Raw genomic sequence first — 56,751 nt, forward strand, 5'->3', positions numbered from 1 at the left:
GCCTGGGCCTGGGGCCGGGCCCCGGCGCGGCCCCAGGCACACGACGCAGCGGGTCAGGGGTGAGGAGGGTGCCCGTCGGTGCCATAGAGTTGGTTCTCGTGGCCGTCGACTTCCAGCAAGAGATCAAGAACCTCCGCAACACCATGGACTCCGTGCGTGAGGTGACCGACCTGGCCTCCGTCCAGGCGCAGATCACCGAGCTCGAGGCGATGGCGTCGGCCCCCGACCTCTGGGACGACCCCGAGGCCGCCCAGCAGGTCACCTCCGCCCTCTCGCGGGCCAACTCCGAGTACGAGCGCGTCACCGGCATGGACCAGCGGATCGACGACCTCGAGACGCTGGTCGAGATGGGCACCGAGGACGGCGGCGACGCCGACACCATGCTCGAGGCCGAGAAGGAGCTCGTCTCCCTGCAGAAGGCGGTCGGCGAGCTCGAGGTGCGCACGCTGCTGTCGGGGGAGTACGACTCCCGGGAGGCGGTCGTGACGATCCGGTCCGGGGCCGGTGGCGTCGATGCCGCCGACTTCGCCGAGATGCTCATGCGCATGTACCTGCGCTGGGCGGAGCGGCACGGCTACCCGACCCAGGTCATGGACACCTCCTACGCCGAGGAGGCCGGGCTGAAGTCGGCCACCTTCGAGGTCAACGTGCCCTACGCGTTCGGCAACCTGTCGGTCGAGGCCGGCACCCACCGCCTCGTGCGGATCAGCCCCTTCGACAACCAGGGCCGACGCCAGACGAGCTTCGCGGCGGTCGAGGTCATCCCGCTCATCGAGCAGACCGACTCGATCGAGATCCCCGAGAACGAGATCAAGGTCGACGTCTTCCGCTCCAGCGGTCCCGGTGGCCAGAGCGTCAACACCACCGACTCCGCGGTCCGGATGACCCACATCCCCACCGGCATCGTCGTCTCGATGCAGAACGAGAAGTCGCAGATCCAGAACCGCGCCGCCGCGCTGCGGGTGCTCCAGTCACGGCTGCTCCTCCAGCGCCAGGCCGAGGAGGCCGCCGAGCGCAAGGAGATGGCCGGCGACGTCAAGGCATCGTGGGGCGACCAGATGCGCTCCTACGTCCTGCAGCCGTACCAGATGGTCAAGGACCTGCGCACCGAGTTCGAGGTCGGCAACCCTGCGGCCGTCTTCGACGGCGACATCGACGGCTTCATCGAGGCCGGCGTGCGGTGGCGCAAGGAGCAGCAGAAGCTCGAGGGCTGACCCGCCCCGCACCGCCGGGCCGCAACGCCGAGGAGGCGGGGCTGCACGGCATACCAAGGTTCGCGACCTATCCTCGGGTGCGTCGTGCGCTGCCAGCGCGCGGCCGGCGTCCCGTATGCCGTCCCCGTCCCTCTCGGTAAGGCTCACCTCTCGCGCATGATCCGTTTCGAGAACGTCGGCAAGGTCTATCCCCGGTCCACCCGACCGGCGCTGAGCGACATCAACCTCGAGGTCGAGCGCGGGGAGTTCGTGTTCGTCGTGGGCGCCTCCGGCTCCGGCAAGTCCACCCTGCTGCGCCTGGTCCTCAAGGAGGAGGGCGTCACGCAGGGGACGGTGCTGGTCGCGGGCCAGGAGGTCGGGAGCCTTCCCTCGCGGAAGGTGCCGCGCCTGCGCCGCGAGATCGGCACGGTCTTCCAGGACTTCCGCCTGCTGCCGAACAAGAACGTCTACCAGAACGTCGCCTTCGCGCTGCAGGTGCTCGGCCGCTCGGGGCACGCCATCCGCCAGGTCGTCCCCGAGACGCTGGAGATGGTCGGGCTCGAGGGCAAGGAGAAGCGCCTGCCCCACGAGCTGTCGGGTGGCGAGCAGCAGCGCGTCGCCATCGCGCGCGCGTTCGTCAACAAGCCACCGATCCTGCTCTGCGACGAGCCGACCGGAAACCTCGACCCCACCACCAGCCTCGACATCGTGCGGCTGCTCGACCGGATCAACCGCACCGGCACGACCATCGTGATGGCCACCCACGACGACGACATCGTCGACCAGCTGCGCAAGCGGGTCGTCGAGCTGCGCAACGGCCACATCGTCCGAGATGAGAACAAGGGCGTCTACGGGAGTGGTCGCTGATGCGCATCCAGTTCATGCTCAGCGAGATCTGGATCGGCCTGCGCCGGAACCTGTCCATCGCCGTCTCGGTGATGCTGGTGACGATGGTGTCGGTCTACCTCATGGGCATCGGGTTCCTCGCCCAGGGCCAGGTCAACACGCTCAAGGGCTACTGGTACGACCGCATCCAGGTCTCGATCTTCATGTGTGGCAAGGACTCCCTCGACGTCAACTGTGACGGCAAGGCCGTCACCGACGAGCAGCGCAACGCCCTGCGGGAGCAGCTCGACGAGATGAAGCCCTTGGTCAAGAACGTCTACTACGAGTCCGAGCAGCAGGCCTTCGACCGGTTCAAGGAGCAGTACCGCAACTCCCCGCTCTCGGACTACCTCCAGGTCGGCGACATCCCGCAGAACTTCCGCGTGCAGCTGTCCGACCCCAAGAAGTACGACGTGGTGGTGAGCGCGTTCGAGGGAGCCCCCGGCGTGGGGCGCGTGCAGGACCAGCAGAAGACCCTCGACAAGCTGTTCACGGTGATGAACGTCGTCACCATCGGGTCGCTGTTCCTGGCCGGGTTGATGGTGCTCTGCTCGATCCTGCTGATGGCCACGACGATCCGGCAGGCGGCGTTCAGCAGACGCCGCGAGACCGGGATCATGAAGCTGGTCGGCGCCTCGAACTTCACCATCCGCCTGCCCTTCGTGATGGAGACGGTGCTCGCTGCCCTCACCGGCACGGGTCTGGCCATCGCCGGGCTCTGGGTGACCGCCGACTCGCTGCTCCCGAAGGTCTCCGCGGTCCTGCAGGACGCCCCGCTGGTCGGCACCACGGACATCTGGTTCGTGGCGCCCTGGCTGGTCGGGTTCATGCTCGTGGTCTCGGTGCTCACCTCGTGGGCCACCCTGCGCCGCTACCTGCGCGTCTGACGGCGCCGCCACCCGCGCGTCTGACGGCGGGGCCAGATCCGGGCGACCGGCAACTCACAGGTCGCAATCCCCGGAAACGGGTGTGGTTTGTGTTACCAATGAGGCCTATGAGCGCAATCCCCCCGCCTCGTCGCGCCCTTCACCGCCTCGGTCCCGTGTCCCACCGGGTCCGCATGCTGGCTCTCGGGCTGGCGGTGCTGTGTTCCGTCGGTGTCGCCACCCCCTCGCTGGCGGCCGCTCCGGTGCTCGGGTCCACTGCCCAGACGGCCCCGGGCGCCACCGACCCGAACAAGGCGAAGAAGCAGGTCGACCAGCAGATCGAGTCCCTCAAGGGGGAGCTCGAGGACAGCTCGGCCAGCCTCAAGAACGCCTACCTCGCCCTGAGCCGCACCCAGGCCGCGCTGCCGGGCGCACAGGCCGCGCTCGACCAGGCCACGGCGACGGTGTCGAAGGCGGATGCGCTCAACGACGAGATGGCGGTGCGGCTCGAGGTCGCCCAGGCCAACGAGGCGCGTGCGGTCGACGAGCTGGCAGCGACCCGCGCCAAGCTCGCCGAGACCCGCACCCGCGTCGCCCGGTTCGCCGCGCAGCTGTACCAGGACCAGGGGATGGGCCAGCTCTCGGTGGCCCTCAGCGCGACCACACCGGACGACTTCGCCAACCGCATCGCGATGAACGACACCGTGATGGACGTGCAGAACCAGTCGCTCACCCGCCTGGCCACCGCTCGGGCCGCCGCGACCGCGCAGGAGTCGCACATCAAGGCGCTCAAGGTGCAGGTCCAGGCAGCCAAGCAGCAGGCCGAGGTGGCCTTGGCCAAGGCGCAGCAGGCCAGGGCCGCCGCTGCCAGTGCCAAGCAGCAGCTCGACGCCCTCGCGGCCCAGCAGGCCCGTCAGTCCCGGGCCCTCGAGGCCCAGGTCCGGACCGAGAAGGCCCAGCTCGACGCGGCCCAGGCCGAGCAGCGCCGGTTGCAGCAGATCCTCGTGGCGCGGGCCCGTGCGGCCAAGGCTGCCGCCGCCGCTCGAGCCGCGGCGCTGCGCCGGGCCGGCCGGGCGGTGCCTGCGCCGAGCAGCTCCTCCGGTGGCTACCTGTCCGCTCCCTCCGACGGCTGGATCTCCTCCGAGTTCGGGATGCGCTTCCACCCGATCCTGCACTACTGGCGCCTGCACGCCGGGCGCGACTACGCGGCCGACTGCGGCACGCCGATCAGGGCCGCGGCAGCGGGTCGCGTCATCTCGGCCGGCTGGGCCGGCGGCTACGGCAACCGGATCGAGATCGACCACGGCATCATCAACGGTGTCGACCTGGTCACCGCGTACAACCACATGAGCAAGTACGCCGTGCACGGCGGCCGCGTCGCGCGCGGCCAGATCATCGGCTACGTCGGGACGACGGGTTCGTCCACCGGGTGCCACCTGCACTTCGAGACCTACGAGGACGGTGTCCCGAAGGACCCGCGGCGCTGGCTCTGAGGTCGGGTAGCGTTGCCTCGCCGGGGTCGGCTCCCGACCCCACGGCGACGCAGCGATGACCGAAGGACGTGGACGGGCAGTGGCCAAGGAACAGGGTCGCAAGGTGGTGGCGAGCAACAAGAAGGCGCGCCACGACTACCTCATCGAGGACACCTTCGAGGCCGGTCTCGTCCTGATGGGCACCGAGGTGAAGTCGCTGCGGATGGGCCGTGCCTCGCTCATCGACGGCTACGCCGCCTGGCGGGGCGACGAGCTGTGGCTCGAGGGTGTGCACATCCCCGAGTACGTCAACGGCAACTGGACGAACCACACACCTCGGCGGCGTCGCAAGCTGCTGCTCCATCGCGCCGAGCTCGCCAAGATCATGAAGAAGTCCTCCGAGAGCGGGCACACGATCGTCCCGCTCCAGCTCTACTTCAAGGACGGCAAGGCCAAGGTCGAGATCGCCGTCGCGAAGGGCAAGAAGCAGTACGACAAGCGCCAGGCCCTGCGCGAGCGCCAGGACACCCGTGACACGCAGCGTGCCCTCAGCCAGGCCCGCCGCACCTCGGCCGAGGGCCGCTAGGGGCATGCGGGTGCGCGGGGGCAGGCGCCGGTATGCCGCCGGGGCGGGTCTCGCGGTGCTGTTCGCCGCCGCCGCGATGGTCGCCGGCGCCGCCAGCTCGGTCGCGGCCGCCGCCGGTTCGGTCACGGGCAGCGCCAGCTCGGTCGCGGCTGCACCGTCCGACGACCTCGCCACCCGGTTCCACGTCGACATCACCGCCAACCAGGACGGCTCCCTGGACGTCGCCGAGACCATCACCTGGCACTTCCCGCAGGGGCAGGAGCGACACGGCATCGAGCGCTTCGTCACGGTGCGGGTCGGCTACCAGGACCGCGCGGACACCTACCGCGAGTACCCGCTCTCCGACGTCACGGCCACCTCGCCCTCCGGAGCGCCTGCCGACGTGTCGGTCAGCGACGCCACCGACGGGTCGTCCGTGCGCATCCGCGTGGGCCGGGCCGACCAGACCGTGAGCGGCACCCAGACCTACGTCGTGCGCTACCACCTCGGCGCCTACGTCAACGGCTTCCCCGACCACGCCGAGGTCTACTACAACCTGGTGGACGCCGCCGACGACAACGTCTACGAGGACGTCAGCGCCACGGTGACCGGCCCCGGCGCGAGCGACCGCGCACAGTGCTTCATCGGGGAGTTCGGGTCCACCCAGCGCTGCACCGCCACCCCGGGTGCCAGCGCCCAGTTCAGTGCCCCGAGGGCGGGGGCCGGCCAGGGTGTCTCCATCCTGGCGTCGCTGCCCGTCGACGGGTTCGGCACCCTCGACCCGGTGCTCCACGAGGGACAGGTGACGAACGACGGCGTCGTGGTCACGTCCACGACGTCCAAGGCGCTCGGCGCCCTCGCTGCCGGGGCCGGGGTCACGCTGCCGCTGCTGGCCGCGGGGCTGATGGGGGTGCTGGTCTACACCCGCGGGCGCGACGAGCAGTACGCCGGGCTCACCCCCGGCCTCAGCCCGGTGGTGGGCGAGGAGGGCCACGTCGTGCGGGGCCGCAGCGGCCCGGTGGCGGTCCGGTTCACCCCACCCGACGGTGTGCAGCCGGGACTCGTGGGCACGGTCATCGACGAGACGGCCAACACCATCGACGTGTCCGCCACCCTCATCGACCTCGCCGCCCGCGGACACCTGACGATCGCCGAGGAGGACGGGGGGTTCCTGCAGGGGAAGGACTGGCGGCTGACCCGCACCACCCCCACGGCCGACCAGGCCCGCACGGCGTTGCTCCCCTACGAGGAGGCGCTGCTGGTCGGGATCTTCGAGAACGGCCCGACCCGCACCCTCTCGAGCCTCAAGAACCACTTCAAGCCCACCCTGAGCCGGGTCCAGCAGCTGATGTACGACGAGGTGGTGCGTCGGGGCTGGTTCCGCCGGTCCCCGGAGTCGCAGCGCGCGGGCTGGACGGCGCTCGGCGGGGTCATGGTCGTCGGGTCGTTCTTCCTGTTCTTCTGGCTCAACGGCCCGCTGTCGCAGCTCGGCGCGGGCACGGGCCTGCCGATCCCCCCGGCGTTCGTGCTGCTCGGCGGCCTGGTGCTCGCCGGGCTCATCGTCGGGTTCCTCGGCCAGCGGATGGCGGCCCGCACGGCCGAGGGCAGTGCCGTGCTCGCCCAGTCCGAGGGGTTCAAGCAGTACCTCGTGACGGCCGAGGCAGCCCAGATCAAGTGGGAGGAGGCGCAGGACATCTTCAGCCGCTACCTCCCCTACGCGATCGTGTTCGGCGTCGCCTCGCAGTGGGCGGCCACCTTCCGTCAGGTGAGCGAGGCGGCTGCCGCTGCAGGGCACTCGCTGTCGGCCCCGCTCTGGTACGTCGGCGCGGGCGGCTTCGACTACGACGGCATCGCCCGCGACATGGACTCGTTCGCGACCACCGCGGGCGGCACCTTCACCAGCACCCCGGGCAGCTCGGGCGGCTCGGGCTTCTCCGGCGGTGGGGGCTTCTCCGGTGGCGGGGGGGGCGGCAGCTCCGGCGGCTCCTGGTAGACCCCCCCCGGGGGTCACCTCGGGGCGCCGCGGGCCGGCCCCCAAACACAGGTATGCCGCGCGCGACCCCTTGAACCCAAGAGGTTCGCGCGCGGCATACCTGGGTGCGGGCTCAGTTCTTGAAGGCGTCCTTGACCTTCTCGCCGGCCTGCTTCAGATCAGCCTCGGTCTGGTCGGCCTTGCCCTCGGCCTCGAGGCGCTCGTTGTCGGTCACCTTGCCGGTGGCCTCCTTGGCCTCGCCGGTCACCTTGTCCTTGGCGTTGTCGAGCTTGTCGTCCAGTCCCATGGGGACCTCCTCTGTCGGATGCGATCGGGTGGATTCGTGCTTCGCGACAGCAGCCGCTTCTTGACCGCCTGCCCCTCGACCGTAACCCGAATCGGACATATCCGCAGGTCAGGGGACCTGAGAAGGTGCGCCCGGGGGCTAGCCGAGCACGAGAATGAGGTCGCCGCCCTCCACCTGCTGCTGCGAACCGATGGCGAGCCGCCGCACCGCGCCCGCCACGGGAGCGGTGATGTTGGCCTCCATCTTCATCGCCTCGATCGTGGCCACGACCGCGCCCGCCTCGACCGTCGCACCCTCCTCGACCGCGAGGCTGACCACTCCTGCGAACGGCGCCGCGACCTGGCCCTTGGCCGACGGGTCGGCCTTCTCCGCGGCCTTGACGTCCACCGCGATCCGCTCGTCGCGCACCTGCACGGGACGCAGCTGCCCACCCATGGTGAACATCACCGTGCGCATGCCGCGGTCGTCGGCGTCCGACACCGACTGGAGGCCGAGCAGCAGGCGCTTGCCGGGCTCGAGGTCGATCTCGTGCTCGAACCCCACCTCGAGCCCGTGGAGGAACTCGCGGGTGCCGAGGACGGCCAGGTCGGAGTAGGCGTCGCGCGACTTCTCGAACTCGCTCGTCGGGCCGGGGAAGAGCAACCGGTTGAGGGTGTGCCTGGGGTCGGCCCGCAGGGCCTCGCGGTCGTCGTCGCCGAGCTCGGTGACCCGCGGCTTCGGCGTCCGACCCTCGAGGGCCTTGGAGCGGAACGGCTCCGGCCAGCCGCCGGGAGGGTCACCCAGCTCGCCGGACAGGAAGCCGATGACGGAGTCGGGGATGTCGTACTTCGTCGGGTTGGCCTCGAAGTTGGCCGGGTCGGCCTTGGCGCCGACCAGTGCGAGGGCGAGGTCGCCGACGACCTTGCTGCTCGGCGTGACCTTGACGATGTTGCCGAGGATGCGGTTGGCCGCGGCATACATGTCCTCGACCTCCTCGAAGTGGTCGCCGAGCCCGAGGGCGATGGCCTGCTGGCGCAGGTTCGAGAGCTGGCCGCCCGGGATCTCGTGCGTGTAGACGCGACCGGTCGGGGAGGGCAGGCCGGACTCGAACGGGAAGTACAGCTGCCGGACCGCCTCCCAGTAGGGCTCGAGGTCGTTGACCGCCGCGAGGTCCAGCCCCGTGGCGCGGGCCGTCCCGTCGGTGGCCGCCACCAGGCTCGACATGGGCGGCTGCGACGTGGTGCCGGCCATCGCGGCGCTCGCGACGTCGACCGCGTCCACCCCGGCGTCGATCGCCGCGAGCAGGGTGGCCAGCTGTCCACCGGCGGTGTCGTGGGTGTGCAGGTGCACGGGCTGGTCGAAGCGCTCGCGCAGGGCCGTGACGAGGGTGCGGGCCGCAGGTGCGCGCAGGAGCCCGGCCATGTCCTTGATGGCGATCACATGGGCGCCGGCCTCGGCGATCTGCTCGGCCAGGTGCAGGTAGTAGTCGAGGGTGTAGAGCTTCTCGTGCGGGCTGGTCAGGTCACCGGTGTAGCACAGCGCGACCTCCGCGACCGCGGTGCCGGTGGCGCGGACCGCCTCGATGGCCGGGCGCATCTGGTCGACGTCGTTGAGGGCGTCGAAGATGCGGAAGATGTCGATGCCCGTGCTGGCGGCCTCGGTGACGAAGGCGTCGGTCACCTCGGTGGGGTAGGGCGTGTAACCCACGGTGTTGCGGCCCCGGAGCAGCATCTGCAGCGGCAGGTTGGGCATCGCCTCGCGGAGCGCGGCCAGCCGGTCCCACGGGTCCTCCGCGAGGAAGCGGAGCGCCACGTCGTAGGTCGCACCGCCCCACGCCTCGACCGACAGCAGCTGCGGCGTGAGCCGGGCCACGTGGGGCGCCACGTGCATGAGGTCACGAGTGCGCACCCGGGTGGCCAGGAGCGACTGGTGGGCGTCGCGGAAGGTGGTCTCGGTGACGGCCACGGGCACCTGCGCCCGCAGCTCCTCGGCAAAGGCCTGCGGGCCGAGGCGGAGCAACCGGTCCCGAGCGCCGGGCGGCGGGGGAGTGGACCGGTCGATCGCCGGGAGCTTGGAGCGCGGCGAGACCCGGGTGCGGCCCGGTCCGTGCGGCTGGTTGACCGTGACGTCGGCGAGGTAGGTGAGCAGCTTGGTCCCGCGGTCGGCCGGGATCCGTGCGGTGCGCAGGTCGGGGCGCTCGTCGATGAACGACGTCGAGAGCCGTCCCGCCTGGAAGTCGGGCTCCTCCAGCAGGGCCTGGAGGAACGGGATGTTGGTCGAGACGCCGCGGATCCGGAACTCCGCCAGGGCCCGGCGGGCGCGTCGCACGGCCGTGGGGAAGTCGCGGCCCCGGCAGGTCAGCTTGACCAGCATCGAGTCGAAGTGGGCCCCGATCTCGGCTCCCACGAACACGGTGCCGCCGTCGAGCCGCACGCCGGCCCCACCCRCGGAGCGGTAGGTGGTGATGCGACCGGTGTCGGGCCGGAACTCGTTGGCCGGGTCCTCGGTGGTGATGCGGCACTGGAGCGCGGCGCCGCGGATCTGCAGGGTGTCCTGCGAGAGCCCGAGGTCGGCGAGGGTCTCGCCGCTGGCGATGCGCAGCTGCGAGCTCACCAGGTCGACGTCGGTGATCTCCTCGGTGACGGTGTGCTCGACCTGGATGCGCGGGTTCATCTCGATGAAGACGTAGCGACCGTCGGGGGAGAGGAGGAACTCGACGGTGCCCGCGTTGACGTAGCCGATCTCCTTGGCGAACGCCACGGCGTGGGCGCACATCCGCTCGCGCAGCTCGGGGTCGAGGTTGGGGGCGGGGGCGATCTCCACGACCTTCTGGTGGCGTCGCTGCACCGAGCAGTCGCGCTCGAACAGGTGGATGACGTTGCCCTCGCCGTCGGCGAGGATCTGCACCTCGATGTGGCGGGGCTTGACCACGGCCTGCTCGAGGAAGACGGTCGGGTCACCGAAAGCCGACTCGGCCTCCCGCATGCAGGCCTCGAGCGCCTCGCGCAGGTCCTCCCGGCGCTCGACCCGGCGCATCCCGCGGCCACCGCCACCGGCGACGGCCTTGGCGAAGATCGGGAAGCCGATCTCCTCGGCCGCGGCGACGAGGGTGTCGAGGTCGGTGCTGGGCTCGGCGCTCTGGAGCGTGGGGAGACCGGCCTTCTTGGCCGCGGCGATGGCCCGGGCCTTGTTGCCGGTGAGGTGCAGCACCGAGGCGGGCGGTCCGACGAACGTGACCCCGGCCCGCGCGCAGGCCTCCGCCAGGTCGGGGTTCTCGGAGAGGAAGCCGTAGCCGGGGTAGATGGCGTCCGCCCCGGCCTCGACGGCCGTGCGCACGATCGCCTCCGGGTCGAGGTAGGCGCGGACCGGGTGGCCCTGCTCCCCGATCCGGTAGGCCTCGTCGGCCTTCAGGACGTGCTCGGACTTGCGGTCCTCGTAGGGGAACACGGCGACCGTCTTGGCGCTGAGCTCGGTGGCGGCGCGGAACGCGCGGACCGCGATCTCACCCCGGTTCGCGACGAGGACCTTGCTGAACACTTGACCTCCAGGGGGTCGGCACCCGGGAGGTGGGGGTGCCGGCGAAGTTCGAGGAGCATGCGGGACGGACAGCGTGCTCTCGATCCTAGTGAGGTCCCGACTCGTGAGACGGCCCGCCCGCGATGCGGACGGGCCGACTCCTGGGTATGCCGGCTCGCCGACGGCCGCGGTCGACGTCAGTGGGCGACGGTGAACCGCTGGCGGCGGTGGCGCGGCTGCTCCAGCTCGTCGACGAGGGCGACCGCGTAGTCCTCGGCGCTGACCGAGTCACCGGCCGGGGTGTCGAGCGCCACCTGGTAGCTGCCCGTGCGCTCGCCCGGCGTGATCACCGGGGCGGGTGACACGAAGGTCCAGTCCAGGTCCTCCGGAGCCGCACGGAAGAGCTCCAGGGCCGCCGCGCCCGAGGCGGCTTCGGCGGCATACTCCGGCGGGAAACCGGGGGAGTCGAGCAGGCGGGTGCCGTCGGGGGTCAGCAGCGAACCGGCGCCGCCCACGAAGAGCACGCGCGCCCCGATCGCGTGGTCGACGAGGTTCTGCACCGCAGCCAGCCACGGTTCGTGGCTCTCGCCGGTGCGGCTGGGGCCGGTGGCGGAGAGCACGACGTCGTGGCTGGTGGCGGCCTCCTTGACCGTGGTCGCGTCGGCCAGGTCGCCGGTGGCGGCCGTGACGCCGGCGGGGAGCTGGCTGCCGCCGCGGGTGTAGCCGGTGACCTCGTGGCCGCGCGAGACGGCCTCGGCCGCGATCCGCGAGCCGATCATGCCGCTGGCGCCGAAGAGGGCGATCCGCAGCGCGCTCGTGCGGGGGCTGGTGCTGGTCGCGGGGGTGGGTGTCGTCACGGTGGTGCCTTTCGTCGATGTGGCTGGAAGCAGGCTGTCTGCCGCACAGTAACTATTGGTAACTGAGCACTTCAACGTGCTATAAGTACCTCATGGTTACCAAGCGGGACGTCCTGGCGCGCGGCAACGCCTTCGACCCCGACTGCCCCACCCGGGTCGTCCTCGACCGGATCGGTGACAAGTGGACGGTCCTGGTCATCGGCGCGCTGATGGCCGGACCGTTGCGCTTCACCGCGCTGCGACAGCGGGTTGGCGGCGTGGCGCCCAAGGTGCTCACGCAGACCCTGCGGGCGATGGAGCGGGACGGTCTGCTCACCCGCACGGTCTTCGCCCAAGTGCCGCCGCGGGTGGACTACGCGCTCACCGACCTCGGCGTCTCGCTGGGTGGTCCGATCGCCGTGCTGACCGACTGGGCCGAGTCGAACGTCGGCCGGATCGTGGCCGCCAGGGACGATTTCGAGGCCCAGGGGGCGTAGGTTGGGCGACCGGCCCACCCACGGCCACGCCCCACGCTCCCCGCTCGAGGAGATCCCCCCGTGACCGGCACCGCACCACCCCCGCGCCGACGCCCGACCCGACGCCCGACCCGCCACCTGACGTGCTGCCTGTCTGCGCTCGCCCTGCTGGCGGTCGGTGCCTGTGCGCAGAGCGCCGACCGGGCCGCGGGGCCGACCCACGCCACGACGTCGACGACCTCCGGGGCCGCATCGAGCACGACGACGGGCAGCACCACCACGACCACTCGGCCGACGACCGCCACAGCCCGCCCGTCGGCGTCGCGTCCGAAGCCGGTCACGAGCACCCCGAAGCCGTCACCCAAGCCCCCGCCCAAGCCATCACCCAAGCCCTCGCCCAAGCCATCACCCAAGCCCTCGCCCAAGCCATCACCCAAGCCCACGCCGACGCCGTCACCCACGCCGTCGAGCGGCGGGGTGGCCGGGCAGGTCCTGTCGCTGGTCAACTCCGAACGAGCCAAGGCGGGCTGCGCTGCGGTGCGGGCGAACGCCGCGCTCCAGACCGCCGCGCAGCGACACAGCGCCGACATGGCAGCGCACGACTACTTCTCGCACACCAGCCTGGACGGACGCACCTTCGCCGACCGCATCCGGGCAGCCGGCTACCGGGGCAGCACGCTCGGCGAGAACATCGCCGCGGGGCAGAGCACGGCCGCCGCCGTGATGCGGTCGTGGATGGCCAGCTCCGGTCACCGGGCGAACATCCTCAACTGTTCCTTCACCGCCCTCGGCGTCGGGCACGCGACCGGCGGTTCGTACGGGCACTACTGGACGCAGGACTTCGGGGGGTGACCAGGCCGCGGGCGCTCGCTGCAGCGCCCGCGGCCGGTCGTCCTCCCGGTCGGTGGTCCCGGTCAGAGGTCGAGCGGTCGCAGCACCTCCGAGATCCCGTGCGCGATCTGGACGTTGCCCTTGTTGAGGTTCGGACGCACCACGTAGGGGTTGCGGTCGGTGGGGTCGGCGTCCACCAGCGACACGAAGCACCCGCCGACGACGTCGACCGTCACGGTCCCGCCCGAGGCGGTGGTGAGGACCGCACCATCGGCCTTCAGCGCCTGGCGGTAGGTGATCGTGGCCCCCGGGACCACGTGGTAGAGCAGGACCGCCTCGACGGTGTCGATGCCCAGCGAGGCGACGTCGGCGAAGACTGCCGACTCCGACGTGTAGTGCTTGCCGGTCAGGTCGGACGCGAGGTTGCGGAAGGCCCGGTCCGTGGGCAGGAACGCCGTGAGGGGGACCGACCCGTCAGCCAGGACCCCGACGGGCGAGCCTGGCTTGGCGGTCAGCACTGCCGTGACCGCGTTGTCGACGATGTCGAAGTCGTTCCAGTTGCGGTCGAAGCCGGCGCCGTCCTTGGCGAGCACCGCGGCCAGGCTGCGGGTGCCCGTCGTGGCGTGCTCGGACTCGTGCGCCGAGGCCGATGGGGCGCTGACGAAGGCGGCCGTGCCGGCGAGGCCGAAGGCCGCCACCGCTGTCATGAAGCGTCGAGCGAACATGCTTGTCCTCCAGGTTCCACTGCGGTGTGGTGGTCCCGGACCGCGGTCACCGCTGGCCGCCGATCCGGACCCTGCACGTGCCATTCGGATCCGCTCCCGAACCGGATTGGACAAACCTTGGGCACACCGAGCCCGCTCCGGAAATGCGTACGGAGCCGTCGGTGTTGGACGGTAGGCTGGGAGAGCAGCACCAACTGAACAGTGGACGTGTGAACACCCCTGCACTCGCAGGAGCACGGGGGTGATCGGTTTCGACATTGGTCGGCATTTCAGGGGAAGCGGGTCGAGGATGCCCGGTTATCTCGTTAACGATCTGGGCAAACCAATAGGTGCCGATTCCAAGCGCACCGACTTCGCCCTCGCCGCCTGAGCGAGCTCCGAAGTCCGTCAGCCTGAGCTAGTTCTCGACTCAGTGTCTGGCGTCAGCTAGAGAACTTGCTGCGTAGTCATGTCGGGGGACTGCGCGGGACTCTTACTCGACTGGGCCTGTCAGTGGACGTGTGCGTGCGAGCACTGGGGCCGAGAAATTCCTTAGCGCACTGCACCCGGAGAAGTCCTGGATTCCCGTCAGTGGACGCGGGTTCAATTCCCGCCACCTCCACCACCGCGGTGTTCACACGTCAGTTCAGCCACGAAGGCCCGGTCGTTCGCGACCGGGCCTTCGTGGTGTCCGGACACGGCTTTGCAAGGATGGGGCGGTGCTGCACGACGACACCCCCGCCGAGGAACGGATCGGGTCACGGGACCTGACCGACTGGCGCACGCCTGCGGGTCGGCGGCTGGCCGGCTGGGTCGTCGCCCACGCGGCGGGCCTCGCGCGGTGGAGCGCCGCGCACCTCGTGCTCGTCGTGACGGCGGTCGTCGGCGGCGCGGTGGCCGTCGCGCTCACCGCCGTGGCCGCGGAGGTCTACGACGCCGTGACCGAGGCCGATGGCATCGCCGGGCTCGACCAGCCCGTGCTCGACCAGGCGATCGCCTGGCGGTCGCCCGGCCTGGACCACGCGGTCACGCTCTACACCGACATCGGCGGCCCGGTGGGGATGCCGATCCTCGCCACCCTGGCGACCCTGCTGATGGTCTGGCGCTGGCGCTCGCGGACGCCGTTCGTGCTCGTGCTGATCGCGGCGGCGGGCTCGCTGGCCATGACCACGACCGGCAAGGCGCTGATCGGGCGGACCCGGCCGCCGCTGTCGGAGGCCGTGCCGCCGTACGAGACCTCACCCAGCTTTCCCAGCGGGCACACCCTCAACGCCACGGTCATCACGGCGGTCCTCGTCTACCTGCTGCTGCGACGGCTCGACTCGGCGTGGGCGCGGACGACGACGATCGCGGTCGGCGCCGTCTTCGCCCTGTCGATGGGGCTGAGCCGGGTCTTCCTCGGCCACCACTGGCTGACCGACGTGGTGGCGGGGTGGGCGCTCGGGCTCGGGTGGGCCGCTGCCGTGGTCACGGCGCACCGGCTGTTCCTGACGGTGCGGCGCCGCGCGCCGCGACAGGGCCCGGAGCCGGCGCCGGTCGGCTGACCTCGGCCACGACCCGTCGAGCTCGGCCACGACCCGTCGAGCTCGGCGTCGGTGAGGCGACCTCGACCGTGGTCAGGCGAGGTCGGCGACCCAGTGGTCGCCTTCCTCGCGGAAGCCGAGCCGGGCGTAGTAGGGGTTGACCATCCCGGGCGGCGTCGCGATCTGGCGGATCCCCTTGCCGCGGAACAGTCCGCTGCTGCGGTAGACGAACTCCCCGGGGGAGAAGTCCCGGAAGCGTGGCGTCACGTAGTCGAGCTCCACCTGGGCGACGCCGTCCCCGGCGTCGCGGACCACGACCACCCCGACGGTTTCGTTACCCCGCTCGACGAGGTAGGCGCTGCGACCCGAGCCGAGGGCCCCGGCGTCGAACTGGGGGAAGTACCTGCGGATGTCGGCGCCCTGCACCTTGAGGAAGTGCTGGAGGTACGACTCGTCCGGCCCCACGGCGACGACCTCGTAGACGGACTCGTCACCGCGTTCACGCAGCAGCTTGGTGATCATCCAGACGTTGATGCCGGCCGTCACCGTGTTCATCCCCACCATCGGCCAGACGTGGAGCATCGCGTTGAAGACGATGAGCGTGCAGCTCGCGGTGAGGTTGAGCAGCCTGAAGCGCAGCACGCGCTGTTGGAGGAGGGAGAAGATGAGCAGGGCGGAGCCTGCCCACCCCAGGGCCTGGATGGACCACGACGTCATGCCCGCAGTCTGCCAGCGGGGACGTCCCGGCGGATCACCCCCAGAGCCCGTCGTCGGGGAGGAGCGGGCCCTGGCCGCCCACGGCATACCGGCCCTGCTTGGTGGCGAGGTAGCGACCGTTCGCGTCGGACCGGTGCAGTCCGGTCGACACCCGCTCCGTCACCGCCACCCCGCGGGCCTCGAGCTGGGCGACCTTGTCGGCGTTGTTGGTCAGGAGCGCCACCCGGTGGACCCCGAGGGCGCCCAGCATCTGGGCCGCCACGGTGTAGTCGCGGGCGTCCTCGGCATAGCCGAGGGCCAGGTTCGCCTCGTAGGTGTCGAGGCCTTCGTCCTGGAGCACGTAGGCGTCGAGCTTGGGGTAGAGGCCGATGCCGCGGCCTTCCTGGCGCAGGTACAGCAGCAGCCCGCCCTCCTCGGCGAGTCGGCGCAGCGCCTCGTCGAGCTGCGGCCCACAGTCGCACCGACGACTGCCCAGGACGTCACCGGTGAGGCACTCGCTGTGCAGCCGGGTGAGCGGTGGTCGGTGCAACGACGACCCGGCGACCGGGCGGTCCGCCCACCCGCCCAGCGCCAGGGCGAGGTGCTCGCGACCGTCGCACAGACCGGTGAAGGTGAAGGCCCGCGCCGTCGTGCGGAAGCCGTCGGCGAGGGTGAGGGGGAGGGTGACCTGCGTGCGGATCGCGGCGTCAGGAGGGGCCATGGCGGCCAGTCCGTCCGAGCCCGTCGAACCGGGGTGACAGCGCGTACCGCAGCAGCGCCACGTCACCGATGTGACGGACCTCCACGAGATCCGCCCGGTGCTCCGGCGACCAGGGGAAGCGGGCGTCGCCGACGAACCGGCGGGCGCGGGCGTCCCCGACGAAGAGGGGGGCGACCACGAGCTGGAGCTCGTCGGCGAGGTCTTCGCTGAGCAGCTGCGTGAGGACCGAACCACCACCCTCCACCATGAGGCGTCCCACCCCGCGCCTGCCCAGGTCCTCCACGACCCACCGCAGGGTCACCGGGTCACCGGCGTCCACCACGGTGGCCGCGCCGTCGAGACGGGCCCGAGCCGCGTCCACCGCCCCGGCCCGGCAGTAGACGAGCTTCTCGACCTCTCCGGGGGCGAAGAAGGCGGCGTCGCGGTCGAGGTCTGCTCCGGTCGTGACCGTGACCTTCGTGGGCGACGGCGGACAGCCACGGGCGGCGCGTGCGGCCCGTCGCTCGGCCGAGCGGACCAGCAGGCGCGGGTTGTCGTTGCGGATCGTGGCGGCGCCGACGAGGATCGCGTCGCACTCGGCGCGCTCGGCGTCGACCCGGTCGAAGTCGGCCGCGTTCGACAGCTGCAGCCGACCCGAGGTGGCGCTGTCGAGGTAGCCGTCCATGGAGATGCTGCAGCTGAGGAGGGTGTAGGGACGGTCAGCCACTCGCGACCTCCTCGGCGACGCCACCGGCGGCCGGGCGTCGGCGTGCCCGCCCGTGGGAGACCGCCAGCACGACGGCGCCCGGCAGGCTCGCCGCGAGGACGAGCACCCCGTAGACGACCGCCGTGGACAGGCCTGCCTCGGCACCCAGCCCAGCAGCCCCGAACCCCCACGCCGCCACTCCCTCGCGCGGACCCCACCCCGCGAGGTTCGTCGGGACGACCATCGCGATGAGCACGACGAACGCCAGGGGCACGAGCCGGCTCGCCGAGGCGGTCGATCCGGCCGTGCGTGCCGCCACGAGGAACGTGAGCACGTGACCGGTGACCGCCAGGGCCGAGGCGAGCGCGACGAGCGGCCAGGTGCGACGGGCGAGCAGCCCCGTGCGGACGTCTGCCACCCACACGGCACCGAGCCGGGCCTGGTCCTGACGTCGCGGCGGTCGTCGCGCCGACCTCGTCGACCCGAGCCAGGCACCGAGCAGGGCGACCGCTGCCCCAGCCCACAGCCAGCCGAGACCGGGTCGTACCGGCGAGGGCAGGACCGACAGCACCACGAGGGCCATCACTCCCTGCACCACCTGACCGGCGGCCCGCTCCAGGACCACGGAGCGCAGGCCCCGACCGGCGCTGCCGGTGCGACGACCGTGGCGCACCCCCCGGTGCACGTCGCCGAGGATGCCGCCCGGGGTGGCCGTGTTGAGGAACTGCGAGCGGTAGCAGGCGGCCACCGCTGCGCCCAGCGGGACCCGCGCTCCGATGGCGGTGGCCACGAGACTCCATCGCCAGGCCGCGCAGAGGGTGCTGAGGGCGGTGAGGACGAGCGCGGCGCCCAGCGCCCGGGCGTCGATGGCGCCGACGGCGTGCAGCGACTGGTCCACGCCCAGTCGCCACACCAGGACGCCGAGGACCGCAGCGCCGCCGAGCCGACGCGCCAGGGGGGACCGGGCCAGGCGGCGCCCGGCCCTCGCCACCGTGTCCCCGGCGCGCGGACGGTGGTCGGGGCGGTCGGTCACCGTCATGGGAGGCGCCTCTCGAGGTCGGGTGCGGTGGGCCCGGTGTGGCTGTGGCCCTGCACCAACACCTACGTATGCCGCCCGGCTGCGGTTCACCGGCTCGCCTGCCCGACGCGCGGTGGCGAAGCCGGCCGACCGGCGTCGGCGAGCACGTCCGACACCTGGCGAGCGGTCGCCGACCACGGCTCCAGCGTCGCCCTGCGCTGTCGGGCGGCGCTGCGCAGGCGGTCGCGCAGGCCCGGGTTGTCGAGCCACGACCGCAGCGCGATCCCGAGCGCGTCGGGTGCGGGGTCCACGAGGATGCCGGGTCGGCCGGCGCCGGGGACGCTGCCGAGGGCCTCCTCGATGCCGCCGACTGCCGTCGCCACGACGGGCACCGCGCGGGCCAACGCCTCGGTCACGACCAACCCGTAGGTCTCGATCCGCGACGGCACGACGAGGAGGTCGGTCGCGGCATACTCACGCTCGAGGTCCGCGCTGCCCAGCGGCCCGGTGAACGTGACCCGGTCGGCGATCCCGGCGTCCCGGCACCTCGCCCGGAGGCGGTCCACGTGGTCGGGCGCGAGGTCGAGGGCTCCTGCGCACACCAGCCGCCACGGACGGTCACCCAGCGACGCGAGGGCGTCCACGAGCTCGGGGTGGCCCTTGGCCGGCACCACCGCGCCGACGCAGAGCAGGGCACCGCCCGAGGCGGACCCGGTGCCCGGTCGGGCCCGCGCGACGCCCGGCCGAGCCACGTGCACGCGGTGGGGGTCCAGGCCATAGGTGGCCAGGAGCCAGTCGGACGTCCACCCGCTGGTGGTCAGGACGGCGGTCGCCGCCTGGAGGACCTCGCGTTCGTCGTCGGCGGTCGAGCGCGTCAGCTCCAGCTCTGCGCGCGTGGCGTCAACCGCCGAAGGGTTCCCGAGCGGGAGGTGCACGAGCACGACCAGGCGCAGTGCCGTCGCGGCAGGCACGAGCACGTCAGGGTGGCCGGAGGCGAGCAGGCCGTCGACGAGGACCAGTGCGTCACGAGGCAGTGCCGCGAGCGTGCGCGCGAGGCCCGCGACGGCCCCCGCGCCGGGACGGGGCCATCGTCCGGGCAGGCGGTGCACGCGGACGACCCACCCGAGGTCCTGCAGGCCTGCGCAGACGCGGCGGTCGTAGGTGTTGCCACCGCTCGGTCGGGCCGGGTCGTCGAGCGAGTCGGGGACGACCACGTGGACCGTCGTCACGGCAGCCGGCTCACAGCTCGCGCTCGTAGCTGGCCCACGCCACGGGCGACTCCGAAAGGGTCACGGTGATCGCGCCGATCCCGAGAGCGGTGGCGCCGAGGTCGCCCGCATGGACCCGGTCGGCGAGGCGGTCGGCGACGAGCTTGGCGAGGGCCTCCGTCGTCGTGTTGCCACCGGTCAACGTCGGGTCCTCGTCGAGGTTGCGGTAGTTGAGGTCGGCCAGCACCTCGTGCAGCTGGTCACCGGCGCGGCCGATGTCCACCACGATCCCGTCGTCGTCGAGGTCCGCGCGGTGGAAGGTCGCGTCGACGACGTACGTGGCGCCGTGCAGTGACTGCGCGGGACCGAAGACCTCGCCGCGAAAGCTGTGGGCGATCATGATGTGGTCCCGCACCGTCACTCTGAACACGTCTACCCCTGTTGGTCGGTGGCGTCGTCGGCGCCCTCGTAGGTGATGAGGTGGCAGATCGCCGGAGTGCGTCCGTCCGAGAGACGTGCCATGGTCGCCGGGAGTTCATCGAACGCCGACCGTCCCGTGACGAGCGAGTCGAAGGCGGGGTCCTGCAGCAGGTAGAGGGCAAGGGCGAGCCGATCTGCCGGGGTGCGACGTGACCGACGGGCCGGGGAGACCGCGCCCACCTGGCTGGCGCGGATGGCGAGGCGGCCCGAGTGGAACGACCCGCCCAGCCCGATGGTGACCTCGCGGTCGCCGTACCAGCTGAGCTCGAGGACCTCGCCCTCGGAGGCGAGGAGGGACAGCGAGAGCTGCAGACCCTCGGCGGTGGCACTGGTGTGCACCACGAGGTCGTGGGCGCCGTTCCCTGGACCTGCCGCGGCGTCGGCGGGCAGCGCGAAGTCCACCCCGAGCGCGGCCGCGACCGCGGCCCGCGTGGGATCGACGTCGACAAGGGTGGTGTGGACGCCGGGCATGCCGGACAGCAGGCGTGCGACACAGCAGCCGACCATGCCCGCGCCGACCACCGCGACCCGGTCACCCACGAGCGGGGCCGCGTCCCACAGCGCGTTGACCGCCGTCTCGACCGTTCCGGCCAGGACGGCCCGTTCGGGCGGCACGCCCTCGGGCACCACGACGACGGCTGCGGCCGGGACGACATACCTGGTCTGGTGGGGGTAGAGGCAGAAGACCAGCCGCCCCCGCAGGGGTGCGGGACCCTCCTCGACGATCCCCACGTTGAGGTAGCCGTACTTCACCGGCCCGGGGAAGTCGCCCTCCTGGAAGGGCGCCCGCATGGTGGCGTACTGGCTCACGGGCACCCGGCCCTCGAAGACCAGCACCTCGGTGCCGCGGCTGACCGCTGAGTGGACGGTGCGGACGAGCACCTCGTCCGCACCGGGTGAGGGCACCGTGATCGGCCGGACCTCGCCCACCCCGGGTGCGGTCAGCCAGTATGCGCGTGCAGCCCCGGACACGGCCCCACCCTAGCGACCGCCCGGTGTGCCGGCCGGTGAACCCGCGTACCGGCTGCGCCGTCCTAGGGTCAGGCTCGGGAGAGGTGGAGGTGTGGTGCGCACGAGGGCAGTCCGTGCAGGTCTGGCGATCCCGGTGGTTCCGCTCGCCGTGCAGTGTGCGCTGCTGGGCGCCCTCCTCTGGATGCTGGCACCCGGACCGCGAGACCTCGGTGGTGTGCCGGGCTTCGCTGCGGGGGCAGGCGTCGGGGTCGCCGTCGCGTGCACCGTGGTCGGGTGGGTCCTGCTCGTGCGAGCGCTGGCGGGCCACGGTCGGCGGAGCCTGGGGCCGGCGGACCACGTCACGGTCACGCGCGGCACGCTCGCCTGCGTCGTCGCGGCGCTGACCACGACCGCGCTCCTCGACCCCGCGTCCACCGGGCCCTCGGGACCAGCGACCAGGACGCCCCTGGTGGTGCTCGCGACCGTGGCGCTGCTGCTCGACGCAGTCGATGGCCGGGTCGCACGACTCACCCGGACGGCGACGGACCTCGGCGCGCGGCTGGACATGGAGGTCGACGCCTTCCTGATCCTCGTCCTGAGCGTCGCCGCGTCGCAGGTGCTCGGCCTGTGGGTGCTGGCCCTCGGTCTCTTCCGCTACGCGTTCGTGCTCGGCACGCGCGTCGCCCCGTGGCTGGGCGGCCCGGTCCCACCGCGCTACTGGCGCAAGGCGGTCGCGGCGCTCCAGGGGATCGCGCTGACGATCGCGTCGGACGCGGTCCTGCCGCGTCCCCTCCTCGTCGGGGCCGTCGGGGTGGCCTTGCTCCTGCTCGCGTGGTCGTTCGCCACCCAGGGGGCCGAGCTGTGGCGAGAGCGGACCCGGTCCACCCCGGACGGCGGACGGGTGGGGGTGGTCCTCCCGGCCGCCCCGGTCGTGGACGCCCGGCCCGCGCGGCAGGTCCGGACCGCTCCGTGAGCGCACCTGTCCCTGTCGACCGGGGGCGCCCGGGGCGTCGGCTCCGCGGTGGCCTCGTGACAGCGGTCGGGCTGCTGCCGCTCCTCGTCGTGTGGCTGGTGCTCGTGGCGCCCGACGACCCGGCCGACGAGCCGCTCACCTGGGTGCTCCGGCTGCCGGTCGAGCCCGTCCTGCTCGTGCTGCTGTTCCTCGTGGTCCCCAGCGCGTGGCGCCACCGGGCGGCCCTGGCGGTGGGGGCGCTGCTCGGCGTGCTGACCCTCGGGAAGCTCCTCGACATCGGGTTCACCACGGCCTTGCGTCGACCCTTTGACCTCCTGGCCGACTGGACCTACCTGCGGTCCGCTCGCGACCTGGCCCGTGACTCGGTCGGGGCACCGTGGGCCACGGTGGCGCTGGTCGGGGCCGGCCTCCTCGTCGTCACGCTGCTCCTGGCCGTGCCGTGGCGGATGGGCAGGCTCGAGCGTCGCCTCGACCCGCACCTGGAGCGGCACCGGGGTGGGTGGGCGCGCGCCCTCGTCGTGATGGCCACGGTGTGGGTGGTGGCTGCGGTGTCACAGGTGCAGGTGGCACCGGGACTCCCGCTGGCCTCCAGCTCGTCGGTGGGCCTCGTCGCCGACCACGTCACCCAGACGCGCACGGGGCTGCGTGACCGCGCCACGTTCGCCAGGGCCGTGGCCACCGACCCGTTCGCGCGAACGCCCGCGGCCGACCTGCTGACCGCGCTGCGGGGCAAGGACGTGTTGGTCGTCTTCGTCGAGAGCTACGGGGAGGTGGCGGTGACGGGGGCGCCGGCACCGGCCGGCGTCGGCCCGACACTCGACCGCGCCACGACCCAGCTGGCGGCGGCGGGCTACTCGACCCGCAGCGCGTGGCTCGACTCGCCCACCTTCGGCGGCACCAGCTGGTTGGCGCACTCCACCCTGCAGTCGGGCGTCTGGGTCGACAGCCAGCGCCGGTACGACCAGCTCGTCGCCACCGACCGACTGACCCTCAGCGGGGCCTTCGGCAGGGCCGGGTGGCGCACCGTGGTGGACATCCCCTCCAACCACGAGGACTGGCCCACGGCGACGTCGTTCTACCACTACGACCAGGTCTACGACGCCCGCAACGTCGGGTATGCCGGGCCACCGTTCGGCTACGCGACGATGCCGGACCAGTACACCCTCAAGGCGTTCGCCGACCGTGAGCTCACCGCCCGTCCTCGTGCCCCGGTGATGGCCGAGATCGACCTCGTCACCAGCCACCTCCCGTGGGCGCCGCTGCCACGGCTCGTCCCCTGGGACTCCATCGGTGACGGGTCGGTGTTCGGGCCCATCCGCGACCGGGCCGCCACCAGGGCGCAGGTGTGGCGCGACCCGGCCTCGGTGCGGGCGGCGTACGCCGAGTCGGTGTCCTACTCGATCGAGAGCCTCGTGGGCCTCGTGCAGCAGGCCCACGACGACGACCTCGTGCTGCTAGTCCTCGGCGACCACCAGCCGTCCGGCGTCGTGTCGGGCCCGCAGGCGAGCCACCGGGTGCCCATCACCCTGGTCGCGCACGACCCAGCGGTGACGGCGCGCATCGCCGGCTGGGGGTGGCAGGACGGGATGCGCCCCACCGGATCGGCGCCGGTGTGGCGGATGGATGCCTTCCGAGACCGGGTGCTCACCGCGTTCGGCCCGCTCCCGAGCACCGTCGAAGGCGCGCGCTGAACCCCGGGCAGGGCTGGTCCGTCCTCATGACAGGGGCCGGGATCAGGCCTGGCCAGTCAAGGAGGTCACCATGAAGTGGCGCGCACTGGGTGCCGTGGCGCTGGTCGTGTCTGCGGCCGTCCACCTCAAGCTCTGGTTCGGAGGAGTGCGCGACCAGTCGGTCGGCCCCGCGTTCCTCGTCAACGTCGTGGCCGGGGTCGTCATCGCGGTCCTGTTGCTGACCTGGCACCACTGGGTGCCGGCCTTCCTCACCCTGGGCTTCGGCCTGTCGACGCTCGGCGCGTTCATCATCTCCGCGACCGTCGGGCTGATGGGGGTCCACACCCACTGGGAGGGCTTCGCGGTCTTCGCCGCTGCCGTCTCCGAGGTGATCTGCATCGGCGTGGGCGCTGCCCTGCTGCTCGGAGCCCGGGCACACCGGCCCGTGGTGAGGAGTCGGGCGGTCTAGGCGTACGCCCTCGGGGACCCCGCGTGCTCAGCCCGCGACGAGGGAGTCGCGCACCTGCCTGCGCAGGACCTTGCCGATGAGTGAGCGCGGCAGCTCCTCGACCTCGACGACGCGTCGCGGCACCTTGTAGGCGGCCAGGTGGGCGCGGCAGTGCTCGCGCAGCCCCTCACTGTCGAGCGTCGTCCCGGGCGCGAGCTGCACCGCGGCGACCACGTCCTCGCTCCCGTCGCTGCGGGGGATGCCCACGACGGCGGCGTCGACCACGTCCGGGTGCTGACGCAGGACGCCCTCGACCTCGGAGGGCATCACGTTGAAGCCGCCGGTGATGATGATCTCCTTGAGGCGGTCCACGATCGAGACGAACCCGTCGCGGTCGACCTCGACGATGTCACCGGTGCGGAACCAGCCGTCCCCGATCAGGGCCTTGCGCGTCTCGTCGGGCTTCTCCCAGTAGCCACCGAACACCTGCGGCCCGCGGATGAGGAGCTCACCCCGCTCGCCGGGTGCCCGGTCGGTCGTGGCGTCGGCCGGGTCGACCACCCGGATGTCGGTGTTGGGGAAAGGAACGCCGATCGCGCCGGGCCTCCGGGCCTGGCCCAGGGGGTTGCCGATGGCCACGGGGGAGGTCTCGGTGAGGCCGTAGCCCTCGATGAGCAGGCCCCCGGTGACGCGTTCCCAGAGCTCGAGGGTGCTGGCCGGGAGCGACATGGCACCCGAGATGGCGTAGCGCACCGAGGTGAGGTCGACGCCGCGCTCCTCCGCCGCGCGGGCCAGGCGCTCGTAGATGGGCGGGACGGCCGGGAGGAACGTCGGCGGGTGCTTGCGTGCTGCGGCGAGCACGAGGTCGACGTCGAACCGTGGGAAGAGCACGAGCCGGGCGCCGATGCTGAGGGCGAAGGTGAGGCAGAGCGTGAGGCCGTAGGCGTGGAACATCGGCAGCACCGCATAGATCACCTCCCGACCGTCGACCAGTCCGGGCACCCACGCCCGACCCTGCGCCGCGTTGGTCCGCAGGTTCCGGTGCGTGAGCATGGCGCCCTTGGGCACGCCCGTGGTCCCGCTCGTGTACTGGATGACCGCGAGGTCGCTCGCTCGCGGTCGAGGATGGCCCTCGGGGAGCTCGCCGTGCGTGAGCAGCTGCTGCCACGGGACCGTGTCGGGGGCAGGAGCGGTCAGCGCCGCGCGCGACGCACGCGCCTTCGGCACCGGCAGCCGGAGGGCCAGCCGGGTGGCCGTTCGCATGGCGCGGGTGAGGTCGACGGAGATGATCGTGGCCACGCTGCCCGACCCCCTCACCAGGGGCACAGCCTTGTCCCACACGATCGCGACCGTCGCCCGGTGGTCGGCGAACTGGTGCGCCATCTCGGACGCGGTGTAGAGCGGGTTGTGCTCGACCACGACGGCGCCCAGCCGCAGGACGGCGTGGAAGGCGACGATGTGCTGGGGACAGTTGGGCAGGACGAGCGCCACGCGGTCGCCAGCCACGACGCCGAGCTGCCGGAGTCCTTCGGCCGCCGCGCGCACGTGGGCGCCCAAGGCCCGGAACGTCGTCTCGGCGCCGAAGAACTCGAGCGCGACCTTCGTGTCGAAGCGCGCCACCGACGTCTCGAAGAGGTCGACCAAGGAGGCGTCGGGGACATCGACGTCGGCCGGGACTCCCTCTGCGTACTGCTCGACCCAGGTGCGCTCCAAGCCGTCGCTCATCTGCGCCCGCCTTCGTGTCGTCCACCGCTGCGTGCGGCTGGCGTCAGTATGACCCCAGCCGGACGACCCCCGGCGACACGGTCAGGCCTGCGGGGCCTTCTGCGCCTCGATGTCGGCCCGCACGGCGTCCATGTCGAGCGCCTGCACCTGGGTGATGACGTCCTCCAGCGCGGTCGCGGGGAGCGCGCCGGCCTGGGCGAAGACGAGGATGCCGTCGCGGAAGCCCATCAGCATGGGGATCGAGGTGATGTTGGCGGCCGCGGCCAAAGCCTGCTCGGCCTCGGTGTCGACCTTGCCGAAGACGACGTCCGCGTGCTGCTCGGAAGCGGCCTCGAAGACCGGGCCGAACCGCTTGCACGGCCCGCACCACTCGGCCCAGAAGTCCACGAAGACGGTGCCGCCCTCGAGGATCGTCTTCTCGAAGTTCTCCGCCGTCAGCGTCGTGCTCGCCATCTCTACGTCCACTCCCATCGGACCGCGACGGTCGCGGTCACCGAGTTCTCGCCCAGCTCCAGCGACAGGTCTGCTGCCTTGCCGGCCGCCATCATGGCGAACCGGGGCTGGGCTCCACCCCGCTCAACGTCGGACAGCCGCTCAACCTTCCCGAGGGTCCGCCCCGCCAGCGCGGCATACTGCTGCGCCTTGCCCTGCGCGTCGGCGAAGGCGGCCGCACGCGCCCGGGCCAGCAGCGGGGCGGAGTCGGCGAGCTCGAGGCCGATGTGGTCGATGGTGAGGGCGTTGCCGGCGGCGCCGGCGAAGGCCGCGACGAGGCTGCCGACGAGCGCCGGGTCCCGGACCGTCACCGACAGGGTCTGGTATGCCGTGTAGCCGACCACCGTGACCCCCTCGCGGTCGTGGCGGGGGTGGACGCCGGTGCCCGTGGTGCGCAGGTCGGCGTCGCCCACCCCGTGGTCGCGGGCTGCCTGGGCCAGCGCCTGCGCCCGGCTCCCCGCGTCGGTGAGCGCGCTGGAGACGTCGTCGCCGTCGCACCGGACCCCCGCACGGACCCGGACGACGTCGGGGGCGGCCGAGGCCGTCCCGGAGCCGGTCACCTCGACATGGGCCCCGCCCGCACCCGTCCCGCTGTGTCCTGTCATGGGACCAGCCTAGGCTGGAGCCGATGAGCACCGAAGGCACTCGCACCCACGAAACCGTCGCCGCCGAGAGGGGCCCCGACGCCACCGGCACCCCAGGTGCCGGCACCGAGGCCACCGGCACCGGCACCGGCCCGAGCACCGAGGACATCCGTCGCTACTGGGACGACTTCGCGGCGGAGTACGACACCTACCCCGACCACGGTCTGCTCGACTCCGACACCCGCTCTGCCTGGAAGGACCTGCTGCGCACCTGGCTGCCCACCACGCCGTCGCTGGTGGCCGACCTCGCCTGCGGCACGGGCACGATGAGCGTGCTGATGGCCGAGCTGGGCCACCAGGTCCGCGGCGTCGACCTCTCCGCCGAGATGGTGCGCCTGGCGCGCGCCAAGGCTGCACCGTACGGGTCCGCGATCGAGGTCGAGCAGGGCGACGCGGGCGACCCGCCCTTCGAGCCGGGGGCCTTCGACGTGGTCTTCGCCCGCCACATCCTGTGGACCCTGCCCGACCCCATCGACGCGCTGCGCCGGTGGGCCGCGCTGCTCCGCCCGGGCGGCCGGATGGTGCTGGTCGAGGGGCGGTGGGGCCTCGAGGCGGCAGCCGACAAGCCCGCCCTGCCGTGGCGCGCGGGGGTGCCGTCAGAGGAGCTGGCTGACGTCGTCGGCGACCTTGTGGGGCAGCCGGTCGTCGTGCAACTCACCGACTCCGTCTACTGGGGCAAGCACATCGAGCACGAGCGCTACCTCCTGCGGGCCGTGGCCCCGACGGCGACGGCCTGATGCGCGCGCGGGCACGGCGGCTGACCGTGGTGGGCTGGGTGCTCGCCGCCCTGGCCGTGCTCATGGTGCCGTGGACGGCATACCTGTTCATCGTGCTGCCCCGCACGGCCCGCGCGGAGCACTTCGACCTGGCCTGGGGTGGCTTCGACCTCGCCCTGCTCGTGCTGCTGGCGCTGACCGGCTGGGCCGCCGTGCGGCGACTGCGGTGGCTGGCCGCGGTGGCGGGAGCCAGCGCCGCACTGCTCGGTGCTGACGCGTGGTTCGACGTCGTGACCAGCCCCACTGCGGGGGAGCGATGGGTGGCGCTGGCGATGGCGGTCCTCGTCGAGCTCCCGCTGGCGGTCGTGTGCGTCTGGTTGGCCGTGAGCGGCCAGGACTTCGTCGACCGACGGCTCGCGATGGCCCGGAACGTGAGAACCGGGGTGGACCCGGTTCGGCATACCCCGCGGTAATCGGGAGAATGCCGGACATGACCGCAGCCCCGTCCGTGTCCAACTCCATCACCGTCCGGCTGACGCTCCCGGCCCGCGCCACCGCAGTGTCCGAGCTCACCGGCGTCATCGAGAAGGGCGGCGGACTGGTCACCGGGCTCGACGTCACGGCCTCCGGTGCCGACCGGCTCCGGGTCGACGTGACGGCCGCGGCGCGCGACACCGACCACGCCGACGAGCTCGTCGCGGCGATGCGGGAGGTGCACGGCGTCGAGATCGGCAAGGTCTCCGACCGCACCTTCCTCGCCCACCTGGGCGGCAAGCTCAAGATCGAGTCGAAGGTGCCGATCCGCAACCGCGACGACCTGTCGCTCATCTACACCCCGGGGGTCGCGCGAGTCTGCATGGCCATCGCCGAGAACCCCGCCGACGCCCGCCGGCTCACCATCAAGCGCAACACGGTGGCCGTGGTCACCGACGGCTCGGCGGTCCTGGGGCTGGGCAACATCGGCCCCCTGGCGGCGCTACCGGTGATGGAGGGGAAGGCCGCGCTGTTCAAGCGGTTCGCCGACATCGACGCCTTCCCGATCTGCCTCGACACCCAGGACACCGAGGAGATCATCCGCGCCGTCAAGGCGATCAGCCCGGTCTTCGCCGGCATCAACCTCGAGGACATCTCGGCCCCGCGGTGCTTCGAGATCGAGGCCCGGCTGCGCGAGGAGCTCGACATCCCGGTCTTCCACGACGACCAGCACGGCACCGCCATCGTCACCCTCGCCGCCCTGCGCAACGCCCTGCGCGTCGTCGGCAAGGAGCTCAGCGACTGCCGCGTCGTGATGTCGGGCGCGGGCGCAGCCGGCACGGCGATCCTCAAGCTGCTGCTCAAGGCGGGCGCCACCGACGTGGTCGTGGCCGACCAGTTCGGGGTGCTGCACCGCGACCGCGAGGACATCGCGTCGGGGCAGCACCCGGCTCTGGCGTGGTCGGCCGAGCACACCAACCACCGCGGCGTGACCGGCACCCTCAAGGAGGCGATCGCCGGCGCCGACGTCTTCGTCGGGGTCTCCGCCCCGGGCATCCTCACCGGTGACGACATCGCCACCATGAACGACGGCGCGATCGTCTTCGCCATGGCGAACCCCGAGCCCGAGGTGGACCCCATCGCGGCCGCCCAGCACGCGGCGGTCGTGGCGACGGGTCGCTCCGACTTCGCCAACCAGATCAACAACGTCCTGGTCTTCCCGGGCGTGTTCCGCGGCCTGCTCGACGCGGCGTCGACCTCGATCGACGAGGACGTCATGCTGGCGGCTGCCAAGGCGCTCTCCGAGGTCGTCCACCCCGAGGAGCTCAACGCCGCCTACATCATCCCCAGCGTCTTCCACCCCGACGTGTCGAAGGTGGTCGCCGCGGCGGTCAAGGCAGCCGTGCTGGGCACGACGCCTGAGCAGGTCCCGACCCGACGGATGGCGGAAGAGCCCGAGTTCATTGGCTGACGCGCGACCACGTCGGACCGCCGTCGTCGTGTTCGCGGTCCTGCTCGTCGCCCACCTCGCCGCGCTCTACTGGCCGCGGGTCGACCTCCAGGGACCGGTGACCTGGAGCGACAAGGTCATGCACGTCCTGCTGTTCCTCGCACCCACGGTGGCCGGACTGCTGGCCGGCGTGCGGCCGGCATACCTCGTCGGGCTCCTGGCCCTGCACGCCCCGGTGAGCGAGCTGCTCCAGCACTACCTGCTCCCGCACCGGACCGGCGACGCCTGGGACGCCGTCGCGGACCTCGGGGGAGTGGTGCTGGGGGTCACGTCCGTCGTGGTCGGAAGGGCGCTGCGGCGCTGATAGACTGATTCGGCTCAGATCGGCGGCGCTCGGCAGCGCCATCAGGTGGCACAGGCGCCACAGACGCATTCCCTACTCCGACTGCAGTCCACCGGATGACAACTGTTGATCCGGTCCAACGGGCCCACAGGGCCTGAGGCTCGTCTTCTTCGTTGCCCTCGCCAGGTGGCTCGAGACGTGTCTACCTCGAGTACCTGAAGTGAGTTGAACATCTGTGCCCAAGAACCTGCGATCCGGCGCGCCCAAAAAGGCCCGCTGGACCCCGGACCAGAAGGCTGCCGCGAAGAAGGGCCCCAAGAAGGCCCACCGCGGCCAGTCCGCCGCCCCCGCCGGTGGCAAGCCGTATGCCGCCCGGCCGGCTCGCGACGGTGACCGTCGCCCCGAGCGTTCGGATCGCTCCGACCGTCCGGCCCGCAGCTACGACCGCAGCGACCGCCCGGCCCGCACGTTCAACCGTGACGACCGTCCGGCCCGCACGTTCGACCGCAGCGACCGCAGCGACCGTCCGGCCCGCAGCTTCGACCGCAGCGAGCGTCCGGCCCGCACGTTCAACCGTGACGACCGTCCGGCGCGTGGTTACGACCGCGGCGACCGGACCGACCGTCCGGCCCGCAGCTTCGACCGCAGCGACCGTCCGGCCCGCACGTTCAACCGTGACGACCGTCCCGCGCGTGGTTACGACCGCGGCGACCGGACCGACCGTCCCGCCCGCAGCTTCGACCGTGACGACCGTCCGGCTCGCACCTTCAACCGTGACGACCGGCCGCAGCGCCGCGAGTCCACCCGTGACGACCGCCCGGTTCGTCGCTTTGACCGTGATGCCAGTGACCGTCGTGAGAGCCGTGGTCCCCGTCAGTACACCCGTGAGGACCGCCCTGTGACCAGCTACAACCGTGACGACCGTCCGGCCCGCACCAACGACCGACCCGCCCGCAGCTTCGACCGCACTGAGCGCCCCGCGCGCAGCTTCGACCGCAGCGACCGTCCGGCCCGCACCAACGACCGACCCGCCCGCAGCTTCGACCGCAGCGATCGTCCGGCCCGCAGCTTCAACCGTGACGACCGTCCGGCCCGCGGCTTCGACAGCCAGGTCGACCCCGAGGCCGAGCGCATGGAAGCCGACACCTGGGTGAAGGCCACCCGCAAGAGCGTCGACGGCCCCGTGACCGTCGACGCCGACAACGGCTTCGCCGGCCTCGGCCTCAGCGAGCGCCTGGTCGAGCGGCTCGCCCGTGACGGCATCACCACGCCGTTCCCGATCCAGTCGGCGACCATCCCGGACGCCCTGGCCGGCATGGACATCCTCGGTCGTGGCCAGACCGGCTCCGGCAAGACGCTCGCCTTCGGCCTGCCGATGCTGTCCCGCCTCGCTGACGGCGAGAAGGCCCGTCCGCGCCGCCCGCGCGCCCTCGTGCTGGTCCCGACCCGTGAGCTCGCGATGCAGGTGTCCGACGCGCTCGAGCCCCTCGTGCACGTCCTCGGCCTGAAGCACAAGCTCGTCGCCGGTGGCCTGTCCTACACGACCCAGATCAGCGCCCTCAACCGCGGCGTCGACCTCCTCATCGCGACCCCCGGTCGCCTCAAGGACCTCATCGAGCGCGACGCCGTGCAGCTGCGCGACATCCAGATCGCCGTCCTCGACGAGGCCGACCACATGGCCGACATGGGCTTCATGCCCGAGGTCACCGCGATCCTCGACCAGATGCCGGCCGGCGGACAGCGGATGCTCTTCTCGGCCACCCTGGACAAGGGAGTCGACAAGCTGGTCGAGGGCTACCTCACCGACCCGAAGACGCACTCGACCGACGACGCGAAGGCCTCCGTCACGACGATGGAGCACCACGTACTGCTCATCGACCCGATGCACAAGAAGACGATCACCGCCGAGGTCGCCAACCGTGCGGGCCGCACCGTGGTCTTCGTGCGGACCAAGCTCGGCGCCGACCGCGTGGCTCTCCAGCTGCGCGAGCAGGGTGTCTTCGCTGCCGCCCTGCACGGTGGGCTCAACCAGGGCGCGCGCAACCGCGTCCTCGGGGCCTTCCGCGACGGCAGCCTGCCCGTCCTCGTCGCCACGGACGTCGCCGCCCGCGGCATCCACGTCGACGACGTCTCGGTCGTCCTCCAGGTCGACCCGCCGGCCGACCACAAGGACTACCTGCACCGCTCGGGCCGCACCGCCCGCGCCGGTGACAAGGGCACGGTCGTGACCCTCGCCCTGCCGCACCAGCGGCGCACGATGGAGCGGATGGCCCGTGAGGCCGGCATCGACGCCATGCCCACGAAGGCGGTCCCGGGCGACGAGCGCCTCGCGGCCACCGGTGCCGTGACGCCCAGCGGGATCCCGGTCCCCGAGGACCAGGTCCGCCGGGTGCTCGAGGGTCCCAAGCGTGGCGGCGGTCGCCCGTCCGCTGGTCCTCGTGGTGGCGGCCCGCGTGGCCCGCGCCAGGGCGGCAACCGCTCCTACCGTGACGACCGCTCCGGCGGCTCGCGCGGTGAGCGCGGCAGCTACTCGCGCGCCGCACGCGGCTGAGCCGTCACCTCGGCCGCCGCACCTGAACGGCGCACCAGCCGCCACGGCATCAACTGAACGGCCAGAGCCCCGGTCCCCGCGACCGGGGCTCTGGCATTGGCAGGCAGAATGGACTCGTGGAGATGAAGGACCTGTCGGGCAGCCTGCTCGTCGCGACCCCCCAGATCGAGGAGGGGGTCTTCTGCCGCAGTGTCGTCCTGGTCCTCCACCACGACGAGGAGGGCGCCCAGGGTGTGGTGCTCAACCGGCCGATGGACGCCCGCGTCGAGGCGGTGCTGCCCGACTGGCAGGCCCACGCGACCGCCCCGTCGGTCCTCTTCGAGGGCGGACCGGTCGGCCTCGACAGCGCGCTCGGCCTGGTCACGGTCCCCGGCGACGTCGAGCCCCTCGGCGTGAAGCGGCTGTTCCGTGGCCTCGGCCTCGTCGACCTCGACACCCCGCCGGCGATCGTGGTCCCCGAAGTGGCCGGCCTGCGGATCTTCGCCGGGTATGCCGGGTGGTCCGCCGGGCAGCTCGAGGACGAGGTGCGCTCGGGCAGCTGGTACGTCGTGGAGTCCGAGGGTCGCGACGCGTTCGACGACGACCCCGAGCAGCTGTGGGCCCGGGTGCTGCGTCGCCAGCGTGACCACCTCGCCTTCGTGGCGACGTTCCCGACCGACCCCGAGATGAACTGAGCGCTGCACCCCGTCCTTCCCACCGCGTCAGGCCTTCCGAACCACGTCAGCCACGCGGCATACAATCGCTGGATGAGCGAGCCCCAGATCCCCCTGGACGACCCGCTGGCCCCGCAGGCCCAGCCCTCCACGACGACCGCCGTGCTCGAGCGCGAGCAGGTCGAGGAGCAGCTGCAGGAGCCGGGTGACCACGAGCGGTTCTCGCACTACGTGCGCAAGGAGAAGATCCTCGAGAGCGCGCTGTCGGGGGAGCCGGTCGTCGCGCTCTGCGGCAAGGTGTGGGTGCCCGGTCGCGACCCGAAGAAGTTCCCGGTCTGCCCGACCTGCAAGGAGATCTACGAAGGGCTGCGGGCACCCCAGGACGGCGGCGAGTAGCGCATCGCCGCAGGTGGGCGCCACAGACGTCCGCCGAGGCACAGGAGTTGCACCCCGACCGAAAGCCTGGACGAGTCTTTACCTGCGCCTGTCTCTCCTGACCCGGCGGCAGGGGATCGGGCTCTTAGCGTGCGAAGTCGAGCCACCCACCGACCCCGGAGGGAGGCACCTCGAAAGGACGCCCATGAAGCTTCGCTCTCGAATCGCGCTCTCCTCCCTCATGCTGGGAGCCGTCGCCCTCGGACTCGGCCAGGGCAGCGCGACCGCCCAGCCGATGGCCGGCGAGTCCACCGTGGCCGCCGACTGCGCGACCCACGACGACGCCGTCAACACGGCGCGCTCCGCCAGGGGCGGCAACCGCGTCGACCCGCACGAGTTCAGCCAGGCCCAGGTGGACCGGATGGAGGCCGCCTACCGGAAGGCCGCCGCCGACAAGGGGCTGACGCCGGCGGCCAACGGCAAGCTGGTCAAGCGATCCGAGGCCCGCAAGCCCGCCCCCACGCCGACTTTCGCCGCGACCACCGTGAGCGTCTACTGGCACGTGATCACCAACGGCACGAGCGGCAAGCTCACGACCACGCAGATCAACAGCCAGCTCAGCGTCCTCAACAACGCCTACGCGTCCTCGGGCTTCTCCTTCACCCTCGCCGGCACGGAGACCACGACGAACAGCGACTGGTACAGCATCGCCTTCCCGGCCAGCGGCCAGGAGCCGAGTGACGCCAAGGCGATGAAGACGGCTCTGCACAAGGGCACCAAGGCCGCGCTGAACATCTACTCGACCACGTTCTCGGACGGCACCCTGGGCTACGCGCAGTTCCCGTCCACGAACAACACCACCCTCGACGGCGTGGTGCTCGACTACCGCAGCATCCCCGGCGGCAGCCTCGCCCCGTACAACCAGGGCGACACCGCGACCCACGAGGTCGGTCACTGGGTGGGGCTCTACCACACCTTCCAGGGCGGCTGCTCGGGCGGCGACTCCGTGAGCGACACCCCCGCCGAGGCCTCGCCGGCGTTCGGCTGCCCCACCGGCCGCGACACCTGCACGGCCACCGGGCTCGACCCGATCAAGAACTTCATGGACTACACCGACGACTCGTGCATGAACACCTTCACGGCCGGGCAGACCACCCGCATGCAGAACCAGTGGGTCACCTACCGCGCCTGAACCCACCGTGCCTGACCAGCCCGAACCCGCGCTGGACCTGAACCCCACGGCCTAGCACACCACCGAGGCCCCGGCGGAGACGCCGGGGCCTCGGCATGTCGTTTCGCGGCACCGGATAACGTGGCCGGTCCCATGAGTACCGCAGCCGCCTCGCACCTTTCACCAGCCTTCCCGGAGCGGGCGGCCTGGGGCACGGCCGACAAGCTGCGCGCATGGCAGCAGGCCGCGCTGACGGCATACCTGCGCTCCGACCCCCGCGACTTCCTCGCGGTCGCGACCCCCGGTGCCGGGAAGACGACCTACGCCCTGCGCCTGGCCACCGAGCTCCTCGGCCGCGGCACCATCTCGGCCGTGACCATCGTCGCGCCCACCGAGCACCTCAAGACCCAGTGGGCCGAGGCCGCGGCGCGGGTCGGCATCCACATCGACCCGAGGTTCTCCAACTCCTCGGCGCGGCACTCCAGCGAGTACGACGGCGTCGCCCTCACCTACGCTCAGGTGGCGAGCAAGCCCTCGCTGCACCGCACCCGCACCGAGTCGGCCCCGACCCTGGTCATCCTCGACGAGATCCACCACGGCGGTGACGCCCTGTCGTGGGGTGACGCGATCCGTGAGGCGTTCGAGCCTGCCACCCGCCGGCTCGCGCTCACCGGCACGCCGTTCCGGTCCGACACCTCGCCCATCCCGTTCGTCACCTACGCGGAGGACGCCGACGGCATCCGCCGCTCCTCCGCCGACTACACCTACGGGTATGCCGAGGCGTTGCGTGACGGCGTCGTGCGACCCGTGCTCTTCCTCGCCTACGGGGGCGCCATGCGGTGGCGCACCAAGGCCGGCGACGAGATCGCGGCCCGGCTCGGGGAGATGCTCACCAAGGACTCCATGGCGCAGGCGTGGCGCACGGCTCTGGACCCCAAGGGCGAGTGGATCCCGTCCGTCCTCGCGGCCGCCGACAAGCGGCTCACCGAGGTGCGTCGGGGCGTGCCGGACGCGGGTGGGCTGGTGATCGCGTCCAACCAGACGGCGGCCCGCGCCTACGCCAAGACCCTCGAGGCCATCACGGGCGAGAAGCCCACGCTGGTGCTGTCCGACGATGCGGGCTCCTCGGCGCGGATCGAGGAGTACGCCTCCAGCGACTCACGCTGGATGGTGGCGGTGCGGATGGTGTCCGAGGGCGTCGACGTGCCGCGACTCTGTGTCGGCGTCTACGCGACCTCGACGTCCACGCCCCTGTTCTTCGCCCAGGCGGTCGGGCGCTTCGTCCGTGCGCGCCGGCGCGGCGAGACCGCCTCGGTCTTCCTGCCCTCGGTGCCCGTCATCCTCGAGCACGCGGCACGGCTCGAGGACGAGCGCGACCACGCCCTCGACCGGGTGACCAAGGACGACAGTGCCGCGTCGATGTGGGCCGAGGAGGACGCCCTCGTCGATGCGGCCAACCGCACGGCCCGCACCCCCGACGTCGACCAGATGGCCTTCGAGGCGCTGGAGTCCGACGCCGAGTTCGACCACGTGCTCTTCGACGCCAAGCAGTTCGGGCTCAACGCGGTCACGGGGTCGGAGGAGGAGCAGGAGTACCTCGGCCTGCCGGGTCTGCTCGAGCCCGACCAGATGGCCGTGCTGCTCCACGAGCGACAGGCCGCCCAGAGCACCCGTCGGCCCCGCGCGGTGCAGCAGCCGGTCTCGGCGCACCGGGCGCTGGCCGCACAGCGGCAGGAGCTCAACAAGCTGGTCGCCGCCTACGCCCGCAAGAAGGGCACGCCGCACGGCGTCGTGCACAACGAGCTGCGCCGGGCCTGTGGCGGGCCCGCCCTCGACGAAGCGACCTCCGAGCAGGTGGTGGCCCGGGTGGAGAAGATCCGGGCCTGGTTCGTCGGCCGCCGCTGAGCGGTCGCCCCTTCCCGTTCGATGTAAACCCGCCGGGGATCACCGGCGGGTTTACATCGAACCGGCGGGTGCTCTGCGCGACGGGCGCAGGAACAGGTGACATGCTGCGGTCATGGACCTGGCTGACACCATCTGGAACCGCGCGGCACTGGAGTCCGGCGGCCCGACCCCCGGCGAAGGCGACCGGGCCCTGGCCGCTGCCCTCCTCCTGCACAGCTCCGCCATGTCGGGGGGTGTGCTGGAGGCCGTGCAGAACCTGACCGACGAGGAGCTGGACGCCGCGGAGGCCGGCTACCGGTGGCTGCACGTGCCGGCAGCCTCGGAGGCGATCGCCGAGGTCCGGCGTGCGATCGCCGACGGTGCGCTGGACGACCCCGGACGCGCGAGCGCCCTCGACCTGTCGGCAGACGACCACTACGACGAGGCCATCGAGGACGACGCAGCGCTCGACAGCGCGTTCCGGGCCAGGCTGAGCACCGACCCGCACGCGTTCTCGGGGGTCTAGGCGGTCCTGCCCCGGGGCGCTAGCGTGACGGCAACGGCGCCCGCCCGGCCGCCGAGGACGGAGCAGGCCATGGCCAACCACGTGTACTCCATCTCCGAGGTCGTGGGCACCTCGCCCGACGGCATCGAAGCCGCTGTCGGCAACGCCGTGACGCAGGCGGCGAAGACGGTGCGCAACCTCGACTGGTTCGAGGTGCAGAGCGTCCGCGGCCAGATCGCCGACGGCTCGGTCGCGCACTGGCAGGTGACCGTCAAGCTCGGCTTCCGGCTCGACGACTGAGCCCCCTCTCAGCGCACTCCTGGCCACCAGTGCCCCACGCGACCCCCTGTCTGGGCTGCTGGTGCGGCACTACTGGCCAGAAGTGGTGAGGGTCAGCTGCTGCTGGCGGCCGAGCGGACCAGCGGGAGGGTCCGCAGCGGGATGCGGGTGGCGAGCGAGATCGCGGTGTTGGCGCGGACGACGTGCTCGTCGTCGACCACCGCGTCGATGACCCGCTGGAGGTCGGCGTTGTCGCGCGCGACGATGTGGATGAACAGGTCACCGGAGCCGGTGATGGTGTGCGCCTCCAGCACCTCCGGGATGCCCGACAGGTGGTCGACGACGGGGGAGTGGCCGCGGCCCTGGCGGATCTCGAGCGTGCAGAACGCCGACACCGGGTAGCCCATCGCAGCAGGGTCGACCTGCGGCGCCCACGACCTGATGACCCCGTGCTGCACCAGCCGGTCGAGCCGCGCCTGCACCGTGCCGCGAGCCACCCCGAGCTCACGCGAGGCCCCGAGCACGCCGATCTGGGGCTGCTCGCTGAACACGGTGATCAACCGGCCATCGAGATCGTCGAGATTCATGGGCACATTGTCCACTGAAACCGGGAACTGAGCCAGCAGTCTGCGCAGAGTGTGCAGACCAGGGCTCGACGGTTGCACACCGTCGGGCCAACCCGGCACCCTGCACGCATGACCACTCACGCCACGGACACCGCCATGGACACCGCCACGGACACTGCGACCGACACCGCGACCGACACGGCGACCGACACGGCCCTGGACCTGACGCCGCAGGAGCGCGAGGCCAACCTCGACATCGAGCAGCTCAAGCAGCTCGTCGGCCTCGTCGAGTACGACGAGAGCAAGGACCCCTTCCCGGTCACCGGGTGGGACTCCATCGTCTTCGTCGTCGGCAACGCGAGCCAGACCGCGCACTACTACCAGTCCGCGTGGGGCATGGAGCTCGTCGCCTACAGCGGCCCCGAGAACGGCCAGCGCGACCACAAGTCGTTCGTCCTGAAGTCCGGCTCGATCCGGTTCGTCATCAACGGCGCCGTCAGCCCTGACAGCCCCCTCATCGCCCACCACGCCAAGCACGGCGACGGGGTCGTCGACATCTCCCTCGAGGTCCCCGACGTCGACAAGTGCGTCGCCCAGGCCAAGCGGGCGGGCGCTCGCGTGGTCCGCGAGGCCGAGGACGTCACCGACGAGCACGGCACGGTGCGGATCGCCTCGATCGCGACCTACGGCGAGACGGTCCACACCCTCGTCGACCGCTCCCGCTACGACGGGCCCTACCTGCCGGGCTACGTCGCGAAGTCGTCGACGTGGGTCAAGCGAGAGGGTGCGCCCAAGCGTCTCTTCCAGGCCCTCGACCACATCGTCGGCAACGTCGAGCTCGGCAAGATGGACGAGTGGGTGACCTTCTACAACAAGGTCATGGGGTTCGTGAACATGGCCGAGTTCGTGGGCGACGACATCGCCACCGACTACTCCGCGCTGATGTCCAAGGTCGTGGCCAACGGCAACCACCGGGTCAAGTTCCCGCTCAACGAGCCGGCGATCGCCAAGCGCAAGAGCCAGATCGACGAGTACCTCGAGTTCTACAACGGCCCCGGCGCCCAGCACCTCGCGCTGGCCACGAACGACATCCTGCGCACCGTCGACGAGCTGCGGGCCAATGGCGTGGAGTTCCTCGATACCCCGGACTCGTACTACGAGGACGCGGAGCTCCGTGCCCGCATCGGCGAGGTGCGCGCCCCGATCGAGGAGCTGCAGAAGCGCAAGATCCTCGTCGACCGCGACGAGGACGGCTACCTGCTGCAGATCTTCACCAAGCCGCTCGGCGACCGTCCCACGGTCTTCTTCGAGATCATCGAGCGGCACGGTTCGCTCGGCTTCGGCAAGGGCAACTTCAAGGCGCTGTTCGAGGCCATCGAGCGAGAGCAGGACGCCCGCGGCAACCTCTGAGCCGCACCGCACGACGCAGCACCTCACGACGGCGCCGGTATGCCGGGTGGTCACCACCCGGCATACCGGCGCCGGCGCGTGCGGACGGCACTCGGCGAGGGTGTGGCGCGGTGGGAGGAGAGTCCCCCGCAGCGTGAGAGGCTTGAGGCATGAGCACGCCCACGACTCCCGGCTGGTACGACGACCCCGAGGACGACACCCAGCTGCGGTACTTCGACGGCGTGGTCTGGAGCAAGCACACGACACCGCGCTCGACGCGCCCGACCTCCGCGGCCGCGCAGCCCGGTCAGCAGCAGTTCCCGGGGCAGGGGCACCCGCCGCAGTACCCGGGCCAGGGTCAGGCCCAGGGTCAGGCCCAGGGTCAGGCCCAGGGTCAGGCCCAGGGCCACGCTCCGGCTCCCGGGCAACCGCCCGCCCAGCCTCCCGTGACCGGTGGCTGGCAGGCCCCGCCGGTGCCCCAGCCGGGCCAGCAGCACCCGCAGTTCCCCGGTGCGCCCCAGCCGGGGGCCTGGAACGCCCCGGCCTACCCGGGGATGCAGCGGGTGGCGACCACGCCTGACGGCCAGCCGCTGGCCGGCTTCGGTCAGCGCGTCGGGGCGTTCGTCCTCGACTGGATGCTCCAGACGTTCATCGCCGGCCTCCTGGGGTCGTACTTCCTGGTCCGGGCGTTCACCGGGTACTTCGACGAGGTCTCCTCGATGATGAACACGGTCGAGGGCGGGGGACAGCCGGACTTCAACTCGGTGATGAACAGCATCGACTCGACCCAGCTCATGTACTTCAGTGCCGTCTCCATCGTGGTCTTCGCCGCCTACCAGTACTTCTTCCTGACCCGCTCGGGTCAGACCCCGGGCAAGATGGCCACCGGGATCAGCGTGCGGCTGCGCGAGCGCCCCGGTCCGCCCCCCAGTGCTGTCGTGCTCCGCCGGCTGGCCCTGCCCGTCGCCCTCTTCGTGCTCCAGCTCGTGCCACTCATCGGCACCGTCGCCGGGCTCGCCCGCCTCCTCGACCTCGTGTGGCCGCTCTGGGACGAGCGCAAGCAGGCGCTCCACGACAAGGTCGCGCAGACGAACGTCGTCGTCGGCAAGCAGCCGAAGCGCAGCTAGGCCGTCGAGACCGCGGCCGGGCTCTCCCCGGTGGTCAGCGGGCGGGTCGGATCGTGCCGGTGACCTCGCCGAGGGTGAGGGTGGTGCCGTCCGACGCGGGGGCCGACGCACGCAGCACCACGGTGTCGCCGTCCTCGAGGAAGGTGCGCTCGCTGCCGTCCTCGAGCCGCACCGGCTCGGTGCCGTTCCACGAGAGCTCGAGGAAGCTGCCGCGGCTCTCCCTGGTGGCGCCGGAGACCGTGCCCGAGCCGAACAGGTCGCCGCTGCGGATCGAGGCTCCGTTGACGGACAGGTGGGCCAGCATCTGGGCCGGTGACCAGTACATGTCACGGAACTCGGGGCGGGCGACCACGGTGCCGTTCCACTCCACCTCGAGGTGCAGGTCCAGCCCGAACACCGCGTCGGATCCACCACGCAGGTAGGGGAGGGGTTCAGGGTCCTGACCGGGCAGTGGCACGCGGGCCGAGGCCAGGGCAGCCATCGGGGTGACCCAGGCGCTGACCGAGGTGCCGAACGACTTGCCGAGGAACGGCCCCAGCGGGACGTACTCCCAGGCCTGGAGGTCGCGAGCGCTCCAGTCGTTGAGCAGGACGACACCGAAGAGGTGCTCCTCGGCGGCCACGCCGACGTCCACCGGCTCGCCCAGTCGCGTGCCGCGGCCCACGACGAAGCCCACCTCGGCCTCGATGTCGAGCTTGCGACTCGGCCCGAAGGTCGGCGCCGGGTCGGACGGGGCCTTGCGCTGCCCCTGCGGGCGCACGAGGTCGGTGCCGGAGACGACGACGGTGCCGGACCGCCCGTGGTAGCCGATGGGCAGGTGCTTCCAGTTCGGGGTGAGCGGCTCGGAGTCGGGGCGGAAGATGCGCCCGACGTTCGTGGCGTGGTGCTCACTGGCGTAGAAGTCGACGTAGTCGGCGACCTCGATGGGCAGGTGCAGCGTGACGTCGTCGAGCGGCACGAGGTGCGGCCGGACGGCCCGCTCGTGGACGTCGTCGGTGAGGATCTCGACGAGCCACCCGCGGGCGACGGTCCAGGCCTCGTGGCCCAGGTCGAGGAACGCGTTGAGGCTCGGCTGCTCCCACGCCGCAGTGAGGTCAGGGCCCTCGCCCACGCCGACGGCGTCGCGACCGATCCGGGCCACCTCGCTGGCGTCGAGCACCCAGTCGCCGATCCGCACGCCGACCCGCGGTGCGGTGGTTGCGGTCGAGAAGACGCCGTAGGGCAGGTGGGCCGGGCCGTACGGGTGACCGGCGGGCAGGTCGAGCCACGTCTGCATGGGTGTGGTGGCGGGGGACGCCGTGGGGGAGGACATGTCAGGCTCCTTGGATCAGGCCGAGGGTGGTCAGCTCGCCGAGCGGGTCGGTGACCTCGCAACAGCCGTATGCCGTGAAGAAGGCCCGCACGATGGCCGCGTCCGCGGCGCTCATGCGGGTCACCTGGGGGACCAGGACGGAGGGGTCGCGCTCCGCGAGGATCGGCACGAGCTCGTCGACCTCCTCGCCGTTGAGCGCCCAGCGCACCGCCACCAGGACGTTGAGCAGGCCGTGCTGCTCCTGGCCGTCATGGGTGCCGCGGACGACGTGGTGGAGCCCGCCGGTGAGCTTGAAGCCGAGGTCGTGGTCGATGGCGGTGCGGACGAAGGTCGCCAGCTCGAGCTCGTCGGGCCAGGCCCACGTGGGGGTCGACCCGGTGCGGAACTTCGCTTGCAGGGCAACGGAATCGCAAGCATCGGCCGCGATGTCGGCGACCGCGGCCGTTTGCTCGGGGCCGCGCGGCACCTCGAGCGTGCGAGCGAGCCCGGCGAAGTCCGTGGCCCTCCACTGCGGCGTCCACCCGAGCTCCACGCCCACGACCTCGACGCTGGCGGCCTGCCGCAGCAGCGCGACCGCATCGGCCACCTCCGCTCCCGGGGTCCCGGGTCGCCCGATGACCCCGACCCGCAGCCGCGCCCCGTCGAGCGGGCCGGCGAGCAGGCCGACGAGGTCGGGTGCGGCGGAGGCGGGGACGAGCAGCGGACCCACGCACGCGGCATACCCGCTGGCGCGGTGGAGGTGGTGGAGACGCACGGCGTCGGCGAGCGGTGCGTTGCCCGGGGGGAAGACGGCGGCGTCGTCGACGAGGCGGGCGAACAGGGCCGGCTCGGCCGGGCGGTCGGCCACGGCGTCCGACAGCGATGTCATGGCGGTGAGGCTACCCGCGGTCGGGCCGGCCCTGTTCGTGCGGGTGGGCCGGGATCAGGCGCCCATCGTGTCGTCCATGTCGGCGAGTGGCCGGGCTGCCTCGCGCAGCGCGGTCAGCGCCTCGGCGAAGGCCACCGGCTCGCCGGTGGGCAGCGGCCCGACCGCGGTCAGCGGCACGAGCTGGTCACTCTTGGCGTCCTCGTAGCTGAGCCACAGCGCCTCGAAGTTGAGGGCCGGCACGCGGTAGAGCCGCAGCTCGCAGCTCTGCTCCTGGCCCTCCGCCTGGGCGACCGCGCCCTCCAGGGCCCGGACGAACGGCTCGAGGTGGGTGGGTGACGCCGACATCTGGCGGATGGTGCCCTGCTGGTCGTCGTCGACGTCGTAGTAGGCCTGGGGGACGCCGTCCACCGTCTCGTAGACGCGCAGGCCCGACGCGACCGGGCCGGCGTCCTTCTTGCGGCTGGTGAGGGTGTCGAGGCCGACGGTGTAGACGCGCTGCGCCAGGCCGAGGGAGGCCGTCGTGTCGGAGGCCGATGCGCGGGCGACCTCGGGGTTGACCTCCTGCTTGAGCTTGAGCAGGGGACGGACCTCCCAGATCCGCCGCAGCACGGCTTCCTCGACGAGGATCGGGATGATCGGCAACCTGAAGTACCTCTTCGTGTAGTACGTGTGGGTCCAGGTGCCGGAGCCCTGGTAGTTGGTGGAGAAGTCGTTCACGCTCAGGTGCGACTTTCCGTAGATCGGGTCGTCGATGTCAAAGTACTCAAGCCCGAGGAACGTCGTGTAGCCGTAGATGCACATGAAGTGCCCGCCACCGCCGCTCCACCCGATCCGGGCGCCCACCGGTCGACCGGCGTCGATCTCGGCCTTCACGGACGAGAACGACGCAGGGCCGGTGATGCTGACGAAGTTGTTGGTGCGGGTGAGTGCCTTGTCGAGCCACCACGGTACGTTGCAGGCGCTGGGCACCGGTGTGTCGCAGGCATCGGTCCGACCGAGCTCGGCGTTCGCGACCCGACACTGGGTCCAGCTGCTCCAGAACCAGTAGTAGTGCGAGACCGACGTCGACGTGGCGGCCCAGCACCAGTTGGACTGGGTCTGCGCCTGCATCGTGAAGTTCAGCTGCCTGGACTTGAAGAGCGTGCCCCACCAGTCCAGGTCCCAGATCAGCGAGCTGTACGGCCGGGACGTCGCCGCGACCCATTCCTGTGTGCTCATCGTCGTGCCCTCCCTCGGAGTCGACCCGCCCGGCGTCGGGCCGGCGGGGTGTGGGGGCTGGTCCAGTCTCGTCCCGAACGGCCCGGATGGGCTCATCCACCTGTCGTAGACCGCTGCGGGGGCAGGTAGGTCCGACTTGCCTGTGTTGGCGTGGATTGTCACGACCGCCGACGGGCGTCGTCCACCCGAGGTGTCGTGGTGGCCGCCGGTCGTGCAATGCTCGCCCCACCCGGACGAGAGAGTGAGCGATGGCGTTCTACCAGCACCAGGGCAACATCCCGCCGAAGCGGCACACCCAGCACCGCCGACCGGCCGGCCGGGGCAGGCAGGGCGAGCTCTACTACGAGGAGCTGATGGGGGAGGAGGGCTTCTCCTCCGACTCCTCGCTGCTCTACCACCGGAACATCCCCTCCACGGTCGCGGGCGCGCGGGAGTGGACGATCGGCGACCTGTCGACGACGCCCAACCACCCGCTGATGCCACGGCACCTGAAGCTGCACGACCTCTTCGAGGCCAAGGAGGTCAAGCACACCGACGTCGTCACCGGCCGTCGCCTCGTCCTCGGCAACGGCGACGTGCGCATCTCGTATGCCGTGGCCGGGGCGCCCAGCCCCTGGTACCGCAACGGGATCGGCGACGAGTGCGTCTACGTCGAGCGCGGGAGGGCGCGGGTCGAGACGGTGTTCGGGGCGTTCGACGTGGCCGAGGGCGACTACCTCGTCATTCCCCGCGCGACGACGCACCGGTGGATCCCGAAGCGCTCGACCAAGGACCCGTTGCGCGCCTACTGCATCGAGGCGAACTCCCACATCGCCCCGCCGAAGCGCTACCTGTCGAAGTACGGCCAGCTGCTGGAGCACGCGCCCTACTGCGAGCGCGACCTGCGGGCACCGGCCGGTCCGCTGCTGGCCGAGGACGTGGGTGCGAAGGCCGACGACGAGACCGAGGTCTACATCAAGCACCGCGGCAACGGACCGGGCGGGATCGTGGGGACCGTCCACACCCTGCCGTTCCACCCGCTCGACGTCGTGGGCTGGGACGGGTGTCTCTACCCCTACGCGTTCAACGTCCGCGACTACGAGCCGATCACGGGTCGGGTGCACCAGCCACCGCCGGTGCACCAGGTCTTCGAGGGCTGGAACTTCGTGATCTGCAACTTCGTGCCACGCAAGGTCGACTACCACCCGCTGTCGATCCCGGTCCCGTACTACCACTCGAACGTCGACAGCGACGAGATCATGTTCTACGTCGACGGCGACTACGAGGCGCGCAAGGGCTCCGGCATCGGCAAGGGCTCGATCTCGGTGCACCCCGGTGGCCACGCACACGGCCCCCAGCCGGGCGCCTCGGAGGCGTCCATCGGCGTCGAGTACTTCGACGAGCTCGCGGTCATGGTCGACACCTTCCGACCCCTCGAGCTCGGTGAGGGTGGACGGGCCGTGGACGACGGCACGTACGCGTGGTCGTGGAGCCGTGGCCGCAGCAACGACGGTTCCGACTACAGCATCGGCTGACCGCAGCGTGGTCGGGAACCGGTCGACCGCGTTAGGGTGAAAGACCCACCCCGTCGACGACGACGGGGCACGCGCACCGGGACACCACCCCCGCTCCCGGCCACTTGTCGTTGGAGGCAACCGTGACGTCCGCCCGCACCGCCGTTCAGGACCTGGTCCAGCAGGAGAAGAGCCGTCGCGAGATGCTCGCGCTCGCGGTGGTCGGAGGCGCGGGGGCCGCGTTCTTCGCCAGTGCGCCGCGTGCCGACGCGGTGCCCGAGGCAGGCAGCCCCCGCACGAAGCAGCCGACCCAGTTCCGGCTGACGGTCATGGGCACGACGGACACGCACGGCAACGCCCTGAACTGGGACTACTTCAAGGACCTCGAGTACGACGACTCGGCCCACAACGACATCGGCCTGGCCAAGATCGCCACGCTCGTCAGCGCGGTCCGAGCCGAACGCGGCGAGGACAACACCCTGCTGCTCGATGCCGGCGACACGATCCAGGGCACGCCGCTGGCCTACTACTACGCCAAGGTCGACCCCATCACCGGCGGGTCGAAGCACCCGATGGCCAAGGCGATGAACGCGATCGGCTACGACGCGGCGGCCCTGGGCAACCACGAGTTCAACTACGGGCTCGACACGCTGCGAGCCTTTGAGTCGCAGTGCACCTTCCCCCTGCTGAGCGCCAACTCGGTCGACTGGACCAGCGGGGCCCCGATCTTCAAGCCCTACGTGATCCGCACCTTCAAGGTCAGCGGGGGCCGGCCCGTCAAGGTCGGCATCCTCGGCCTGGTGACGCCCGGCGTCGCCATCTGGGACAAGGCCAACGTCGAGGGCCTGGTCCGGTTCCCCGGCATCGTGGAGCAGGCCAAGGTGATGGTCCCGCGGCTGAAGCAGGCCGGGTGCGACCTCGTCATCGTCTCGTGCCACTCGGGCGCGAAGCCCGGCTCGTCGTACGGCAACGCCCTGCCGTTCCCGGAGAACGCGTCCCGCCAGCTCGCCGAGGAGGTCGCGGGGGTGGACGCCGTCCTCGTGGGGCACGCCCACGAGGAGATCATCCAGCTGCCGGTGCCCAGCAAGGTCACGCCGGGCAAGACGGTGCTCCTGACCGAGCCGCTCAAGTGGGGGATGCGGCTGGCCGTCATGGACTTCGACCTCGAGTTCGCCAAGGGTCGCTGGACCCTGACCCGCTCCGGGGCGACCCTGCTCAACGCCAACACGGTCCCCGAGGACCCGGACGTGGCCGAGCTCGTGCGTGAGGACCACGCCGTGGTGCGCACCTACGTCAACTCGGTCATCGGCACGTGCACCCTGGCCATGTCGGCCGCGACCGCGCGCTTCGAGGACACGGCGGCGATCGACTTCATCAACCACGTGCAGGCCGGCGCCGTGAAGGCAGCCCTGGCCGGCACGCCCGACGAGTCGCTGCCGGTCCTGTCGATCGCCGCGCCCTTCAACCGGGACGCCGCCATCCCAGCCGGCAACGTCACCGTCCGCGACGTCGCGGGGCTCTACATCTACGACAACACCCTGCTCGGCATCCGGTTCACCGGCGCGCAGGTCAAGGCGTACCTGGAGTACTCCGCGGCCTACTTCAAGACCGTCACCGGCACGGGGCCGTTCGCCCCGGGCGACGTGACCGGCGCGACCAGCCCCGCGACCGGCAGCCCGATCCCGGACTACAACTACGACATCATGGGCGGTCTGGACGCGTCGCTGGCCTACGACATCGACATCGCCCAGCCGGTGGGTCAGCGGATCACCAACCTCACCTACGCCGGGCAGCAGCTCGACCCGACGGCAGGGTTCGTCATCGCGATCAACAACTACCGCCAGTCCGGCGGTGGCGGCTTCCCGGGCGTGACCACGGCACCGGTCCTCTACAACGCCCAGGTCGAGATCCGGCAGCTGCTCATCGACTGGACCACCGAGCAGGGCGTGATCGACCCGACCACCTTCACCACGTACGACTGGAAGCTGGTCTCCAACGGCCAGCCCGTCGTCGTCGAGGGTGCGGCCGAGGGCGGTCGCCACTGAGGGGTCGTTGAGGGTCGGTCAGGTCGTGGTCAACCGGTAGCCACGCTTGACCACGGTCTTGACGATTCCCTTGTGCCCCACGGCCTCGCGCAGGCGCGCGATGGCGACCTCCGCAGCGTGCGGGTCGGTCGAGTCGCCGGGGAGGACGGACAGCACCTGGGCGCGCGTGACCACTTCGCCGCCGGCCTCGGCCAGCACCCGGAGCACCTCGAGCCCACTGGGTGACACCGGGAGGACGTGGTCGTCGAGGAGGGCCACGGTGCGTCTGACCTGGAGGCGCCCGGCGGTGGTCTGGACCGCGGAGGTCTGGGCCTGCTCGTAGTGGTTGACCAGGGTGCGGACCAGGGCTCCGAGACGCCCGCGGTCGGGGATGATCGGCTGAATGCCCCTGTCCTGCAACGGTTTTGCCGTGATCGGACCGACCGCTGCCACGACCATGGCCCCGCTGCCGATCCGCTCCACGATCGCGGAGCCCACCCCCTGGGAGTCCATCTCGGCGAGCCAGGCCGCGGCGCCGGGTGCGGACGTGAACACCGCGGCGTCGATCTCGCCGTCCGCGGCGGCCAGGACCGACAGCTTGAGGGCCACCGGGTCGGGTGGTGGCCCCCAGCGGTAGACGACGAGGCTGCGCACCGTCGCGCCGGCGGCGGCCAGCTCGGTGTCGAGGCCGTCAGCTCCCGCGCCGTGGTGCTGGACCGCGACCACCTGCCCGGCCACCCCCTCGGCGAGGAGCAGGTCGAGGATCTCCGCGCTCGTCTCCGACTCGGCCACCCAGTCCGCCTGGAGCCCCGCGGCCTGGAGCGCCCCGTGGGCCTTGGGGCCGCGCGCGATGACCCGCGCCCGGGAGAGCACCTGCACGAGCTGGTCGGCCAGACCTGCCGCGTCGGCGGCCTCCACCCAGCCCCGGAACCCGATGCCTGTCGTGATCACCACGATGTCGGGCGGAGCGTCGAGCAGCTGCCGGGTGTGCGCCAGCAGCTCGTCGTCGTGCTCGTGCGGCACGATGCTCAAGGCGGGTGCGTGGCGGACGATCGCACCGCGCCGGGTCAGGGCGGACGCCAGCTCGCCGGACCGGCGGTCTGCGGTCACCAGCACGACGCAGCCGGCCATCACCTGGCCGAGCCGGGTGCTCACGGCGGAGCCGCCAGGAAGCCCTCGGCCGCCACGGCGCCCACGACGACCACCGCCGGGGCGCGCACCTGCTGGTCGGCGCAGGTCGCGACGATCGTCGAGAGGGTGGCCCGGGTGACGCGCTGCGTCGGCAGGCTGGCGTCCTGCACCACGGCCACGGGCACCTGCTCCGGCGCCCCGGCTGCGACGAGGCGTGCCACGTGGTCGGCCAACAGGCTGATCCCCATCAGCACCACGAGGGTCGCCTCGCCGCGCACGACTGCCCCGACCGCGGTGTCGTCGAGCCGCGTGTGGCCGTGCGCCACGTGCACGGCGGCGACCGTGCCGCGGTGCGTCACGGGGATCCCCGCAGCGGCCGGGGCCGCGAGGGCCGAGCTGACGCCCGGCACCACCTCCACCGGTATGCCGTGGGCAGCCAGGGCGAGCTCCTCCTCGCCGCCGCGGCCGAAGAGGAAGGGGTCGCCACCCTTGAGGCGCACCACCTGACGCCCCCTCTGGGCCTGCTCGACCAGGACGCGGTTGATCTCGTCCTGCGTGACGGCGTGCCGGCCGGGGGTCTTGCCCACGTCGATCACCTCGACGTCGGTCGGCAGGTCCGCCAGGACACTGGTCGGACCCAGGCGGTCGGTGACCACCACGTCCGCCTCGGACAGCAGGCGACGCGCCCGGAGGGTCATGAGGTCGGCCGCGCCCGGGCCTCCGCCGACCAGCGCCACCCGCCCCTGGGGCTCCCGCCGACGTCGGGCGCGCAGGTCGACGTCACCGAACTGCAGGCTGCGCTCGAGCTGGTCGCGCACCGACCTGACGCGGTGGGGGTCGGGTGCGCCGGTCGACACGACGCCGACGAGGAGGCCGGCGTGCTCGGCGGTGGCGGGGGTGCGCGCGGTCCCGAGCTCGGTGTCGCTGGCGCAGACACTCCACACCCGCGCATCGGTCGCCCACCGCGAGACCTGGGCGTTCACGCCGGCGTCGTCGGTAGCCGCGTGGACGAGCCAGGCGCCTGCCAGGTCTGCCTCCGTGACCTCCCGGTCGACCCACGTGACCGTGCCGTCGGCGACGGCGTCGACCAGGTCCTCGCAGAGCTGCGGTGCCACGACCGTGACGGCCGCACCGTCCTGCGCCAGGGCGGTGGCCCGACGGGCCGCGACCGGCCCCCCGCCGGCCACGACGACCGGGCGGCCGGTCACGTCCAGGCCGACCAGCGTCGTCATCCCGCACCGTCCCCGGGGGAGACCGGGAGGGCGATGCTCACGACGCCGTCGAGGACCTCCACCGGGTAGGAGCGCAGCGGCTGCGGCTCCTTGCCCACCGCGTCGAGGCACTCGCCGGTGCGCAGGTCGAAGACCTGCTTGTACATCGGGGAGGCGACCGTCGGCACGCCCCCACGGCTGCCGACGATGCCTCGGGACATCACGTTGGCCGCGCTGTAGGGGTCGAGCTGCTGCACGGCATACACGTGGTCGTCGTGGGTGCGGAACACCGCGACCTGCACGCCGTCCAGGAAGGCGGCCGCGCCCCGCTCCGGGGAGAGGTCCGCCAGCTGGCACACCTGGTGCCACGTCACAGCCGACCCGTCCTCGGTCTGGGGCTCGACCACGAGGGCGACGCCCGCCTCGCCCTCCGCGCGCAGGTTCATCGCCGCACCTCCAGGGTCGTGCCGGCGATCAGCACGCCGCCATCGGAGCGTTCCGACTCCGTGGCCGGTCGCGGCTGGCCACGTTCGCTGACGTAGGCCAGCGTGTCGTCGGGCTGGTCGGGCGCGTTGACGAAGGACCCGAAGCGGCGCAGGGTCTCGGGGTCGTCGAGGGCGGCGGCCCACTCGTCCTCGTAGCCGTCGACGTGGCCGGCCATCGCCAGGTCGAGGTCGGCGCCGATGCCCAGCGCGTCCTCGAGCACGACCGCACGCACCGCGTCGAGCCCGCCCTCGTGCTCCTCCAGCCAGGCTGCCGTCCGCTGCAGGCGGTCGGCGGTGCGGACGTAGTACATGAGGAACCGGTCGATGGTCCGGACCAGCGTCTCGGTGTCGAGGTCCTCGGCCAGGAGCTGGGCGTGGCGTGGCGTGAAGCCGCCGTTGCCCCCGACGTAGAGGTTCCAGCCGTGGTCGGTCGCGATCACCCCGACGTCCTTGCCGCGGGCCTCGGCGCACTCGCGCGCACAGCCCGACACCCCGAGCTTCAGCTTGTGCGGCGACCGGAGCCCCCGGTAGCGCAGCTCCAGCGCGATGGCGAGCCCGACAGAGTCCTGCACCCCGTAGCGACACCAGGTCGAGCCCACGCAGGACTTCACCGTGCGCAGGGACTTGCCGTACGCGTGCCCGGACTCGAAGCCTGCGTCGACGAGCCGCTTCCAGATCTTCGGCAGCTGCTCGATCCGTGCCCCGAACAGGTCGATCCGCTGGCCACCGGTGATCTTGGTGTAGAGCCCGAAGTCCTTGGCCACCTCACCGATGGCGATCAGCCCTTCGGGGGTCACCTCGCCGCCCGGGATGCGGGGGACGACGGAGTAGGAGCCGTCCTTCTGGAGGTTGGCCATGACGTGGTCGTTGGTGTCCTGCAACGACGCCCGCTCGCCCTCGAGGATGTGGCCGGTGCCGAGCGAGGCCAGGATCGACCCGATGACCGGCTTGCAGATGTCGCAGCCGCGGCCGGTGCCGTGCCGCGCGATGATCTCGCTGAAGGTGGTGAGTCCCTGGACGCGGACGACGTCGAAGAGCTGGGCCCTGGACAGCTCGAAGTGCTCGCAGAGGGCAGTGCTCACCGCGATGCCCGACTTCTCCAGCTCGGTCGTCACCAGGCGCTTGACCAGGGGCAGGCAGGAGCCGCAGCTGGTGCCTGCGCGCGTGCAGGCCTTGACCCCGGCGAGGTCGGTGCAGCCGCCGTCGGTCACCGAGCACCGGATGGCGCCGGCCGTCACGTTGTTGCAGGAGCACACCGCCGCGTCATCGGGCAGGTCGCCAGCGGGTGCCGGCGCCGCCCCTTCGGGCAGCAGGTATGCCGCCGGGTCGCCTCCCAGCGCACGCCCCACCATCGGGCGCAGCGCGGCGTAGGCGCTGGCGTCGCCGACCAGGATGCCGCCGCGCAGGGTGCGGGCGTCATCCGACATCACGAGCTTCTTGTAGACGCCCGCGACGGGGTCGGAGATGACCACCTCGAGCCCGCCGGGCTCTGCGGCGAAGGCGTCGCCGAACGAGGCCACGTCGACCCCGAGGAGCTTGAGCTTGGTCGACAGGTCGGCACCGGGGAAGGTGCCCTCGCCGCCGAGCAACCGGTCGRCCACGACCTCGGCCATCGTGTAGCCGGGTGCGACGAGGCCGAGGGTGCGACCGCCGATGCAGGCCACCTCGCCCACCGCCCAGACCGCCGGGTCGGCCGTGCCGCAGGAGTCGTCGACGACGACGCCACCGCGCTCGCCGACCTCGAGACCGCACTCGCGGGCGAGCTCGTCGCGTGGACGGACCCCCACGGCGAAGACGACCACGTCGACGTCGAGTGGGGGCCCTTCGGCGAACTCCATGCGGGAGACCCGTCCCAGCTTCCCCACGATCTTCGAGGTGGCGGTGCCGGTGCGGACGGTGACCCCCAGCGACTCGATCAGCCGCCGCAGCGCCTCGCCGCCACCCTCGTCGACCTGCAGGGGCATCAGGCGGGGCGCGAACTCGACGACGGTCGTGTCGACCTCGAGGGCGGTGAGCGCACCCGCAGCCTCGAGCCCGAGCAGGCCACCGCCGACCACGGCCCCGCGCAGGGGCCGGTCCACCTCGGCACGCAGGCCCTCCACGTAGGAGCGCAGCTCCGCGACGTCGTCGATGGTGCGGTAGACGAACGCCCCGCGCAGGTCCTTGCCCGGGACCGGGGGCACGGCGGCATACGAGCCGGTGGCGAGCACCAGCGAGTCGTAGGGCAGGACGCGGCCGTCGGAGGTGCTGACCGTCCGGCCGGCGCGGTCGACCGAGGTCGCGGCGACGCCGCGGCGCAACGTCACCAGCGGGTCGTCCCAGAGCTCCTGGCCGCCGAGGGCCAGGTCGTCGGGGTCGCGTCCGGTGAAGTAGGACGTGAGGGCCACGCGGTCGTAGGGGGCACGCGGCTCCTCGCAGAGCAGCGTCACGGCCCACCCACCGGCCACGTCGCGGGAGCGCAGGGCGTCCACCAGCCGGCGCGCGACCATGCCACCGCCGACGACGACGAGCTGGCGCGGAGACGTGGGCTGGACCATGGCGGCCACGTTAGGAGCCTGCCGTTTCGGTGCTGTGGATCATGTGTTTCCCCTTCGTTACGTGGTTCTCACTGGTTTCGGCGCGATCGGGTGAGGCGCGCGGCGTCAGCCAGTCGACGAGGGCGCAGACGTCGTCACGGCACCCGCCGCAGCCCGTCGTGGCGCGGGTGGCGTCGGAGACCTCGGCCGCGCTCGTCGCGCCGCCGTGGACGCATGCGGTGATGTCGGCCTTGGTCACGCCGTTGCACCGGCAGACGGTGGCGTCATCGGGCAGGTCGGCGGGCGAGGTGCGCCCGCCGCCCGGGTGCGGGGCGAGCGCCGGGAGCAGCAGGTATGCCGGGTCGGCCGGGATGGGGGTGCGCCGGGTGTACGTGGTGACCAGGTCGGCCCCGAGGGCGCCGGCTCCCACACAGGTGGCGCCGACGAGCCGGTCGCCGGAGACGACGACCTCGACGTGCCGGCCGACCTCGGGGTCGCTCAGCCGCAGCGTGCGCTGGGCGGGGTCGTCGGCCCGCCCCGAGCCGCACACTCCCATGGTCACGACGTCGAGGCCGTGGGCCTTCAGCCGGACCACGTCGCTGCCCGAGGTCGACGACCGCCGAGCCAGGTCGCTGGTGGGCGAGCCGGCGGAGGGCGAGCCGGCGGACGACGCGACGGCGGAGTCGCGGCACAGGTGGGCGGCGAGTCGCCGGGACTGCTCCCAGCCCTGGGCCACCAGCCCGGTGCCGCCCTCCGGGGGCTGGGCGCAGTCGCCGATCGCGAACACGCGGTGGTCGTCGGGGCAGCGGAGGTCGTCGTCCACGACGACCCCACGGTCCACCCGGAGCCCGGCATCGGTTGCCAGCGCCGTGCTGGCCACGGTGCCCGTCGCGAGCACCAGCAGGTCGGTCGCCACGACCTCCCCGTCGTCGAGGCGAAGCCCCGTCAGCCGTCCGCCGTCGACGAGGGCGCTGGTGGCCCCGACCCCGACCCGCTGGTCGATGCCCAGGCGAGCCATCGCGAGCTCCACCACGCGGCCGGCCTCGGCGTCGAGCTGGCGCTCCATCAACGTGGTGGCGGGGTGCACCACCGTGACGAGGACGCCGCGGCGGGCGAGGCCGCACGCGGCCTCCATCCCGAGCACGCCGCCACCGAGGACCACGGCCCGGGTGGCGTTGAGGGTGGCGGCCACCACCTCACGGGCGTCGTCGATGGTGCGGAGCGCGTGGACGCCGACGGTCAGGTGGTCGCCGCCCTGCGCCTGGTCGTCACTGCGCAGCCCCGGGAGGGGAGGCACCCGGGCTGCTGAGCCGGTGGCCAGCACGAGCCGGTCGTAGCGGAGTCGGTGGCCGTCGGCGGTGTGGACCACGCGGTCCTCGCGGTCGATGTGCGCCGCGGGCTCGCCCCGCAGCACCGTGAGCCGCGGACTCGTGGGGGTGGGCAGGGTGAGCGCCGAGAGGTCGTGCTTGCCGGCCACGACTTCGCTGAGCAGCACCCGGTTGTAGGGCTCGCAGGCCTCGGCCCCCACGACGGTGACGTCGTAGCGGCCCGTGGTGTCGGCCGCCAGCAGGTCCTCGACGAACCTGGAGCCGACCATGCCGTTGCCCACGACGACGAGGCGGGTCATGCCGACGCTCCTGCTGTGGAGCGGGTCACGTCACCGGGCTGCAGCCGGGCCGCGGTGACGGCCACCGCGCACACCTTGAACTCGGGCATGCCGGAGACGGGGTCGGTCGCGTCGTTGGTGAGCCGGTTGACGCTGCTCGTGCCGGCCCAGTGGAACGGCACGAACACGGTGTCGGGACGAATCGAGTCGGTCACCCTCGCCGGGACGGCGAGTGATCCCCGTGCCGTGGTCAGCCGCACCAGCTCACCGTCGGCGACCCCGATCCGCGCCGCCAGCAGGGGGTGGACCTCGGCGAAGACCCCGCCCACGGCCCCGGCCAGGGCGGGCACCCTGCGGGTCTGTGCACCGGACTGGTAGTGCTGCAGGACCCGACCGGTCACGAGGTGGAGGGGAGCGTCTGGCCGCAGGTCGTCGGCTGGTCCGAGGTGGTCCGGGGCCACCATCAGGGCACGGCCGTCCGGGGTGGGGAAGGAGTCGGCGAACAGGCGGGGGGTGCCCGGGTGGTCGGGCCGGCCGTCGTCGGTCGCCGGACACGGCCAGTAGAGCGCCTCGCCGGTGTCGAGCCGGGCATGGCTGATGCCGCTGTAGTCGGCGCGGCCCCCGCGACTGGCCCGGGCGAGCTCGTCGAAGACGAGGGTGGGCTCGGTGTCCCAGGTGCCCGCAGCCCCGAGGCGTGCGGCCAGCTGGGCCCAGACCCAGAGCTCGCTGCGCACGCCGGTCGGGGGCCGGATCGCCTTGCGCCGCCTGATGACCCGGCCCTCCAGCGAGGTCATGGTGCCCTCCTCCTCGGCCCACTGGGTGACGGGCAGCACCACGTCGGCCAGCAGCGCCGTCTCGGAGGGCACGAAGTCGCAGACCACCAGCAGGTCGAGGGCGGCGAGCCGTTCGGCCACGCGGTGGACGTTCGGGGCGCTGACCAAGAGGTTGGAGCCGTGCACCAGCAGGGCGCGCGGGCCGTCGGGCGTACCCAGCGAGGCGAGTAGCTCGACCGCCGGCTTTCCCTTGCCCGGCAACGACTCCGGCGGCACGCCCCAGACCTCGGCGACGTGGGCGCGGCCTGCCGGGTCGTCGATCATGCGGTAGCCGGGCAGCTGGTCGGCCTTCTGACCGTGCTCGCGGCCTCCCTGGCCGTTGCCCTGTCCGGTGACCGCGCCATACCCGCTGCCCACCCGACCCGGGAGGCCGAGGAGGAGCGACAGGGTGATGGCTGCCGACACCGTGGCGGTGCCCTGGCGGGACTGCTCGACGCCCCGGCCGGTGAGCACGTACGCGCCGGCACCCCCACGGGCGGGGCTGGCGGCAGCGAGCAGCCGGGCGGCGGAGCGCAGGAGGTCCGCGGGCACACCGCACACCTGCTCGGCCCGCTCCGGCCACCACAGCGCGCAACGGCGACGGACGTCCTCGAGCCCGTTCGTGCGCCGCCCCACGTAGTCCGTGTCGACGAGGCCCTCGGTGACGAGCACGTGCTGCAGGGCGAGGAGCACCACGAGGTCGGTGCCCGGGACCGGCTGGAGGTGCAGGCCCTGGTCGTCGGCGGCCAGCTCGGCGGTGGCGCTGCGGCGGGGGTCGACGACGACGAGGCCGCCCCGAGCGCGCACGCCGGCCAGGTGCGCGACCGACGGCGGCATGGTCTCGGCCAAGTTGCTGCCCAGCAGGAGGACCGCGTCGGCTCCCGCCAGGTCGGTCAGGGGGAACGGGAGGCCCCGGTCCACCCCCAGCGACCGGTTGGCTGCCGCGGCGGCGCTGCTCATGCAGAACCGCCCGTTGTAGTCGATGTTGGCGGTGCCCAGCGCCACCCTCGCGAACTTGCCCAGCTGGTAAGCCTTTTCGTTGGTCAGGCCCCCTCCGCCGAACACCGCGACGGCGTCCGGCCCGGACTCCTGTCGTATGCCGCGCAGCCGGTCCGCGACGAGGTCCAGGGCTTCGTCCCAGCTCGTCGCACCCAGCTCGCCGTCGACCCCGCGCACCAGTGGGGTGGTGAGTCGGTCGGGAGCCCCCAGCACGTCGCCGCTGGTCCAGCCCTTCTGGCACAGGCCTCCCCGGTTCGTGGGGAAGTCCCGGCCCTCGACGGTGACGCCGTTGGCACCGTCGAGTCCGGGGGCGGCCGTGAGGGTCTGGGCGCACTGCAGGGCGCAGTACGGGCAGTGGGTGGCGACACCCGGGCCCCCAGCGGTACTGGCGCTGGGAGTCGGGGCGCCGGAGGCGGGGGCCGAAGGGGTCACCGTGGGTTCCCGGCTCAGATCGACTCGGAGGCGAGGGCGGAGCCGCGCCGGGCGTAGACGGCATACGTCGTTGCAGCCATGAGGGCGTAGGCGACCACGAACACCCAGAGGGCCGGGACCAACGACCCGTACGTCGCCTTGGCCATGGCGAAGCCACGGGGGATGAAGAAGCCTCCGTAGGCGCCGACCGCCCCAGCGATGCCGATGCACCCGGCCGCCGTCTTGCGGGCGAGGGGGAGCCGCTCGGCGCTGACGCCGGCACGGAAGACCGCCGGGATCATCCGGTAGGTGGCGCCGTTGCCGATGCCCGCGCCGACGAACAGCA

The 56,751-nt window shown here is 72.0% G+C and carries 52 protein-coding genes and 1 other RNA gene (1 of these 53 only partly in view); 28 read left to right on the forward strand and 25 right to left on the reverse strand.

Annotation, left to right across the window (positions count from 1 at the left end; genetic code table 11):
* Positions 1–98: 98 nt before the first annotated feature.
* The 6 genes from prfB (at position 99) to AC1DX8_RS14705 (ending at position 6,974) form a co-directional block, all read left to right on the forward strand.
* Complete coding sequence (prfB, locus tag AC1DX8_RS14680) at positions 99–1,214, forward strand: peptide chain release factor 2 (protein ID WP_477630673.1); 1,116 nt, start codon at positions 99–101, stop codon at positions 1,212–1,214.
* Positions 1,215–1,370: 156 nt separating this feature from the next.
* A complete protein-coding gene (ftsE, locus tag AC1DX8_RS14685; RefSeq protein WP_477630674.1) occupies positions 1,371–2,060 on the forward strand; it encodes a cell division ATP-binding protein FtsE in 690 nt (229 codons plus the stop codon).
* Entirely contained in the window at positions 2,060–2,965 is a 906-nt protein-coding gene (gene ftsX, locus AC1DX8_RS14690) for a permease-like cell division protein FtsX (RefSeq protein WP_477630675.1), read from the forward strand. The genes ftsE and ftsX overlap by 1 nt, the downstream gene beginning before the upstream one ends.
* 107 nt (positions 2,966–3,072) lie before the next feature.
* Positions 3,073–4,437, forward strand: a complete 1,365-nt coding sequence (locus tag AC1DX8_RS14695) for a M23 family metallopeptidase (protein WP_477630676.1) — start codon at positions 3,073–3,075, stop codon at positions 4,435–4,437.
* Positions 4,438–4,516: 79 nt separating this feature from the next.
* Positions 4,517–5,002 (forward strand): SsrA-binding protein SmpB, encoded by a 486-nt coding sequence (gene smpB, locus AC1DX8_RS14700; protein WP_477630753.1) that lies wholly within the window; start codon positions 4,517–4,519, stop codon positions 5,000–5,002.
* Between the two features lie 4 nt (positions 5,003–5,006).
* The gene (locus AC1DX8_RS14705; RefSeq protein ID WP_477630677.1) at positions 5,007–6,974 is read left to right on the forward strand and encodes a DUF2207 domain-containing protein; all 1,968 of its coding nucleotides are present in this window, start codon (positions 5,007–5,009) and stop codon (positions 6,972–6,974) included.
* Positions 6,975–7,086: 112 nt separating this feature from the next.
* Here AC1DX8_RS14705 and AC1DX8_RS14710 read toward each other — a convergent pair whose 3' ends face one another.
* The 3 genes from AC1DX8_RS14710 to AC1DX8_RS14720 all read right to left on the reverse strand — a co-directional run bounded on the left by AC1DX8_RS14710 (position 7,087) and on the right by AC1DX8_RS14720 (position 11,612).
* A complete protein-coding gene (locus tag AC1DX8_RS14710; protein ID WP_477630678.1) occupies positions 7,087–7,260 on the reverse strand; it encodes a CsbD family protein in 174 nt (57 codons plus the stop codon).
* Positions 7,261–7,398: 138 nt separating this feature from the next.
* Complete coding sequence (locus tag AC1DX8_RS14715; protein ID WP_477630679.1) at positions 7,399–10,776, reverse strand: pyruvate carboxylase; 3,378 nt, start codon at positions 10,774–10,776, stop codon at positions 7,399–7,401.
* A 176-nt stretch (positions 10,777–10,952) separates the two neighbouring features.
* On the reverse strand, positions 10,953–11,612 hold the full coding sequence (locus tag AC1DX8_RS14720; protein WP_477630680.1) for an NAD(P)-dependent oxidoreductase: 660 nt from the start codon (positions 11,610–11,612) through the stop codon (positions 10,953–10,955).
* Between the two features lie 92 nt (positions 11,613–11,704).
* On the opposite strand from AC1DX8_RS14720, the gene AC1DX8_RS14725 reads away from it, so the two are divergent.
* Complete coding sequence (locus AC1DX8_RS14725; protein ID WP_477630681.1) at positions 11,705–12,088, forward strand: winged helix-turn-helix transcriptional regulator; 384 nt, start codon at positions 11,705–11,707, stop codon at positions 12,086–12,088.
* Between the two features lie 60 nt (positions 12,089–12,148).
* On the forward strand, positions 12,149–12,919 hold the full coding sequence (locus AC1DX8_RS14730; RefSeq protein WP_477630682.1) for a CAP domain-containing protein: 771 nt from the start codon (positions 12,149–12,151) through the stop codon (positions 12,917–12,919).
* A 62-nt stretch (positions 12,920–12,981) separates the two neighbouring features.
* On the opposite strand, the gene AC1DX8_RS14735 is transcribed toward AC1DX8_RS14730, so the two are convergent.
* Positions 12,982–13,623, reverse strand: a complete 642-nt coding sequence (locus AC1DX8_RS14735; protein ID WP_477630683.1) for a fasciclin domain-containing protein — start codon at positions 13,621–13,623, stop codon at positions 12,982–12,984.
* 237 nt (positions 13,624–13,860) lie between these two features.
* On the opposite strand from AC1DX8_RS14735, the gene ssrA reads away from it, so the two are divergent.
* Together ssrA and AC1DX8_RS14745 are read left to right on the forward strand one after the other, a co-directional pair.
* Positions 13,861–14,227: a transfer-messenger RNA gene (gene ssrA / locus AC1DX8_RS14740) on the forward strand.
* 94 nt (positions 14,228–14,321) lie between these two features.
* A complete protein-coding gene (locus AC1DX8_RS14745) occupies positions 14,322–15,146 on the forward strand; it encodes a phosphatase PAP2 family protein (protein WP_477630684.1) in 825 nt (274 codons plus the stop codon).
* 72 nt (positions 15,147–15,218) lie between these two features.
* On the opposite strand, the gene AC1DX8_RS14750 is transcribed toward AC1DX8_RS14745, so the two are convergent.
* The 7 genes from AC1DX8_RS14750 to AC1DX8_RS14780 all read right to left on the reverse strand — a co-directional run bounded on the left by AC1DX8_RS14750 (position 15,219) and on the right by AC1DX8_RS14780 (position 20,905).
* Positions 15,219–15,842, reverse strand: coding sequence for a hypothetical protein (locus AC1DX8_RS14750; RefSeq protein ID WP_477630685.1), 624 nt, complete (start codon positions 15,840–15,842; stop codon positions 15,219–15,221).
* A gap of 34 nt (positions 15,843–15,876) precedes the next feature.
* A complete protein-coding gene (locus AC1DX8_RS14755) occupies positions 15,877–16,542 on the reverse strand; it encodes a GTP cyclohydrolase II (protein WP_477630686.1) in 666 nt (221 codons plus the stop codon).
* On the reverse strand, positions 16,529–17,248 hold the full coding sequence (locus AC1DX8_RS14760) for a RibD family protein (protein ID WP_477630687.1): 720 nt from the start codon (positions 17,246–17,248) through the stop codon (positions 16,529–16,531). Before AC1DX8_RS14760 ends, AC1DX8_RS14755 begins: the two co-directional genes overlap by 14 nt.
* The gene (locus AC1DX8_RS14765; RefSeq protein WP_477630688.1) at positions 17,241–18,266 is read right to left on the reverse strand and encodes a lysylphosphatidylglycerol synthase transmembrane domain-containing protein; all 1,026 of its coding nucleotides are present in this window, start codon (positions 18,264–18,266) and stop codon (positions 17,241–17,243) included. The genes AC1DX8_RS14760 and AC1DX8_RS14765 overlap by 8 nt, the downstream gene beginning before the upstream one ends.
* Before the next feature lie 86 nt (positions 18,267–18,352).
* Complete coding sequence (locus tag AC1DX8_RS14770) at positions 18,353–19,474, reverse strand: glycosyltransferase family 4 protein (RefSeq protein WP_477630689.1); 1,122 nt, start codon at positions 19,472–19,474, stop codon at positions 18,353–18,355.
* Positions 19,475–19,484: 10 nt separating this feature from the next.
* A complete protein-coding gene (locus AC1DX8_RS14775) occupies positions 19,485–19,883 on the reverse strand; it encodes a 6-pyruvoyl trahydropterin synthase family protein (RefSeq protein ID WP_477630690.1) in 399 nt (132 codons plus the stop codon).
* A 2-nt stretch (positions 19,884–19,885) separates the two neighbouring features.
* A complete protein-coding gene (locus AC1DX8_RS14780; RefSeq protein WP_477630691.1) occupies positions 19,886–20,905 on the reverse strand; it encodes a zinc-dependent alcohol dehydrogenase in 1,020 nt (339 codons plus the stop codon).
* Between the two features lie 91 nt (positions 20,906–20,996).
* On the opposite strand from AC1DX8_RS14780, the gene AC1DX8_RS14785 reads away from it, so the two are divergent.
* The 3 genes from AC1DX8_RS14785 (at position 20,997) to AC1DX8_RS14795 (ending at position 23,996) form a co-directional block, all read left to right on the forward strand.
* Complete coding sequence (locus tag AC1DX8_RS14785; RefSeq protein WP_477630692.1) at positions 20,997–21,857, forward strand: CDP-alcohol phosphatidyltransferase family protein; 861 nt, start codon at positions 20,997–20,999, stop codon at positions 21,855–21,857.
* Positions 21,854–23,548: an alkaline phosphatase family protein gene (locus AC1DX8_RS14790; protein ID WP_477630693.1), complete on the forward strand. Its 1,695-nt coding sequence runs from the start codon at positions 21,854–21,856 to the stop codon at positions 23,546–23,548. Before AC1DX8_RS14785 ends, AC1DX8_RS14790 begins: the two co-directional genes overlap by 4 nt.
* Before the next feature lie 70 nt (positions 23,549–23,618).
* A complete protein-coding gene (locus AC1DX8_RS14795) occupies positions 23,619–23,996 on the forward strand; it encodes a hypothetical protein (protein WP_477630694.1) in 378 nt (125 codons plus the stop codon).
* Positions 23,997–24,023: 27 nt separating this feature from the next.
* Here the strand turns inward: AC1DX8_RS14795 and AC1DX8_RS14800 are convergent, their stop codons facing one another.
* From AC1DX8_RS14800 to AC1DX8_RS14810, 3 genes are all read right to left on the reverse strand, one after another.
* Complete coding sequence (locus AC1DX8_RS14800) at positions 24,024–25,700, reverse strand: long-chain-fatty-acid--CoA ligase (RefSeq protein WP_477630695.1); 1,677 nt, start codon at positions 25,698–25,700, stop codon at positions 24,024–24,026.
* Between the two features lie 81 nt (positions 25,701–25,781).
* On the reverse strand, positions 25,782–26,153 hold the full coding sequence (gene trxA, locus AC1DX8_RS14805) for a thioredoxin (RefSeq protein WP_477630696.1): 372 nt from the start codon (positions 26,151–26,153) through the stop codon (positions 25,782–25,784).
* Between the two features lie 2 nt (positions 26,154–26,155).
* On the reverse strand, positions 26,156–26,797 hold the full coding sequence (locus AC1DX8_RS14810) for an SIMPL domain-containing protein (RefSeq protein ID WP_477630697.1): 642 nt from the start codon (positions 26,795–26,797) through the stop codon (positions 26,156–26,158).
* A 23-nt stretch (positions 26,798–26,820) separates the two neighbouring features.
* Between AC1DX8_RS14810 and AC1DX8_RS14815 the strand changes: the two genes are divergently transcribed.
* The 11 genes from AC1DX8_RS14815 (at position 26,821) to AC1DX8_RS14865 (ending at position 37,258) form a co-directional block, all read left to right on the forward strand.
* Positions 26,821–27,573 (forward strand): class I SAM-dependent methyltransferase, encoded by a 753-nt coding sequence (locus tag AC1DX8_RS14815; protein ID WP_477630698.1) that lies wholly within the window; start codon positions 26,821–26,823, stop codon positions 27,571–27,573.
* On the forward strand, positions 27,573–28,025 hold the full coding sequence (locus tag AC1DX8_RS14820; protein WP_477630699.1) for a hypothetical protein: 453 nt from the start codon (positions 27,573–27,575) through the stop codon (positions 28,023–28,025). Before AC1DX8_RS14815 ends, AC1DX8_RS14820 begins: the two co-directional genes overlap by 1 nt.
* 17 nt (positions 28,026–28,042) lie before the next feature.
* Positions 28,043–29,497 carry an NAD-dependent malic enzyme gene (locus AC1DX8_RS14825; RefSeq protein ID WP_477630700.1) on the forward strand — a complete coding sequence of 485 codons (1,455 nt, stop codon included), beginning with the start codon at positions 28,043–28,045 and terminating at the stop codon, positions 29,495–29,497.
* The gene (locus tag AC1DX8_RS14830; protein WP_477630701.1) at positions 29,490–29,840 is read left to right on the forward strand and encodes a VanZ family protein; all 351 of its coding nucleotides are present in this window, start codon (positions 29,490–29,492) and stop codon (positions 29,838–29,840) included. Before AC1DX8_RS14825 ends, AC1DX8_RS14830 begins: the two co-directional genes overlap by 8 nt.
* A 214-nt stretch (positions 29,841–30,054) precedes the next feature.
* Entirely contained in the window at positions 30,055–32,370 is a 2,316-nt protein-coding gene (locus AC1DX8_RS14835; RefSeq protein WP_477630702.1) for a DEAD/DEAH box helicase, read from the forward strand.
* 122 nt (positions 32,371–32,492) lie between these two features.
* Positions 32,493–33,044 (forward strand): YqgE/AlgH family protein, encoded by a 552-nt coding sequence (locus tag AC1DX8_RS14840; RefSeq protein ID WP_477630754.1) that lies wholly within the window; start codon positions 32,493–32,495, stop codon positions 33,042–33,044.
* Positions 33,045–33,116: 72 nt separating this feature from the next.
* Positions 33,117–33,419 carry a DUF3039 domain-containing protein gene (locus AC1DX8_RS14845; protein ID WP_477630703.1) on the forward strand — a complete coding sequence of 101 codons (303 nt, stop codon included), beginning with the start codon at positions 33,117–33,119 and terminating at the stop codon, positions 33,417–33,419.
* 184 nt (positions 33,420–33,603) lie between these two features.
* Positions 33,604–34,590: a zinc metalloprotease gene (locus tag AC1DX8_RS14850; protein WP_477630704.1), complete on the forward strand. Its 987-nt coding sequence runs from the start codon at positions 33,604–33,606 to the stop codon at positions 34,588–34,590.
* 132 nt (positions 34,591–34,722) lie between these two features.
* Entirely contained in the window at positions 34,723–36,474 is a 1,752-nt protein-coding gene (locus AC1DX8_RS14855; RefSeq protein ID WP_477630705.1) for a DEAD/DEAH box helicase, read from the forward strand.
* Between the two features lie 112 nt (positions 36,475–36,586).
* Entirely contained in the window at positions 36,587–36,979 is a 393-nt protein-coding gene (locus tag AC1DX8_RS14860) for a DMP19 family protein (RefSeq protein ID WP_477630706.1), read from the forward strand.
* A gap of 69 nt (positions 36,980–37,048) precedes the next feature.
* A complete protein-coding gene (locus AC1DX8_RS14865; RefSeq protein ID WP_477630707.1) occupies positions 37,049–37,258 on the forward strand; it encodes a dodecin in 210 nt (69 codons plus the stop codon).
* Positions 37,259–37,350: 92 nt separating this feature from the next.
* On the opposite strand, the gene AC1DX8_RS14870 is transcribed toward AC1DX8_RS14865, so the two are convergent.
* Positions 37,351–37,824 carry an Lrp/AsnC family transcriptional regulator gene (locus AC1DX8_RS14870; protein WP_477630708.1) on the reverse strand — a complete coding sequence of 158 codons (474 nt, stop codon included), beginning with the start codon at positions 37,822–37,824 and terminating at the stop codon, positions 37,351–37,353.
* Between the two features lie 135 nt (positions 37,825–37,959).
* On the opposite strand from AC1DX8_RS14870, the gene hppD reads away from it, so the two are divergent.
* Entirely contained in the window at positions 37,960–39,213 is a 1,254-nt protein-coding gene (gene hppD / locus AC1DX8_RS14875; protein ID WP_477630755.1) for a 4-hydroxyphenylpyruvate dioxygenase, read from the forward strand.
* A gap of 149 nt (positions 39,214–39,362) precedes the next feature.
* Positions 39,363–40,319 (forward strand): RDD family protein, encoded by a 957-nt coding sequence (locus tag AC1DX8_RS14880; RefSeq protein ID WP_477630709.1) that lies wholly within the window; start codon positions 39,363–39,365, stop codon positions 40,317–40,319.
* A 34-nt stretch (positions 40,320–40,353) separates the two neighbouring features.
* Here the strand turns inward: AC1DX8_RS14880 and fahA are convergent, their stop codons facing one another.
* The 3 genes from fahA to AC1DX8_RS14895 are packed head-to-tail and all read right to left on the reverse strand — an operon-like array spanning position 40,354 to position 43,717.
* Positions 40,354–41,595 (reverse strand): fumarylacetoacetase, encoded by a 1,242-nt coding sequence (gene fahA, locus AC1DX8_RS14885; protein WP_477630756.1) that lies wholly within the window; start codon positions 41,593–41,595, stop codon positions 40,354–40,356.
* A 37-nt stretch (positions 41,596–41,632) separates the two neighbouring features.
* Positions 41,633–42,499, reverse strand: a complete 867-nt coding sequence (locus tag AC1DX8_RS14890; protein ID WP_477630710.1) for a hypothetical protein — start codon at positions 42,497–42,499, stop codon at positions 41,633–41,635.
* A gap of 54 nt (positions 42,500–42,553) precedes the next feature.
* Entirely contained in the window at positions 42,554–43,717 is a 1,164-nt protein-coding gene (locus tag AC1DX8_RS14895; RefSeq protein ID WP_477630711.1) for a papain-like cysteine protease family protein, read from the reverse strand.
* A 248-nt stretch (positions 43,718–43,965) separates the two neighbouring features.
* Between AC1DX8_RS14895 and AC1DX8_RS14900 the strand changes: the two genes are divergently transcribed.
* Positions 43,966–45,231: a homogentisate 1,2-dioxygenase domain-containing protein gene (locus AC1DX8_RS14900; RefSeq protein WP_477630712.1), complete on the forward strand. Its 1,266-nt coding sequence runs from the start codon at positions 43,966–43,968 to the stop codon at positions 45,229–45,231.
* 122 nt (positions 45,232–45,353) lie between these two features.
* Positions 45,354–47,255: a bifunctional metallophosphatase/5'-nucleotidase gene (locus AC1DX8_RS14905; RefSeq protein WP_477630713.1), complete on the forward strand. Its 1,902-nt coding sequence runs from the start codon at positions 45,354–45,356 to the stop codon at positions 47,253–47,255.
* An 18-nt stretch (positions 47,256–47,273) separates the two neighbouring features.
* Here AC1DX8_RS14905 and AC1DX8_RS14910 read toward each other — a convergent pair whose 3' ends face one another.
* The 7 genes in view from AC1DX8_RS14910 to AC1DX8_RS14940 are tightly spaced (at most 20 nt apart) and all read right to left on the reverse strand, a layout consistent with a single transcriptional unit that may run on beyond the window.
* Positions 47,274–48,365, reverse strand: a complete 1,092-nt coding sequence (locus tag AC1DX8_RS14910) for a uroporphyrinogen-III synthase (RefSeq protein WP_477630757.1) — start codon at positions 48,363–48,365, stop codon at positions 47,274–47,276.
* Between the two features lie 20 nt (positions 48,366–48,385).
* A complete protein-coding gene (cobA, locus tag AC1DX8_RS14915; RefSeq protein ID WP_477630714.1) occupies positions 48,386–49,597 on the reverse strand; it encodes a uroporphyrinogen-III C-methyltransferase in 1,212 nt (403 codons plus the stop codon).
* On the reverse strand, positions 49,594–50,022 hold the full coding sequence (gene nirD / locus AC1DX8_RS14920; RefSeq protein ID WP_477630715.1) for a nitrite reductase small subunit NirD: 429 nt from the start codon (positions 50,020–50,022) through the stop codon (positions 49,594–49,596). Before nirD ends, cobA begins: the two co-directional genes overlap by 4 nt.
* Positions 50,019–52,598: a nitrite reductase large subunit NirB gene (gene nirB, locus AC1DX8_RS14925; RefSeq protein WP_477630758.1), complete on the reverse strand. Its 2,580-nt coding sequence runs from the start codon at positions 52,596–52,598 to the stop codon at positions 50,019–50,021. The genes nirD and nirB overlap by 4 nt, the downstream gene beginning before the upstream one ends.
* 10 nt (positions 52,599–52,608) lie before the next feature.
* Entirely contained in the window at positions 52,609–54,204 is a 1,596-nt protein-coding gene (locus AC1DX8_RS14930) for an FAD-dependent oxidoreductase (protein ID WP_477630716.1), read from the reverse strand.
* Entirely contained in the window at positions 54,201–56,426 is a 2,226-nt protein-coding gene (locus AC1DX8_RS14935) for a molybdopterin oxidoreductase family protein (RefSeq protein ID WP_477630717.1), read from the reverse strand. Before AC1DX8_RS14935 ends, AC1DX8_RS14930 begins: the two co-directional genes overlap by 4 nt.
* A 14-nt stretch (positions 56,427–56,440) precedes the next feature.
* Positions 56,441–56,751: the final stretch of an MFS transporter gene (locus AC1DX8_RS14940; protein ID WP_477630718.1), read on the reverse strand. 1,111 nt of this gene lie beyond the right edge of the window; 311 of the gene's 1,422 nt are visible here — the last part of the coding sequence; its start codon lies off the right edge, out of view; the stop codon is at positions 56,441–56,443.

The sequence above is a fragment of the Pedococcus sp. P2_A3 genome (genome assembly GCF_056405035.1).

Bases quoted from the DNA above. Each gene is read 5' to 3' on its own strand.
- AC1DX8_RS14880 (WP_477630709.1), top strand. From the start codon at position 39,363: ATGAGCACGCCCACGACTCCCGGCTGGTACGACGACCCCGAGGACGAC.
- AC1DX8_RS14895 (WP_477630711.1), bottom strand. From the start codon at position 43,717: ATGAGCACACAGGAATGGGTCGCGGCGACGTCCCGGCCGTACAGCTCG.
- AC1DX8_RS14695 (WP_477630676.1), top strand. From the start codon at position 3,073: ATGAGCGCAATCCCCCCGCCTCGTCGCGCCCTTCACCGCCTCGGTCCC.
- AC1DX8_RS14815 (WP_477630698.1), top strand. From the start codon at position 26,821: ATGAGCACCGAAGGCACTCGCACCCACGAAACCGTCGCCGCCGAGAGG.
- ftsE (WP_477630674.1), top strand. From the start codon at position 1,371: ATGATCCGTTTCGAGAACGTCGGCAAGGTCTATCCCCGGTCCACCCGA.
- AC1DX8_RS14845 (WP_477630703.1), top strand. From the start codon at position 33,117: ATGAGCGAGCCCCAGATCCCCCTGGACGACCCGCTGGCCCCGCAGGCC.
- AC1DX8_RS14890 (WP_477630710.1), bottom strand. From the start codon at position 42,499: ATGACATCGCTGTCGGACGCCGTGGCCGACCGCCCGGCCGAGCCGGCC.
- AC1DX8_RS14800 (WP_477630695.1), bottom strand. From the start codon at position 25,700: ATGAGCGACGGCTTGGAGCGCACCTGGGTCGAGCAGTACGCAGAGGGA.
- nirD (WP_477630715.1), bottom strand. From the start codon at position 50,022: ATGAACCTGCGCGCGGAGGGCGAGGCGGGCGTCGCCCTCGTGGTCGAG.
- AC1DX8_RS14840 (WP_477630754.1), top strand. From the start codon at position 32,493: ATGAAGGACCTGTCGGGCAGCCTGCTCGTCGCGACCCCCCAGATCGAG.
- hppD (WP_477630755.1), top strand. From the start codon at position 37,960: ATGGACACCGCCACGGACACTGCGACCGACACCGCGACCGACACGGCG.
- AC1DX8_RS14795 (WP_477630694.1), top strand. From the start codon at position 23,619: ATGAAGTGGCGCGCACTGGGTGCCGTGGCGCTGGTCGTGTCTGCGGCC.
- fahA (WP_477630756.1), bottom strand. From the start codon at position 41,595: ATGCAGACGTGGCTCGACCTGCCCGCCGGTCACCCGTACGGCCCGGCC.
- AC1DX8_RS14735 (WP_477630683.1), bottom strand. From the start codon at position 13,623: ATGTTCGCTCGACGCTTCATGACAGCGGTGGCGGCCTTCGGCCTCGCC.
- AC1DX8_RS14820 (WP_477630699.1), top strand. From the start codon at position 27,573: ATGCGCGCGCGGGCACGGCGGCTGACCGTGGTGGGCTGGGTGCTCGCC.
- AC1DX8_RS14850 (WP_477630704.1), top strand. From the start codon at position 33,604: ATGAAGCTTCGCTCTCGAATCGCGCTCTCCTCCCTCATGCTGGGAGCC.
- AC1DX8_RS14930 (WP_477630716.1), bottom strand. From the start codon at position 54,204: ATGACCCGCCTCGTCGTCGTGGGCAACGGCATGGTCGGCTCCAGGTTC.
- cobA (WP_477630714.1), bottom strand. From the start codon at position 49,597: ATGACGACGCTGGTCGGCCTGGACGTGACCGGCCGCCCGGTCGTCGTG.
- AC1DX8_RS14910 (WP_477630757.1), bottom strand. From the start codon at position 48,365: ATGGCCGGCTGCGTCGTGCTGGTGACCGCAGACCGCCGGTCCGGCGAG.
- AC1DX8_RS14810 (WP_477630697.1), bottom strand. From the start codon at position 26,797: ATGACAGGACACAGCGGGACGGGTGCGGGCGGGGCCCATGTCGAGGTG.
- AC1DX8_RS14705 (WP_477630677.1), top strand. From the start codon at position 5,007: ATGCGGGTGCGCGGGGGCAGGCGCCGGTATGCCGCCGGGGCGGGTCTC.
- AC1DX8_RS14750 (WP_477630685.1), bottom strand. From the start codon at position 15,842: ATGACGTCGTGGTCCATCCAGGCCCTGGGGTGGGCAGGCTCCGCCCTG.
- AC1DX8_RS14860 (WP_477630706.1), top strand. From the start codon at position 36,587: ATGGACCTGGCTGACACCATCTGGAACCGCGCGGCACTGGAGTCCGGC.
- AC1DX8_RS14825 (WP_477630700.1), top strand. From the start codon at position 28,043: ATGACCGCAGCCCCGTCCGTGTCCAACTCCATCACCGTCCGGCTGACG.
- AC1DX8_RS14755 (WP_477630686.1), bottom strand. From the start codon at position 16,542: ATGGCCCCTCCTGACGCCGCGATCCGCACGCAGGTCACCCTCCCCCTC.
- AC1DX8_RS14725 (WP_477630681.1), top strand. From the start codon at position 11,705: ATGGTTACCAAGCGGGACGTCCTGGCGCGCGGCAACGCCTTCGACCCC.
- AC1DX8_RS14870 (WP_477630708.1), bottom strand. From the start codon at position 37,824: ATGAATCTCGACGATCTCGATGGCCGGTTGATCACCGTGTTCAGCGAG.
- AC1DX8_RS14765 (WP_477630688.1), bottom strand. From the start codon at position 18,266: ATGACGGTGACCGACCGCCCCGACCACCGTCCGCGCGCCGGGGACACG.
- AC1DX8_RS14900 (WP_477630712.1), top strand. From the start codon at position 43,966: ATGGCGTTCTACCAGCACCAGGGCAACATCCCGCCGAAGCGGCACACC.
- ftsX (WP_477630675.1), top strand. From the start codon at position 2,060: ATGCGCATCCAGTTCATGCTCAGCGAGATCTGGATCGGCCTGCGCCGG.
- AC1DX8_RS14855 (WP_477630705.1), top strand. From the start codon at position 34,723: ATGAGTACCGCAGCCGCCTCGCACCTTTCACCAGCCTTCCCGGAGCGG.
- trxA (WP_477630696.1), bottom strand. From the start codon at position 26,153: ATGGCGAGCACGACGCTGACGGCGGAGAACTTCGAGAAGACGATCCTC.
- AC1DX8_RS14865 (WP_477630707.1), top strand. From the start codon at position 37,049: ATGGCCAACCACGTGTACTCCATCTCCGAGGTCGTGGGCACCTCGCCC.
- AC1DX8_RS14710 (WP_477630678.1), bottom strand. From the start codon at position 7,260: ATGGGACTGGACGACAAGCTCGACAACGCCAAGGACAAGGTGACCGGC.